General features: G+C 50.7%; 54 protein-coding genes and 1 tRNA gene (1 of these 55 running past the window's edge). 34 read left to right on the plus strand and 21 right to left on the minus strand.

Features of this window, described 5'->3' with window-relative positions; translation table 11 throughout:
• Window positions 1–53: 53 nt before the first annotated feature.
• Both IEY24_RS23865 and IEY24_RS23870 read right to left on the minus strand, forming a co-directional pair.
• Entirely contained in the window at window positions 54–854 is an 801-nt protein-coding gene (locus tag IEY24_RS23865) for an isocitrate lyase/PEP mutase family protein (RefSeq protein WP_188936842.1), read from the minus strand.
• Window positions 855–870: 16 nt separating this feature from the next.
• Window positions 871–1,356 carry a carboxymuconolactone decarboxylase family protein gene (locus IEY24_RS23870; protein WP_188936845.1) on the minus strand — a complete coding sequence of 162 codons (486 nt, stop codon included), beginning with the start codon at window positions 1,354–1,356 and terminating at the stop codon, window positions 871–873.
• 282 nt (window positions 1,357–1,638) lie between these two features.
• Here IEY24_RS23870 and IEY24_RS23875 point away from each other — a divergent pair, with 282 nt between their 5' ends.
• Both IEY24_RS23875 and IEY24_RS23880 read left to right on the plus strand, forming a co-directional pair.
• A complete protein-coding gene (locus IEY24_RS23875) occupies window positions 1,639–2,547 on the plus strand; it encodes a helix-turn-helix domain-containing protein (RefSeq protein ID WP_188936847.1) in 909 nt (302 codons plus the stop codon).
• 154 nt (window positions 2,548–2,701) lie between these two features.
• The gene (locus IEY24_RS23880; protein WP_188936849.1) at window positions 2,702–3,703 is read left to right on the plus strand and encodes an aldo/keto reductase; all 1,002 of its coding nucleotides are present in this window, start codon (window positions 2,702–2,704) and stop codon (window positions 3,701–3,703) included.
• A 51-nt stretch (window positions 3,704–3,754) separates the two neighbouring features.
• Here IEY24_RS23880 and IEY24_RS23885 read toward each other — a convergent pair whose 3' ends face one another.
• Window positions 3,755–4,123 carry a hypothetical protein gene (locus IEY24_RS23885; RefSeq protein WP_188936851.1) on the minus strand — a complete coding sequence of 123 codons (369 nt, stop codon included), beginning with the start codon at window positions 4,121–4,123 and terminating at the stop codon, window positions 3,755–3,757.
• A gap of 152 nt (window positions 4,124–4,275) precedes the next feature.
• Here IEY24_RS23885 and IEY24_RS23890 point away from each other — a divergent pair, with 152 nt between their 5' ends.
• The gene (locus IEY24_RS23890) at window positions 4,276–4,779 is read left to right on the plus strand and encodes a hypothetical protein (RefSeq protein ID WP_188936853.1); all 504 of its coding nucleotides are present in this window, start codon (window positions 4,276–4,278) and stop codon (window positions 4,777–4,779) included.
• A 116-nt stretch (window positions 4,780–4,895) separates the two neighbouring features.
• Here the strand turns inward: IEY24_RS23890 and IEY24_RS23895 are convergent, their stop codons facing one another.
• The 3 genes from IEY24_RS23895 to IEY24_RS23905 all read right to left on the minus strand — a co-directional run bounded on the left by IEY24_RS23895 (window position 4,896) and on the right by IEY24_RS23905 (window position 8,799).
• A complete protein-coding gene (locus tag IEY24_RS23895; protein WP_188936855.1) occupies window positions 4,896–5,648 on the minus strand; it encodes a GDSL-type esterase/lipase family protein in 753 nt (250 codons plus the stop codon).
• A 140-nt stretch (window positions 5,649–5,788) separates the two neighbouring features.
• On the minus strand, window positions 5,789–6,313 hold the full coding sequence (locus IEY24_RS23900; protein ID WP_188936857.1) for a YfiT family bacillithiol transferase: 525 nt from the start codon (window positions 6,311–6,313) through the stop codon (window positions 5,789–5,791).
• Window positions 6,310–8,799 (minus strand): hypothetical protein, encoded by a 2,490-nt coding sequence (locus tag IEY24_RS23905; protein WP_188936859.1) that lies wholly within the window; start codon window positions 8,797–8,799, stop codon window positions 6,310–6,312. Before IEY24_RS23905 ends, IEY24_RS23900 begins: the two co-directional genes overlap by 4 nt.
• 321 nt (window positions 8,800–9,120) lie before the next feature.
• Between IEY24_RS23905 and pfkA the strand changes: the two genes are divergently transcribed.
• Complete coding sequence (gene pfkA, locus IEY24_RS23910; protein WP_188936862.1) at window positions 9,121–10,095, plus strand: 6-phosphofructokinase; 975 nt, start codon at window positions 9,121–9,123, stop codon at window positions 10,093–10,095.
• 11 nt (window positions 10,096–10,106) lie between these two features.
• On the opposite strand, the gene IEY24_RS23915 is transcribed toward pfkA, so the two are convergent.
• The gene (locus tag IEY24_RS23915) at window positions 10,107–10,877 is read right to left on the minus strand and encodes a YdcF family protein (RefSeq protein WP_188936865.1); all 771 of its coding nucleotides are present in this window, start codon (window positions 10,875–10,877) and stop codon (window positions 10,107–10,109) included.
• A 105-nt stretch (window positions 10,878–10,982) separates the two neighbouring features.
• On the opposite strand from IEY24_RS23915, the gene IEY24_RS23920 reads away from it, so the two are divergent.
• Window positions 10,983–12,389 (plus strand): TlpA family protein disulfide reductase, encoded by a 1,407-nt coding sequence (locus tag IEY24_RS23920; RefSeq protein ID WP_188936867.1) that lies wholly within the window; start codon window positions 10,983–10,985, stop codon window positions 12,387–12,389.
• Between the two features lie 32 nt (window positions 12,390–12,421).
• Here IEY24_RS23920 and IEY24_RS23925 read toward each other — a convergent pair whose 3' ends face one another.
• Entirely contained in the window at window positions 12,422–13,525 is a 1,104-nt protein-coding gene (locus tag IEY24_RS23925) for a lactonase family protein (RefSeq protein ID WP_188936869.1), read from the minus strand.
• Between the two features lie 106 nt (window positions 13,526–13,631).
• Between IEY24_RS23925 and IEY24_RS23930 the strand changes: the two genes are divergently transcribed.
• Entirely contained in the window at window positions 13,632–13,970 is a 339-nt protein-coding gene (locus IEY24_RS23930) for a tRNA-binding protein (RefSeq protein ID WP_188936871.1), read from the plus strand.
• 96 nt (window positions 13,971–14,066) lie between these two features.
• The gene (locus IEY24_RS23935; RefSeq protein ID WP_188936873.1) at window positions 14,067–16,295 is read left to right on the plus strand and encodes a heavy metal translocating P-type ATPase; all 2,229 of its coding nucleotides are present in this window, start codon (window positions 14,067–14,069) and stop codon (window positions 16,293–16,295) included.
• A 17-nt stretch (window positions 16,296–16,312) separates the two neighbouring features.
• Here IEY24_RS23935 and IEY24_RS32820 read toward each other — a convergent pair whose 3' ends face one another.
• Window positions 16,313–16,678, minus strand: a complete 366-nt coding sequence (locus tag IEY24_RS32820) for a hypothetical protein (RefSeq protein ID WP_229222963.1) — start codon at window positions 16,676–16,678, stop codon at window positions 16,313–16,315.
• A 33-nt stretch (window positions 16,679–16,711) separates the two neighbouring features.
• Entirely contained in the window at window positions 16,712–17,014 is a 303-nt protein-coding gene (locus IEY24_RS32825) for a virulence RhuM family protein (RefSeq protein WP_229222965.1), read from the minus strand.
• A 196-nt stretch (window positions 17,015–17,210) separates the two neighbouring features.
• Here IEY24_RS32825 and IEY24_RS23945 point away from each other — a divergent pair, with 196 nt between their 5' ends.
• From IEY24_RS23945 to IEY24_RS23980, 8 genes are all read left to right on the plus strand, one after another.
• Window positions 17,211–17,420, plus strand: coding sequence for a heavy-metal-associated domain-containing protein (locus IEY24_RS23945; protein ID WP_188936876.1), 210 nt, complete (start codon window positions 17,211–17,213; stop codon window positions 17,418–17,420).
• Window positions 17,421–17,494: 74 nt separating this feature from the next.
• A complete protein-coding gene (locus IEY24_RS23950; protein WP_188936878.1) occupies window positions 17,495–17,959 on the plus strand; it encodes a hypothetical protein in 465 nt (154 codons plus the stop codon).
• A 92-nt stretch (window positions 17,960–18,051) separates the two neighbouring features.
• Window positions 18,052–20,277 (plus strand): TonB-dependent receptor, encoded by a 2,226-nt coding sequence (locus tag IEY24_RS23955; RefSeq protein WP_188936880.1) that lies wholly within the window; start codon window positions 18,052–18,054, stop codon window positions 20,275–20,277.
• Between the two features lie 61 nt (window positions 20,278–20,338).
• Entirely contained in the window at window positions 20,339–20,908 is a 570-nt protein-coding gene (locus IEY24_RS23960) for a helix-turn-helix domain-containing protein (protein ID WP_188936883.1), read from the plus strand.
• Window positions 20,909–20,967: 59 nt separating this feature from the next.
• Window positions 20,968–21,198: a heavy metal-binding domain-containing protein gene (locus IEY24_RS23965; protein ID WP_188936885.1), complete on the plus strand. Its 231-nt coding sequence runs from the start codon at window positions 20,968–20,970 to the stop codon at window positions 21,196–21,198.
• A gap of 21 nt (window positions 21,199–21,219) precedes the next feature.
• Window positions 21,220–21,561 (plus strand): heavy-metal-associated domain-containing protein, encoded by a 342-nt coding sequence (locus IEY24_RS23970; RefSeq protein ID WP_188936887.1) that lies wholly within the window; start codon window positions 21,220–21,222, stop codon window positions 21,559–21,561.
• An 18-nt stretch (window positions 21,562–21,579) separates the two neighbouring features.
• Window positions 21,580–22,977, plus strand: coding sequence for a hypothetical protein (locus IEY24_RS23975; protein WP_188936890.1), 1,398 nt, complete (start codon window positions 21,580–21,582; stop codon window positions 22,975–22,977).
• Between the two features lie 49 nt (window positions 22,978–23,026).
• Window positions 23,027–23,770 (plus strand): class I SAM-dependent methyltransferase, encoded by a 744-nt coding sequence (locus IEY24_RS23980; protein ID WP_188936893.1) that lies wholly within the window; start codon window positions 23,027–23,029, stop codon window positions 23,768–23,770.
• On the opposite strand, the gene IEY24_RS23985 is transcribed toward IEY24_RS23980, so the two are convergent.
• The 6 genes from IEY24_RS23985 to IEY24_RS24010 all read right to left on the minus strand — a co-directional run bounded on the left by IEY24_RS23985 (window position 23,771) and on the right by IEY24_RS24010 (window position 28,651).
• Window positions 23,771–24,295, minus strand: a complete 525-nt coding sequence (locus IEY24_RS23985; protein WP_188936896.1) for a YeeE/YedE family protein — start codon at window positions 24,293–24,295, stop codon at window positions 23,771–23,773.
• A 45-nt stretch (window positions 24,296–24,340) separates the two neighbouring features.
• Complete coding sequence (locus IEY24_RS23990) at window positions 24,341–24,916, minus strand: YeeE/YedE family protein (RefSeq protein WP_188936898.1); 576 nt, start codon at window positions 24,914–24,916, stop codon at window positions 24,341–24,343.
• 59 nt (window positions 24,917–24,975) lie between these two features.
• Window positions 24,976–25,353, minus strand: coding sequence for a type II toxin-antitoxin system VapC family toxin (locus IEY24_RS23995; RefSeq protein WP_188936900.1), 378 nt, complete (start codon window positions 25,351–25,353; stop codon window positions 24,976–24,978).
• Window positions 25,338–25,547, minus strand: coding sequence for a hypothetical protein (locus IEY24_RS24000; RefSeq protein ID WP_188936903.1), 210 nt, complete (start codon window positions 25,545–25,547; stop codon window positions 25,338–25,340). The genes IEY24_RS23995 and IEY24_RS24000 overlap by 16 nt, the downstream gene beginning before the upstream one ends.
• A gap of 47 nt (window positions 25,548–25,594) precedes the next feature.
• Complete coding sequence (locus IEY24_RS24005; protein WP_188936905.1) at window positions 25,595–26,986, minus strand: MBL fold metallo-hydrolase; 1,392 nt, start codon at window positions 26,984–26,986, stop codon at window positions 25,595–25,597.
• A 279-nt stretch (window positions 26,987–27,265) separates the two neighbouring features.
• Window positions 27,266–28,651, minus strand: coding sequence for an MATE family efflux transporter (locus IEY24_RS24010; protein ID WP_188936908.1), 1,386 nt, complete (start codon window positions 28,649–28,651; stop codon window positions 27,266–27,268).
• A 336-nt stretch (window positions 28,652–28,987) separates the two neighbouring features.
• On the opposite strand from IEY24_RS24010, the gene hflX reads away from it, so the two are divergent.
• From hflX to IEY24_RS24035, 5 genes are all read left to right on the plus strand, one after another.
• The gene (hflX, locus tag IEY24_RS24015; protein WP_188936910.1) at window positions 28,988–30,223 is read left to right on the plus strand and encodes a GTPase HflX; all 1,236 of its coding nucleotides are present in this window, start codon (window positions 28,988–28,990) and stop codon (window positions 30,221–30,223) included.
• A 68-nt stretch (window positions 30,224–30,291) separates the two neighbouring features.
• Window positions 30,292–30,363, plus strand: a tRNA-Arg gene (locus IEY24_RS24020).
• Between the two features lie 201 nt (window positions 30,364–30,564).
• Window positions 30,565–31,002 (plus strand): hypothetical protein, encoded by a 438-nt coding sequence (locus tag IEY24_RS24025; protein WP_188936912.1) that lies wholly within the window; start codon window positions 30,565–30,567, stop codon window positions 31,000–31,002.
• Between the two features lie 109 nt (window positions 31,003–31,111).
• Complete coding sequence (locus IEY24_RS24030) at window positions 31,112–32,407, plus strand: glucuronyl esterase domain-containing protein (RefSeq protein WP_188936914.1); 1,296 nt, start codon at window positions 31,112–31,114, stop codon at window positions 32,405–32,407.
• A gap of 255 nt (window positions 32,408–32,662) precedes the next feature.
• On the plus strand, window positions 32,663–33,883 hold the full coding sequence (locus tag IEY24_RS24035) for an inositol-3-phosphate synthase (RefSeq protein WP_188936916.1): 1,221 nt from the start codon (window positions 32,663–32,665) through the stop codon (window positions 33,881–33,883).
• A gap of 43 nt (window positions 33,884–33,926) precedes the next feature.
• Here IEY24_RS24035 and IEY24_RS24040 read toward each other — a convergent pair whose 3' ends face one another.
• Entirely contained in the window at window positions 33,927–34,694 is a 768-nt protein-coding gene (locus tag IEY24_RS24040; protein WP_188936918.1) for a DeoR/GlpR family DNA-binding transcription regulator, read from the minus strand.
• 440 nt (window positions 34,695–35,134) lie between these two features.
• Here IEY24_RS24040 and IEY24_RS24045 point away from each other — a divergent pair, with 440 nt between their 5' ends.
• The 9 genes from IEY24_RS24045 to IEY24_RS24085 all read left to right on the plus strand — a co-directional run bounded on the left by IEY24_RS24045 (window position 35,135) and on the right by IEY24_RS24085 (window position 46,505).
• Complete coding sequence (locus IEY24_RS24045) at window positions 35,135–36,394, plus strand: MFS transporter (RefSeq protein ID WP_188936920.1); 1,260 nt, start codon at window positions 35,135–35,137, stop codon at window positions 36,392–36,394.
• Window positions 36,395–36,418: 24 nt separating this feature from the next.
• Complete coding sequence (locus tag IEY24_RS24050; RefSeq protein WP_188936922.1) at window positions 36,419–37,423, plus strand: 2-hydroxyacid dehydrogenase; 1,005 nt, start codon at window positions 36,419–36,421, stop codon at window positions 37,421–37,423.
• A 10-nt stretch (window positions 37,424–37,433) separates the two neighbouring features.
• A complete protein-coding gene (locus IEY24_RS24055; protein ID WP_188936924.1) occupies window positions 37,434–38,885 on the plus strand; it encodes an FGGY-family carbohydrate kinase in 1,452 nt (483 codons plus the stop codon).
• 94 nt (window positions 38,886–38,979) lie between these two features.
• Entirely contained in the window at window positions 38,980–40,437 is a 1,458-nt protein-coding gene (locus IEY24_RS24060; protein ID WP_188936926.1) for an FGGY-family carbohydrate kinase, read from the plus strand.
• A 2-nt stretch (window positions 40,438–40,439) separates the two neighbouring features.
• Window positions 40,440–41,042, plus strand: coding sequence for a histidine phosphatase family protein (locus IEY24_RS24065; protein ID WP_188936927.1), 603 nt, complete (start codon window positions 40,440–40,442; stop codon window positions 41,040–41,042).
• Between the two features lie 14 nt (window positions 41,043–41,056).
• Complete coding sequence (locus IEY24_RS24070; RefSeq protein ID WP_188936928.1) at window positions 41,057–41,995, plus strand: glycerophosphodiester phosphodiesterase family protein; 939 nt, start codon at window positions 41,057–41,059, stop codon at window positions 41,993–41,995.
• 164 nt (window positions 41,996–42,159) lie between these two features.
• Window positions 42,160–42,513 carry a PadR family transcriptional regulator gene (locus tag IEY24_RS24075; protein ID WP_188936929.1) on the plus strand — a complete coding sequence of 118 codons (354 nt, stop codon included), beginning with the start codon at window positions 42,160–42,162 and terminating at the stop codon, window positions 42,511–42,513.
• A 3-nt stretch (window positions 42,514–42,516) separates the two neighbouring features.
• On the plus strand, window positions 42,517–45,174 hold the full coding sequence (locus tag IEY24_RS24080; protein ID WP_188936931.1) for a permease prefix domain 2-containing transporter: 2,658 nt from the start codon (window positions 42,517–42,519) through the stop codon (window positions 45,172–45,174).
• A 134-nt stretch (window positions 45,175–45,308) separates the two neighbouring features.
• Window positions 45,309–46,505 (plus strand): L,D-transpeptidase family protein, encoded by a 1,197-nt coding sequence (locus IEY24_RS24085; RefSeq protein WP_188936933.1) that lies wholly within the window; start codon window positions 45,309–45,311, stop codon window positions 46,503–46,505.
• Here IEY24_RS24085 and IEY24_RS24090 read toward each other — a convergent pair.
• From IEY24_RS24090 to IEY24_RS24100, 3 genes are all read right to left on the minus strand, one after another.
• The gene (locus IEY24_RS24090; protein ID WP_188936935.1) at window positions 46,478–47,245 is read right to left on the minus strand and encodes a murein L,D-transpeptidase catalytic domain family protein; all 768 of its coding nucleotides are present in this window, start codon (window positions 47,243–47,245) and stop codon (window positions 46,478–46,480) included. The two genes, IEY24_RS24085 and IEY24_RS24090, sit on opposite strands and share 28 nt — an antisense overlap.
• Before the next feature lie 206 nt (window positions 47,246–47,451).
• The gene (locus IEY24_RS24095; protein WP_188936937.1) at window positions 47,452–48,309 is read right to left on the minus strand and encodes a prephenate dehydrogenase; all 858 of its coding nucleotides are present in this window, start codon (window positions 48,307–48,309) and stop codon (window positions 47,452–47,454) included.
• Between the two features lie 28 nt (window positions 48,310–48,337).
• Window positions 48,338–49,495: a pyridoxal phosphate-dependent aminotransferase gene (locus tag IEY24_RS24100; protein WP_188936939.1), complete on the minus strand. Its 1,158-nt coding sequence runs from the start codon at window positions 49,493–49,495 to the stop codon at window positions 48,338–48,340.
• Between the two features lie 155 nt (window positions 49,496–49,650).
• Here IEY24_RS24100 and modA point away from each other — a divergent pair, with 155 nt between their 5' ends.
• The 5 genes from modA (at window position 49,651) to IEY24_RS24125 (ending at window position 57,032) form a co-directional block, all read left to right on the plus strand.
• The gene (gene modA, locus IEY24_RS24105; protein WP_188936941.1) at window positions 49,651–50,403 is read left to right on the plus strand and encodes a molybdate ABC transporter substrate-binding protein; all 753 of its coding nucleotides are present in this window, start codon (window positions 49,651–49,653) and stop codon (window positions 50,401–50,403) included.
• The gene (gene modB, locus IEY24_RS24110) at window positions 50,390–51,070 is read left to right on the plus strand and encodes a molybdate ABC transporter permease subunit (protein ID WP_188936946.1); all 681 of its coding nucleotides are present in this window, start codon (window positions 50,390–50,392) and stop codon (window positions 51,068–51,070) included. Before modA ends, modB begins: the two co-directional genes overlap by 14 nt.
• A complete protein-coding gene (locus IEY24_RS24115; RefSeq protein ID WP_229222972.1) occupies window positions 51,051–51,941 on the plus strand; it encodes a sulfate/molybdate ABC transporter ATP-binding protein in 891 nt (296 codons plus the stop codon). The genes modB and IEY24_RS24115 overlap by 20 nt, the downstream gene beginning before the upstream one ends.
• A 143-nt stretch (window positions 51,942–52,084) precedes the next feature.
• A complete protein-coding gene (locus IEY24_RS24120; protein ID WP_188936947.1) occupies window positions 52,085–52,762 on the plus strand; it encodes an SGNH/GDSL hydrolase family protein in 678 nt (225 codons plus the stop codon).
• A gap of 199 nt (window positions 52,763–52,961) precedes the next feature.
• Window positions 52,962–57,032 carry an FG-GAP-like repeat-containing protein gene (locus tag IEY24_RS24125; protein ID WP_188936953.1) on the plus strand — a complete coding sequence of 1,357 codons (4,071 nt, stop codon included), beginning with the start codon at window positions 52,962–52,964 and terminating at the stop codon, window positions 57,030–57,032.
• 121 nt (window positions 57,033–57,153) lie between these two features.
• Here IEY24_RS24125 and IEY24_RS24130 read toward each other — a convergent pair whose 3' ends face one another.
• A protein-coding gene (locus IEY24_RS24130) for a nucleotidyltransferase family protein (RefSeq protein WP_188936957.1) crosses the window boundary here: on the minus strand, window positions 57,154–57,671 show its 3' portion. The gene runs 382 nt beyond the window's last position; 518 of the gene's 900 nt are visible here — the last part of the coding sequence; the start codon falls outside the window, past its right edge — the gene reads right to left on this strand; the stop codon is at window positions 57,154–57,156.

Here is a 57,671-nt window from a genome sequence, read left to right on the forward strand (position 1 = left end):
TCCCGGTTGCGGCCGCCGGGAGATCCAATGGTATACGTAAAATAATAGTTTGGTCATGTGAGCAGCCCTGTCACCGGGCGGTGGCTCAGGCTTTCCTTCACGTTTTTCAACAGCGCTTCCATTGACAGTAACATCGCACGGTGCACGTTCGGGCCAAAACTCACCCGTGCCACACCTAGCTTTTGAAGCACATTCAGGTCGGGCGCATCGCCTTTTGCCAGTATATTTACAGGCACCTTCAATGCATTTACCAGCGTTTTGACCGTTTCTTCCTCGGTTGCAAAGATAGGGTAGATGCCGTGAGCACCGGCCTCCGTGTACGCGCGCCCGCGCTCGATCGCAAGCGCGAGTTTCTGATCTTCCGGCAAATCGGGCATTACCAGAAAAACATCCGTGCGGGCATTGATATACAACCTGGTATTCTCCCGCTCGGCCACCCGCCCTATCAGTTTCAGTTTTTCCACCTGCTCACCGACGGGCAACATTTCGCGCGTGAGCACGTCGGTATCCTCTATATTTATACCAGCCACGCCAGCGGCGATCAGGCGGCGGATATTCGATTTCAGCGTCTCGTTATCAGCTGCATAACCCGATTCCATATCCACCGTAACCGGCACGTTCACCGATTTGGCGATCTGCGCCACAATGGCCACCAGCAGATCAAAGGGAATCTGCTCGCCATCGTCATAGCCGTGCGCTGCGGCAATGGCCGCGCTGGCCGTCGCTACGGCCGGATAACCCAGTTTTTCGAGCAATATTGCGCCGGCAGCATCCCAGATATTCGGCAGGACGAGCATTTTGCCGCTATGGTGCAGCTTTTTAAGTAAGTCAGCCTTCTCCGACTGACTGCTCATTCGAATGGGACGACTATTAAACATAATTTTCCAGTGCATTAACACCCACCGCAATGGCGGCCACCGCAGTGGCGGCCACCTGATCGGTGATCATGATTCGGTTCCAGGCGCTGATCGCCACCACGCCCATCACAACGGCCTTCGTATATTCCTCGCCCAGCAGCTCCACAGCGCGGTTGTAAACAACGTCGCTCACGCCACCCAGGCTGATGAGCGTTACCTGCTCGGTAAGCGCCAGGATCGCCTTTTCTTCTTCTGAATAAATATCCGCCTCGCGCCACGCGCTCAGCATATATATACGCTGCTCGCTTACGCCCATCTCACGGGCGGCGCGCGCATGCATATCCAGACAAAAACCGCACCCATTGATTTGCGAAGCACGGATTTTGATCAGTTTATAATGCACCTTATCGAGACCCGTCGAGGCCACGTACTTTTCAAGCTCCCGCACAGCCGTGAAGGCCCTGGGAGTTAGTTCACTGGTTGGTTTGCGGTGGGACATGGTGAATTTTGAATGACTGAATTTTGAATAACAAAATGACTGAATGATTGACCGGGCGCCGGGTATGATGACTGATTAGAGCGAAAAATATTCTGTCATTCAATCATTCAGTCATTCAAAATTAAAAACCGCCCGGACCACTCAAGTGATCCATTTTAACACAAAACGCCTAGTCCAATCTCCATAAAAGGCGACTTGCTTCGAAATTAAAAAGCAGTTAATTCCCGCGTTTCTGAAACTTTCGCAATGGCATCTGTTATTTGAATTTTATAATATTGCGTTATGAGCCATACCGAATCTATCCAGGAATTTTACCGTCGCGTCCCACATGCGAATCCGGCGGACCTGTCGCTGAACAATGCCGGCATCGGACATTTCAATGTGTTTGAAAGAAACTCGTGTTATAAAAAGACGCCGTACAGCCGCCGCGACTTTTATAAAGTATCCTTTATCATCGGCACCGGCCGCCTGCATTATGCCGATAAATGGATCGAGATTGACCGTCCGGCATTGCTTTTTTCCAACCCGGTGGTACCCTATTCGTGGGAGGCGATCTCGGAGTCGCAGCTTGGCTGGTTTACATTATTTACGGAAACTTTCGTCCATCCCGCGGAGCGGAAGGACTTTTTGCAGGATTCCCCGCTCTTCAAAATCGGGGCAAATCCCGTCTATTTTGTCAACGAAAAGCAGCAAAAGGAGCTGTCGATGATATTTGGAAAGATGATGACCGAGATCGAGTCGGATTACCCGCACAAATATGGTATGCTGCGCAATTACCTACACCTGATCATCCACGAAGCGATGAAAATGCAGCCCGCTGAAACATTTGAACGCCAGACCAATGCATCGGCGCGGATCACTTCGTTGTTTATGGAGCTTCTCGAAAGGCAATTCCCGATCGACACGCCCGAAAATGCATTGAGGCTCAAAACAGCCAATGATTATGCCCAAAGTCTCTCGGTACATGCCAACCATCTGAACCGTTCGGTGAAAGAGATCACGGGAAAGACGACGACAGAGCATATCTCGGCGCGCATTACCAAGGAAGCGCAGGCGTTGCTTAACCATACCAACTGGAATGTATCCGAAATCGCTTATAGCCTTGGCTTCGAATATCCCGCCTATTTCAATATTTTCTTCAAAAAACAGACAGGCCTCACACCCGGAAACGTACGCGCCAGAGCTGTGTGATATTTATAAAGATCTGTTTGAAAACTATAAAGCACCAGCCAGCGCCTGCAAGTAGTTTTGTACTGTCAGAACTATTCTGAATAATTACATCATCCACCCGGCCGATGGCCCACCGCTGATAGCCGGGGGCGTCCGGCCGATAGCCAACAAACAGATGCAATACAGAAGCCTTGGAAAAACAGAAGAAAAATTATCCGCGATCGGATTAGGCTGCATGGGCATGAGCTTTGCCTACGGACCCACCGACGACACGGAGAGCATCGCCACATTACACCGCGCCCTCGACCTCGGAATCAATTTCTGGGATACGGCCGACATGTACGCCAATGGCGAAAACGAGAAATTGATATCCCAGGTCCTCGTACCGAACCGCGACAAGATTTTTATAGCTACCAAATTCGGTTTCCGCTATGGCGAAAGCGCCAACACGCCGCGCAACTCTGCTGGCGCGTACTTCGACGGCTCGCCAGCCTGGATGAAAGTCGCTGTCGAAAACAGTCTGAAAAGACTAAAAATCGATACGATCGACCTTTATTATGCCCATCGCGTCGATCCCAATGTGCCCGTGGAAGAAATGGTGGGCGCCATGGCAGAACTTGTGAAGGAAGGTAAAGTTCGTTACCTCGGCCTGAGCGAAGCCTCTGCGGCATCCCTCCGCAAGGCCCACGCCGTGCATCCGATCGCCGCATTACAGAGCGAATACTCGGTGATTACCCGTGATGTGGAAGGAACGATACTCGATACCGTTCGCGAGCTGGGCATTTCACTTATACCCTACTCCCCACTTGCCAGAGGGCTCGTTACCAACACATTGAACACCGACACGCTGGCAGAGAGCGACTTTCGCCGTTCACTACCCCGATACCAGGAAAACGTGGCCGACAACAATGCGAAACTGGTAAGCGGCTTTGCCGAAATCGCCGCGGGCAAGCAATGCACGCCGGCGCAGCTGGCGCTCGCATGGGTTCTCGCGCAAGGCGACGACATAATCCCGATCCCCGGCACGAAAAAGCGCAAATACCTGGAAGACAATGCAGGAGCGCTCGAAGTAAGTCTCTCTGCCGAAGACCTGAAAACCATCGACACCCTCATAGCCCGCTATCCCGACACCGGGGCCCGTTACAGCGAGGGTGCTATGAAAATGGTTAATCATTAATATTCCCCGGGTCGAAACCCGGAGAATAAACCGGAGCAATTAGCACCAGACCTAAATGGTTTTTAAGGAAGGATCATAAAAAGTTCTCCAAAGCGCCACGGCTTCTTCGACCGTTTCGGGCGGGGAAGCCAGGTAGCTTTTAATTTTAGTCAGGTTTTCGGAGTGAACGTCTTTGGCTGAGTATTTGATCAGGTTCACCAGTAGCTTATCAATCTCGGCGGTATCATCACGCCAGGTTTTGCTGTACTTCGCAAACCATTCTTCATTCAGGAAAACCACGCCCGAATACCGGTACACATCCGAAAACCCGAATGCATCGATCACGATCGGCTCGGTGGGCCATTCTGCATTCAATTCTTTGTCGCTATACCTTTCGCGACCATCGCCGAGGAGCGCGATAAATCTGTATGTTTTTACCATGGTGACTATTATTTGCGCTCAATATATCCCGCCAGATTTACTGCAACAAATGATTTTACAAAAAATGTCATATCCAATTCACACCTCTCCGGGGATGATTGTGACAATGGGAATGTTAGCTAATTTTACGCCCACACAAGGAATAATCATTCATGATCCGAATCTCCCAACTCCCGCTAATCCAGAATCCTGGCCAGTTTTATTCAACTGAGCATATCCTGCTCGTCGATGTGCTGCTGGTAGGCGACGCGCCGCGACAAATGCGGGAATATATCAAAAACACCCACGGAGGGTTTATTTACGACAAAAAGACCTATATCCCCATCACGCTCACAGGCACCCCCGAAAGTCTCCTCGCCAACTCGGGCAAGCCGATCGTTTTCAAGTTCGACCGTGGCTTTGAAAACCATTACCATTTTGATGGCAATCTGAACGCATTGATCTGGCACAAAAAGCTGTACAACATTTCCGCGCTCGTCGGCCAACCCTCGGTGCAGTTCGAGCGGGAAGAGGACTTCATCATCGAGCGCTACCTGGCCGGCTACCGGGAATACATTAAGCCGGAAACGGAAGAGAAACTGCTGTCCCTTCCCGCGCAAAGCCCGGCTATCGGATTGAAGGCGATGAAAGGCTTGAAGCCTGTAAGGAAGGATTAGGTGAGGCTTCGGGCCGGCTATGCCTCAAATCCAAGATCTTCAACACATCACACCCCACACGAACGCGCGCCTGCGCCGGTCGCCCGGGCCGCGATGGTTTCGCGGGATGCCATGGGTTACAGTACCTTTTTCTTGATTGCTTTTCCCCAGTACTCGCCCAGTACCGTTACCCCTTCCACATTGGGGTGCAGATAAAACACGCCCTGCTGCCCGTTTTCCGGCTTGAAGAGTTTGAGATAATGCTTTTTGAAGTATTTAAAAGCTTTGGTATCGCCTTTAAAAACCCGACCGGGTTCGGTGGTTTTGTATTCGCCGATCAGCGCGTCTAGCTCCGGAATGTAAGTTTGAAGCCGCTCCAAACCCTCCGCCAGGTATTTCGAACGATTGTAAGTATTGGTGCTGTACCAAATAGGGTGATGAATGATTACTTTGCTGCCCGGATACCGTTTCAGCAACTCTGAAACGATCGTTTGTACATTGGCTTTGTAATTTTCCTTCGAAACCGGTGATCCGTTCGGCCCTTCTATCGCGCTGTCATTTGTCCCTAATTTCATCGAAAATAACAGCTGGTGGTCTTTTTTAAGATACAAACTGTCGGCTGCTGCGGTAGCAAGCGTAAAATATTTGCCGGTTCCCGGAAGCCAGTCGACCGTTGTAGAGCCACTCCGGCCAACGTTGGCATACAAAACGTCATCGACGCCTTTTTGTTCTTTCAAATAGTTGACCGCGTGCGTCGGTGGCGGCACGCCGTTATCTCCTCCCTTGCCTTGCGTGATGCTGTTACCTATAAAAACAATGCTCAGTTTGGTCTGAGAAAAAACGTTTAAAGAAATCAGCAGGAATACGGCAACAAGTGTTTTGAGCTTCATCGGATATGGCGGGATTGGAGCGATTAAATATTCAGATAATGTCTTAGAAAAGACGTGCGCTCCAAATACTACCGGAAAAGGGGAGATCATTTTTACCTGATCTTGACTTTAAGCGCCGGTATCACATCGCAATTTTTGCTTCAAATATTCCCTAATGCGAGATCGATATGTGCCAAATGGTGCTTCACATGCCAGACCGACATCGCCAAAGCCTGTTTTTGGTCAAACCAGAGCTTGCGCGTCGGATGGTAATACTTTCTGGCGAACTGCTCCTCTGTGAGTGTACCCGCGAGGTAGGCGTAACGTGCATGCGTGCCCTCGAAAATCCCAAGCGAGGCTTCGACAGGCACATTCAGAGCATCGGGCGTAACGGCCCACGCATTCATGTCGATGAGCGTAACCTCGTCGTAATCAGGCTCGGTGATGGCCTTTTTCATGCGCAGGTAATGCACAAATTGCAGATCGGCGACGTGATGGATGAGCTGGCGGATATTCCAGCTTCCCTCCCGGTAAGTTTTTAGCAAATCCTCCTCCGAAAGGTTAGCCACCCGTTTACGGTATTCGGCAGGAATTTCAGCGATAATGCGGATGAACTCGCGGATTTCGTCGTCGGAATATGCGTCTTTCAGCGCAATAGGCCCGATGGGATAGCGGCGGTCGGTCATACGTTTTTCTTTCCTTTCGATTCAACAAATATCGCTCCGGCTATCAGTCCGACCAGCAGCAATGAGCTTACAAGGTCGATCATCTTGCCCGCGCTAACCGAAACCGGTTCAAATCGGAACTTGATCGTATGCTTGCCCGCGGGTATGCGTAATGCGCGCAGCACGTAATTGGCACGCAGCAGATCGGCCGGTTTATCGTCGATCGTCACCTTCCATTCGTCGCGCACATTGTAGTATATTTCCGAGAACACCGCCAACCCTTCCGAACCGGAATTAGATTCATAGATCAGTTCGTCCGGCTTGTAGGAGATCAGGCTTATTTTGGCCGTCGAATCGGTGCCGGCTTTAAGTCCTTCCAGTTTGGCCGCGAAATGCTGGTCGATCACTGCTTCCGTGCGCAGATTTACCGTACGCAGCGCCGCCATTTCAGCGTCTGCATTGGGAACAACTTTATAGGATTTCACAAACCATGCATGGCCGTAAGCCTGCGGATTTGGCTGCGCTACTCTGTTACCCTGCTCATCGGGTGTAATGAAATACTTCGCATTCAGCATGTTCAGGACTTCCATATTCGGCTTCTCAGTAAAAAACTGATTTTCAAAAAGCTCCTGATAGCGGCGCATTTTGGCGGCGTGGTATCCGCCCAATGATTTATGAAAATAGGATGCCTGTGCGCTATTGAACGGACCGCCCTGCGAAGCGACGTCATATACCTTGTAATCCGGATCGGTATCGCGCAGGATCTGCTCGTCGGCCGGTGAAGGCGTGGTAACGCCCTGGGCGACATAAGCGCTCACGAAATCTTCGTTATTGAGATATCTTTTATCAATCCCAAACAAATCAAAAATAACGAGCAAGAGCAGCACGCTATAAAACACCACCGATTTCAGCTTGTTCTGTGCGAAGAACCACACCAATCCGGCGGCCAATGCGATAAATATCAACCCGCGGATCGCATCCCCCTTCATGAGGCCTTCGCGGTCCTGCACAACAGAGTTTACTATTTGCTGACCAAACGCCTGATCCTGGGCCATTTGCGAAAACTGCTGCCCAAGCTGAGGATCATTAACTCCCTTAAATCCAAGAAAAACACCTGGCAAGAGTGCCATAATCAGCATAAGTCCAGCCGTAATGGCCGTCGAAATCAGGAACGGCTTCTGCAACTCATTGGCCGTAATCGTCTTCTGAGCGATCGCAGCCAGCGCCAAAACACCCACCAGCACCATCAGCAGCTGTGCCAGTGAAATCACCATCGTCATTGCCCTGAATTTGTTGAACATCGGGAAATAGTCGAAAAACAGGTAGTTGATCGCGGCAAAACTGCTTCCTAACGCCCATATAACGTACAGCACAATTACCCCGGCTGCCCAGTATTTCAGCGGACTTTTGACAATAAACAATCCGAGCACGAAGAGGAAGAACACGATAGCCCCGATATAATTGGGGCCGCCCATGATCGGCTGATCGCCCCAGTAGAGCGGTAGTTGCTGCACTATGTTCTGAGCCGTAGCAGCGTCGACGCCACGGCCTGTCAGTGTTTTATAGGTCTCCGACGTATTTGAAAGCGGGCCGTACGAGGCACCTCCATAAGCGTTGGGGATCACTAGCGTGAGCAGTTCACCAACGCCGTAGCTATAAGTAAATGCGTATTCTTTATCCAGTCCGTCGCCTTTTTTAGGGTCGGCCTTCTTCGCGCTCGGGGAGAGTTCCGATTTGCCACGGATCGTTTCCCTGGTGTAATCATAGGCGTTCCAAAGCCGCGTGGTATGCGTTCCCACGGCCACTACCGCCGCCAAAGCAAGCCCTCCAAGCACCATTACCAGGTTCTTTGTAAGGCCTTTTTTAATCATCGCCACACTTTCCATCATCACCAGAATTACAATGCCGATTCCCAGATAATAGGTAATCTGCACGTGGTTGGCGTACAATTCGAGCGAGAGGAATAATGCGGTAACCGCAGCTCCTGCCAGCCAGTTACGGCGGAAAGCAAGGATTACGCCCGCGAGCACGCCAGGTGCGTACATGATCGCGATCACCTGCGAAATGTGCCCGGCTTCCAGATTTATGGCGTTGAAGCATGAAAATGAAAATGCCACCGCGCCTATCGCAGCCAGCCATCCGCCGGCCCCGAGTACCAGGAACAGCACATAGGCACTCACCATCCCGATGAGGAAATAGTTGGCCGGAGCGGGGAGCAGCTTGTTCACGCCCTGCCCAATTTTCGTTGGTATGCTGGTTGGATAATCCGCCGCGACCAGGTACGAAGGCATCCCGCCGAACATGCTGTTGGTCCACCACGACCATTCTCCGGTTTTCTTGTTGTAATCTAAAACCTCCCGGGCAGCTCCCTTTGCCTGGATCTCATCAGTAGCACTGAGTTTCTTGCCTTGCAGCACCGGTGAAACGTAAGCAACGGACAAAATCATAAAGCCGATGACAGCCACCAGATGAGGCCAGAGACGTTGCCAGGAGAACAGATTTTTCATTTTGGTAATATTAAGCTACGGATTGATTTCGAATGACAGCGGTACCGTTCACGGTCCGCCCTAAATATGACTTTTCAAACAGTAATAGTAGCAACGAACGCCGGCAAGGGGATATTAAATTTCCATTAACCGGCGCAAATATATGAGTATTGGTATATGTTTGAGATGCTAAAAATGATTCTTGTTCCCGCATTTTTTTAACATAATTAAGAATCAAGGCATCTATTTTAAGAAAATACCGGATAAATTTGCGGAAATTGTGCCTTAAAGGTTCAATTGGAGCTGTACATAGAAAGATTAGAAGTAACCCGAAATTATTAAATGAAACGAATTGGAGTTTTTACCTCAGGAGGAGATGCCCCTGGTATGAACGCCTGCATACGGGCGGTAGTACGTGGAGCATGCTACCATGGTATTGAAGTATTTGGAATCAGAAGAGGATATAGCGGAATGATCGCCGGTGATGTCTACAAGATGGAGTCTCACTCGGTCAGCAATATAGTACAAAGAGGAGGTACAATCCTCAAATCGGCAAGAAGCAAGGAATTTATGACCCCCGAAGGCCGCAAGAAGGCTTATGACAACTTGCAGGCACTCGAAATCGAAGGACTGATCGCCATTGGCGGTAACGGTACGTTTACCGGCGCGATGATCTTCGGCAACGAATACGGTATCCCGACGGTGGGCGCTCCCGGAACAATCGATAACGACTTGTACGGAACTGATTACACCATTGGGTTCGATACTGCCGTAAACACTGCATTGGACGCCATCGACCGCATCCGTGACACCGCAAGTTCGCACGACCGTATCTTCTTCATCGAGGTAATGGGCCGCGACTCCGGCTATATCGCGATCCAGTCGGGTATTGCAGGCGGTGCGGAGCTCGTAATGGTTCCGGAAGTACTGACCCCGATTTCACAGGTGGTGGAAACCCTGAAACAAGGTTGGAGCCGCTCAAAATCATCTTCTATCATCATCGTAGCAGAAGGCGACGAAGAAGGAAGCGCTCAGGAAGTTGCCGACAAAATCAAGGTTCAGGTGGACGAAAACGCGGATATCCGTGTAACGACGCTCGGCCATACCCAACGCGGAGGAACACCGTCTGCATACGACCGTATCCTGGCCAGCCGCCTCGGATTGGGCGCATTGGAAGGGCTCATCGCAGGACAAAAGAATGTAATGGCCGGTATCATCAACAATGAGCTGGTTTATACTCCTTTCGAAGACACTATCAGACTTCCGAAGCCGATCAACGAAGATTTGTTGAGAATGGTGAAGATCCTGAGTGTGTAACACAGGAATGCTTAGCAGTAGCCTACTGCTTTGTAGACGAGGTAACCTACGATTTCATGCCACAGCGTGCTAAAGTGGGCGAAAGCCTCGGGGTCCGGCACCAGTTTCTGAGTGGCAAACCGGTTATATCCCCCACGAAAGTCGGCCGGGAAGGGGTCTGTTTTGATTCCGATTTTTTCGAAGCACCCGGTCGACCGGCGCATGTGAAATGCAGAGGTTATCAGCAGGTATTTTTTCGAGGGGAACATTTTATTCAGGATACGGCCTGAATACACGGCGTTTTCGCGGGTATTTCGAGCTTTTTCCTCAAACAGGATATCCTTGGCCGGAACGCCCCAGCTTACCAGCAGCAACGCAGCCTGCCGCGTTTCACCCTGCTTCATATCCATCAGTCTCCCCACGCTTGTTCCTGTAATCAGTATTTTCCTGATCTTACCGTGCTTATAGAGCAGGTAGGTTTGCAGAACCCGATCACCATTGCCCCCCATTGCCGGATGGTCCTGTCTCGGCGTAGTATGAGTGATCAGCCCACCTGAAAGCAGAATCCCGACATCATACGTTTTCTTCACTTCGCCCAGGTTAACGAACTTGTACTCCCATGCGTTGACAAACTTCGTAACCAGATACGAATTCGACGCCAGCAATAGCGAAACGATCGTTAATCCCACCGCTTGTCGCCGTCGCCGGTCGCTTTTGACGAGAAAAGCATAGATCAGTATGAAAAGCACAATGCTCAGCGGCATTATGAGGAAGTCAATCGCTTTGGAGAGAAAAAAAAACATTTGAATAAGAACCCTGTTGATGTTTACGTTTTGAAGTTAATTTTACAGACTTCAAAATTCGAAATAATCCAATAAACAGCTTTAAAGCAAACTTTCCACAGCCTGATGAGAGATTATACCCGCACTTACCTATTGTTGTTACTGACCATCTTCGGCCTGTTCTCCACCGCTTACTCCCAGGGCTACCGCATCGAAGCTACCATCAAGGGAATGCGGGATTCCTCGTTCGTCATCGGGCATTATAATCGCAATGCTTCGCAGTTTGTGCCCAAAGACACTGCCAAGGCCGATACCAACGGGAAAGTTGTATTCGAAGGCAAGACAGCCCTTCCCGGCGGCCTTTACGTCATTCTCTTCCCGGGCAACCAGAAGATGATCGAACTCATTTATTCCGGCAAGGAAACCAATTTTTCGCTGGAAGCCGATACGGCCGACGTAAATACCTCTTTAAAAATAACCGGCTCCAAAGAAAACGAGCTTTTCTATGATTATCGAAAAGAATTAGCCAAAGGCAGCAAAGAAATTGAGGCATTAGGCAAACAGCCGACACCGGAAAGCCAGGCGCGTATCCGGGCGATTCAGGACGGTTTTGGTACCTATCGCAAGAAATTGATGGCTGAAAACGCCGGAAGTTTCACCGCCCAGTTACTGAAAATGTCGGCCGATCCCGAAATCCCCGCTGCGCCGAAATTAGCCAACGGCAAAACCGACTCGATGTGGGTTTTCAATTATTACAAGGCGCATTACTGGGACGCGTTCGATTTTTCGGACCCGCGCGTTATGAACACACCCTTCCTTGAACCAAAAATGGAGCGGTATTTCAAAAATCTGGTCGTCCAAACGCCCGATTCGATCATTAAAGACGCGGATATGATCGTTAAGAAAGTCTCGGTCAACAAAGACGTGAAGGCCTGGACGGTGTTTTACATTACCAACCAGTATGAAAACCCCAAAACGGTAGGTACCGAGGCCGTTTGGGTGTACATGGCCAACAAATATTACCTCTCCGGCGAAATGGGTGTTTCGGAGGATGTTAAAAAACGCATCGCCGAAAAAGTGGCGACCATGAAGGACCTGCTGGTGAATAAAACCTTCCCCGCATTGGCCCTTACCGACCTTGCCGGCAAGAAGGTGAGCGTACAAGCCATCGATGCCAATTACACCGTGCTGTTTTTCTTCGCTCCCAGCTGCGGGCATTGCAAGGAAGCTTCGCCGGTTTTGAAAGCGTTTTACGAAAAGAACAAGGCCAACGGCATCAAGGTAATGGCCATTTCAACCGAGCACAATATGGAAGAATGGAAGTCGTTCGTGAAAACCTATCATCTTGATGGCCTGATCAACGGTTACGATGCGTTAAACCAGATCGATTTCAACCGGAAGTTCGACGTTGTAACGACGCCTACGATCTACATTCTGGATAAAAACAAAAAGATCATCGCACGCAAAATGCCCGTGGAGCAGATCGAGGACTTTTTGAATTACTACCAAAACAAAATGGCCAGAAAACTCTGACCATTTCGCTATAATCCTATTTAAACTCGCTCTCAAAGGAATGCTACGCAAATGGGCAGCTTCACGGCAATGCTTTCGTGCTTGAACGTGAACTTGCCCGTTGCCGCATCCACATCGTACACGACCAAGTTGTCCGTCGACTGATTCGCGACGATCAGGAATTTGCCCGTCGGATCGATATTGAAATCGCGCGGCGTAGCGATGGATTTCGTCTGCTGATCCACCATTTCCAGCTCCCCATTGCCCAGTATTTTGAATGCGGTAATCGAATTATGCCCACGGTTTGACACATATACGAACTTAGCGTTAGGATGTAAATGGATCGCGGCGCTCGTATTGGTCGGTCCTGAATAGTCGGCAGGGATCGTCGGATAGGTCTTAATGGCCGTTATCACCCCTTTTTTATCGATCGAGCAGGCCGTTACGGTCGCGTCGAGCTCGTTGAGCAAAAACAACCGTTTGCCCGCAGGATGGATGATCAAATGGCGTGGACCGGCACCGGGTTTGCCGGAGAAAAACGGCTGGGCCGCATTGGGCGTCAATTTTCCGGTATTAACATCGACGCTGTAATTCATCACCTTATCACTTCCCAAGTCCGTCACATACACATACCTGCCATCCGGACTAGCCGTTGCGAAATGCGCATGCGCTTTTTCCTGGCGCTTGGCATTAGGTCCGCTCCCTGTGTATTGTTCTTTGTAAACCGGGGCGCTTAATTTTCCATCGTCACCAATATTATATGCGGAAAAGCTGCCGCCGCCATAATTGGAAACAAAACCCATTTTGCCGGTTGAGTGTACCGAAACGTGGCACGGGCCCATGCCTTCCGAAGGTTGGCTATTCAGAAAGGTAAGTTTGCGGTCGGCCCCGATGGAATAGGCTGACACTTTATTATCCGACCCGATCGCGTACAAATTCCGCTTATTTGGCGAAATGGCCACATAGCCCGGTGCAACGGATTTGTTGATGGTATCGATCAGCGTTATTTGCCCCGAATTAAGGTTCAGCTCACAGCGGGTAATAGAAGAATTCGCCCCCTTATCTTGCGTACCGACGTAAAAAGTGATATTCCTGTCCTGTGCGAAAGTATTTAACCCCGCCGAAAGTAGTATGATGGATAACAGCAGTTTTTTCATTGTTCGTGTTTTAAATGGATCCCCTCAATGCTTCGGAAAGGGGAACAAAAGAGTTTTTTAATGTTAATTTGCCGGATAAGTATCATTAAAATCAAACCAGAAACCCATGAGCACGATTACCTGGCAGGAATTTGAGCAGGTAGACCTCCGCGCCGGAACGATCATCCGGGTCGACGATTTCCCGAAAGCAAGAAAGCCCGCATTCAAACTTCTCATTGATCTCGGCTCCGAAATCGGTGTCAAACCAAGCTCTGCCCAAATCACAAAACGGTACACCAAAGAGCAGTTATTGGGCAAACAGGTGCTTTGCGTGGTCAATTTCCCTCCGAAACAAATTGCCGATTTCCGTTCCGAAGTACTCACGACCGGTTTCGTTCTGCCCGATGGCGAAGTAATCCTCACAAGCCCCGATTTTCCTGTTCCGAACGGCACGCGCCTTGCATAACAGCCTGTTTCCACTAATCTTGTAAACCACAGCCAGAATTGTGTAATGCTACCGGCAGAGTTGGACTTTATTTTTGTATACCAATTCTGAAAGACTATGGAAACGACAACAGATATAAAAAAAGCAACACTCCCGGTTACCGGCATGTCGTGCGCGGCATGTGCAGTGAGCGTGGAATCGATGCTGAGCCATACCAAAGGGATCGCGAGTGCAGCCGTGAATTATGCGAACCAGTCGGTATCGGTGTCCTACGACCCCGACCTCGTTGATCTCCCCGATATGGACCTCGTGCTGCAAAGCATTGGTTACGGACTCATCATCGAAGAAAACGAGGAAGATGCGATCGCCGAACAGGAGAAAATCCAGCAGGAACACTATCAAAACCTGAAAAACAAGGCCGTGTACACCGGCATACTCACTGCACCGGTGGTTGCTTTGGGGATGTTCTTCATGGATTGGTCTTATGCTAACTACATTATGCTGGCCCTTACTATCCCGGTATTGTTTATTTTCGGGAGGGATTTCTTCGTAAATGCCTGGAAGCAGGCTCAGCACCGAAAGGCCAATATGGACACCCTTGTCGCACTCAGCACCGGGGTTGCCTTTCTTTTCAGCACATTCAACACATTCTTTCCCGCGTTATGGCACGCGCGCGGCTTGCACCCACATGTGTATTTCGAAGCTGCTGCAGTCATTATATTCTTCATTTTGTTGGGTAAACTGATGGAAGAACGTGCCAAATCGAACACATCCGACGCGCTGAAAAAACTCATTGGACTGCAACCCAAAACGGTGAGAGTCCATCGCGACGGCACCGAAATGGAAATACCGGCTCGCGAAGTACGCCTGGGCGACGAGGTCGTTATCCGGTCGGGAGAGAAAATACCTGTCGACGGCAAGGTGTCCAGCGGCAATTCATTCGTCGACGAAAGCCTTATGACCGGCGAACCCATTCCGGCGGAAAAGAAACCGGGCGACAGCGTCTTTGCCGGAACGCTCAACCAAACGGGCAGTTTTACCTTCACAGCTGAAAAAGTCGGCAAACAGACTGTTTTAGCACAAATCATCAAAACCGTTCAGGCAGCACAGGGTAGCAAAGCGCCGGTGCAACGGCTTGCAGACCGCGTCGCGGGCATATTCGTGCCTGTCGTGATCGGTATTGCCATTCTCACATTTATCGTGTGGATGTTACTGGGTGCTGAAAATGCGATTACCCACGCCATGCTGACAGCGGTATCCGTATTGGTGATTGCCTGCCCATGTGCGCTCGGTCTCGCCACACCAACGGCCATGATGGTGGGGGTTGGTAAGGGTGCTGAAAACAATATCCTGATCCGCGACGCTGAAAGTCTTGAAAAAGCCTATAAAGTGGATGCTGTAATACTTGATAAAACGGGCACGCTTACCGAAGGCCGTCCGGATGTAACCGATTGGAAATGGATAGCCTCCCTCGAGAACCCGTCCGTACATTTTGCGGCAATAAAAGCACTTGAAGCGCGTTCGGAGCATCCATTGGCGCAGGCCATCATACAGTATATCGAAAATGATACGAAAATCGACGTTTCTGACTTCCAGTCGTTCACCGGGAGCGGAATACGGGGCATCGCCCGCGGGCGCGAATACATTATCGGCACGTTGAAATTCCTGGAAAAGGAGCAAGTCCACATCGCCGCCGAGCTTCAACCCGCTTACGAAGTGCTCACTGCCCAGGCCAAAACCGTAATCGGTATCGCGATCGACGGTCAGCATGCCGGGCTTATCGCCATCGCCGACCAACTGAAACCTACTTCCCGCGAAGCCGTTGAAAAACTGCACGCACAGGGCATAGAGGTACATATGCTGACAGGCGACAACGCGCAAACGGCCGCCGCAGTTGCATTGCAGACCGGTATCGACAGCTACCAGGCCGAAGTAAAGCCGGATGATAAAATGCAATTCGTTAAAAAATTACAGGCCCAGGGCAAGACCGTCGCGATGGTCGGCGACGGCATCAACGACTCCCAGGCCCTGGCGCAGGCAGACGTGAGCGTAGCCATGGGCAAAGGCTCCGACATCGCGATGGACGTCGCCAAGATGACCCTCATTACTTCCGACCTACTGGCGTTACCGAAAGCGCTAAAACTATCCCGCAAAACCGTGGTTACTATCAGGCAAAACCTTTTCTGGGCATTCATCTATAATGTGATAGGCATTCCCGTCGCTGCCGGCGTTCTATACCCGATAAATGGCTTCCTACTCGATCCGATGATCGCTGGCGGAGCAATGGCCCTAAGCTCGGTTTCGGTTGTGATGAATAGTTTAAGGTTGAAGGGAGCGCGATTGTGAAATTTGTGGTAGCAAGCCTAATTATTTTGGTTAATCAGGCTTACCACCACTTTCACCATCATATCTTTCTCCGCCGGGTTACTTTCTGCGATCATCAGGATGAGTGTAACCAATGCATTAATAGCTTCGTCGTAAGTGATGACAAAGAGCTGTTTTTCCGATACGCTTTCAATTCTTATCTCGCGATGGTCATACCTGTCTAGGATATCGAGGGCATAAGCATAATCCGTAACCACCTGAATCAGGCCGGTTGCTTCCCCCGCTGTGAGCTCTTTGTTGTGAACGACATTTGCGAGCAGTGCAACAGTTTTTTTCAGGCTTTCCAGCTGATCCAACTTCAATTTTTCCTGTGTCGCAAAACCTTTGACCAGGTAGTCCTTCAAAATCCGGTTAGCCCAAATCCGGAATTGTGTTCCCTACGTTGATTTCACACGATACCCCACCGAAATGATCGCATCCAGACTGTAAAACGCAGTTGGTTTGATAGAATACCAATTGTGCATTTTTTGCACATTTGCGTTTTCATCGAGCTCCCCCTCCTTGAAGACATTAGAAATATGCTTCGAAATAACTGACCTTTCCTTTCCAAACAGCTCTGCCATCTGTGCCTGCGTAAGCCAGACTGTGTCATTTTGAAGTTGTACTTGAAGTGTCATTTTGCCTTCTTCCGATTCATAAAGAAGGATTTCACCGCGAGGTGAGGGGGTTGCTGTGTCCATAGGTGTTCCTGATTTAAGTTACACCCCTTGATACGCTATGATCTTCAATCGGTCACAGGTTGTAGAACTTCCCTCGACCCAAAAACTCTGCAATACCTTCCCAGAATTCTGTAATACTCTGTAACCGGTTCCCACCGATATTTGTAAAACAATTTAACACATAGCATACCGGACCAGGATCCGGATTTTAGTAACCATGGAAACTTTGCAATTCAAAACCAATATCAAATGCGGCGGCTGTGTCGCTACTGTTACACCATTTCTGAATGGGGATGAAAATGTTGAAAATTGGGCGGTCGACCTTGAAAGTGCGGATCGCGTGCTGAAAGTGGATACGAGCTATTCGCCGGAGGAAATCCAGGAGCTCATCAAAAAGGCTGGGTATGTAGCCGAAGAAATCGTCTGATAATTAGTACTTTTGGCCCGGAATCTGTTTTTCGGGCCATACCAATGGCCCAAACACCAATTGCTGGCATTTATATGAAAAACAAACTGCATAGATCGATCACCATCCTGATGGCCTTCCTGGTCCTGCTGAGCAGCACCGGATTTGTGCTGACGGTGCGCGAGTGCGCGATGATGGGTGGCAAGTCGATGCAGGTTGTAAGGAAAAGCAAAGAAAATACCCGTAAGCCTAAAGTCATTTCTTCCTGTTGTGCCAAAAGTACAGCGCTGAAAATGGCCAAGGGCACATTCTTCAAAAAAACAGCCTGCTGCAAAGAAAGCCAGAAGCTCGAAAAGCTCGAAGTAGCATCTGTTGATTCGCATTTGCTTGCGAAACTGCTCAAATCGGTGGCAACTGGCGTCACCTGGTCGGCAACAAGCTACCAGTTCATCCGGGCGGAATGGGCCGTTGCGGCTCCCTTCTTTTCCCCCGATATATCCTTCTCTTCCCGTCTTCATGGGAGAAGTATGCTCGCATTTATCCAGTCGTTCCTGATCTGATATCATTGAATAGCAGCCATTTAATGCAACCCGTTCGCATCTGACCGACGGTGTCAGCAATAAATCTCTTATTCCAATGAATCCATGAAATCATGAACAAATACCTTTTAGGAGGGTTACTTTTACTGATATCCTCCTGCATTTACGCACAACGTATTACCGGCTCGGTCAACGAGCAGGAGCCGCAGACTAAAAGCCTGAAACCCATTACCGGGGCCAACGTCTATTGGTCCGGAACAACTCAGGCAACGGCTACCGACGAAAACGGTCGGTTCAATATCCCACGATCGGCACAATCGGCCCTGCTGGTAGTGAGTTTCGTCGGGTTCCGGAATGATACCATTAAAATCGGCCAGGAAAGTGAGTTGCAGGTGGTGCTGCAAAGCGACCAGACGCTCGACGAGGTGGTAGTACGCGCCGGAAACACGTCAATCGACCGGTTGTCGCCGCACCAAACCGAAATCATCACGACCCGCGCATTGGCCAAAGCGGCCTGCTGTAACCTGTCCGAAAGTTTCGAAACGAACGCATCCGTTTCGGTATCTTACAGCGACGCGGTGACGGGTTCCAAACAGATCCAGATGCTCGGATTAAACGGCACCTACATTCAGACGAACGTCGAGAATATCCCCTCCATACGCGGGTTGGCATCCACATTCGGGCTCAATTTTGTCCCCGGAACCTGGATCCAGTCCATCGACGTCGGCAAAGGCGCCGGTTCCGTTGTGAATGGGTACGAATCGATGACCGGGCAAATCAATGTAGAGCTTCAAAAGCCGGATGCGCCGGAGAAGTTATACCTGAATACCTATGTCAACAATTTCGGTCGCGGCGAAGTGAACCTGAACCTCGCACACCAGCTCAGCAAAAAATGGAGCACCGGGCTGCTTACGCACGGCAGCACATTGCGCAACCGCATCGACAAGAACGGTGACGGCTTTCTCGACCTGCCGCTTTACACCCAATACAATGCCGTGAACCGTTGGAAATACCAGGGCGACAAATTAATGGCCCAATTTGGTGTAAAAGCACTTTATGAGGACCGTCTGGGCGGCCAGAAAAACTTCGAACGCGAAATGAAGGGCACTACACAAGCCTACGGTTTCGGTGCGCGGGTGAACCGCTATGAGTTTTTCTCCAAAATCGCACGGCTGTTTCCTGAGCAACCCTACAAAGGCCTGGGCTTGATTTTAAATGCTTCGATACATGATTCGAAATCCTATTTTGGATTGAATAATTATGATGGAACGCAAAAAACGCTGTACGGAAACCTGATCTACCAGTCGATCATCGGCAACACCAATCACTCCTACAAAACCGGTATCAGCTATATGCTTGATAATTATGATGAGGTTTACAGGGACATTCGCCTGAAACGGAACGAATCCGTGCCGGGTGCCTTTTTCGAATACACTTATAACTACCTCGATAAATTCGTGATGGTAGCCGGTGGTCGTGTGGATTTCCACAACCTTTATGGCACGCAATGGACGCCGCGCCTGCATTTGAAATACAATCTCACCGACCAGACAACCCTACGAGCGTCGGCTGGCCGTGGGTTCAGGGTAGCGAACCCGCTGGCGGAATATTACGGGAATCTTGTGAGCTCACGCAATGTGGTTTTCCGCGAGGCGATACGGCCGGAGGTTTCATGGAATTACGGTGCGAGCGTCACACAGGAGTTTAAAATCGGCGAAATGAGCGGCAATTTCATCATGGATTTCTACCGGACCAATTTTGAGAACCAACTCGTGGCGGATATGGAAGACCCGCGTTACATTCGCTTCTACAACCTCGAAGGGAGGGCTTATGCCAACAGCTTTCAGGCCGAAGCGAACCTGACACCCGTCAAACGGTTCGAACTGAAACTGGCATACCGTCTCTTCGACGTGAAACAAACGATCCGTAACGTATATGACCAAAATACTTTGCAACCGAGGATGATGGTAAGCCGCGACAGGGTGCTTTTCAATGCCGGATATGCCCTGCCGTACGACAAATGGAAGTTCGATGCCACGGTGCAATGGAACGGCAAACGCCGGCTGCCGTACATGGGCCACGTTCCCGACCACCACGTGCCCACCGACCTGACGTCGACCCAGGCGCCTTCATTTTACAATTTCAATGCTCAAATCACCCGTACATTCCCAAAATGGGACATCTACCTCGGCGGCGAAAACCTTGCTAACTTCCGCCAAAAAGACCCGATAATGGGCGCCGGAGACCCATTCGGTCAGCATTTCGATGCCGGAATGGCCTGGGGGCCGGTAGTAGGGCGAATGATTTATGCAGGAATGCGTTATAAGATTGTCCGATAATTTTGGGAGGAAAGGAGGAAAGGGAGAAGGGAGGAAGGATTTAGGCTAAATTGACTGGATTATGAAATTATATATCAAAAATATGGTTTGTGACCGCTGCAAGCGGGTCGTGCGCGAGGAATTGAACCGGCTGGGGATTGAACTGACTTTTGTAGAGCTCGGTGAGATCGAAACGGTGGCCGAGGTGAATGCGGATAAGTTGCAGGAGGTGAAGGCTGTGCTGGAAGCGAATGGCTTTGAGCTCCTGGACGACCGCCGCCTCGCGCTGGTGGAGCATATCAAAACGCTGGTGATCGACGAGGTGCAGAACCTGAAAGCCAACAAGCCCGCGCAGATGAATTTTTCGGATTATTTGTCGGAAAAGATCGGGTATGAATATTCTTACCTGAGCAACCTGTTTTCTTCTGAAACCGGGCAGACGATCGAACAGTACATCATTGCGCAGAAAGTTGAAAAAGTGAAAGAATGGCTCTCCTACAACGAACTCACTTTGAGCGAAATAGCGTGGCGACTTTCTTACAGCAGCACGGCACATTTGAGCAACCAGTTCAAAAAAGTGACCGGCATGACGCCCGGCGAGTTCAAAAAAGGCACATTACAGCGGACTGCGCTCGATCAAGTCGGACAATAGCACTGTTATTAAATTAATATAAAACATAGATTATCAATAAATTACTAAACTTCAACTGTATGAATAAAGTCATTATTGCTTCCCTGCTGTTCCTATCCATCGCCTGTTCAGGAAACCAATCTGACAAAAAGGCTACTGAAACACATGCAGTAAGCGGGAAAAAATATGCCTGCCCGATGCAATGCGAGGGCGACAAAACCTACGCCGAGGCTGGCAAATGCCCGGTTTGTAAAATGGATTTGGAGGAAGTAGCAATGGCCGAAACTGATTCAACAGGACATCAGCATTGATTTTTTTAAACTGATAATATCATGAAAACAACCATTTTTAGCATTGTAACAGCCCTTTTTCTGGGCTTAAATATCGCCTACGCCGACGGTACCAAAGAGGTAAAAATCAAAACCTCGGCCATTTGCGAAATGTGCAAAGCACGCCTGGAACGTAATCTCGGACTTTCGAAAGGAGTGAAAGAATCGAACCTCGATCTGTCCAACAAGGTGATTACCGTGAAGTACAACCCGGACAAAACGACCCCAGAGGCGATCAAGGCGACAATCAACAAAACCGGCTACGACGCCGACGAGTTGCCCGCCAGCCAGAAAGCGCACGATAAATTGCCAAGCTGCTGCCGCAAAACCGCCGCAGCACACTAGTCACGAAATTCATTCATCATGCTTCTCAACAAACTTATTTTGCTGACGGCCGCCGGAATGGCGGCCACCGTGGCAACGGCTGTCACGCTCCCCGCATTCGGTCAGCACGAGCATCATCAAGCGCCAGCGAAAGACACTGTTAGCCATGAAATGCATGACATGAAAAGCATGGATCATGCGAAAATGGACCACAACGGCCCATCCCACATGACCCACAGCTTTTCATTGAGCCTGCCCATGCCCCGCAATGGCTCGGGTACCGGCTGGCAGCCGGACGCCACCCCTATGTACGCCTACATGAAGCACGGGAACAAATGGAACTACATGCTGCACGGAAGCATTTTCCTTCGCTACACGGCGCAAAACTTCAATAATGACGGCAAAAAGGGCTCCGATTCGAAATTTAGCGTCCCCAACTGGTTTATGGGAATGGCCCAGCGGCAGGTAGGCAAAAACGGCCTGCTGAACGTCCGGGCGATGGTTTCCCTCGACCGAATTGTCGACGGAGGTGCGGGTTATCCGCTACTCTTTCAATCTGGCGAAAGCTGGAAAGGCCAGCCGCTGATCGACCGCCAGCATCCGCACGACCTCATTTCAGAGCTTTCCATCGGTTATACTCAGCGGATTAACGATAAAGTCGACTTAACGATCTACGCGGGTTACCCGGGCGAGCCGGCTCTCGGGCCTACGGCATTCATGCACCGGATGTCGGCGTTCAATAATCCGGATGCCGTGCTCGGTCATCACTGGCAGGATGCTACGCACATTACATTCGGGGTAATAACGGCGGGTATCCGTTATGGCAAGTTCAAACTGGAAGGGTCTTCGTTTACCGGTCGCGAGCCGGACGAAAATCGTTTCGATTTTGACAAACCACGTTTCAATTCTTACAGTTACCGCTTGCTATTCAACCCTTCGGCCAACTGGGCAATGCAGGTTTCACGCGGTTTTATCAAGAGTCCTGAACCGCGCGAACCCGACGAGGATGTAAACCGCACGACCGCTTCTGTTCAGCATTCGGGAAATCTGGGAGGAAAAAACAGGTGGATTTCTTCCACATTCGTGTGGGGATTAAATGACGCGGGCGAGCACCATAAGGAAAATTCGGTTTTGGCTGAATCCAATCTGCAACTGGACAAATGGGCCGTTTATGGCCGTTATGAATGGGTGCAAAAAAGCGGTAGCGAGCTGGGTCTGATAGCTTATGACCCCGACCCCCTTCTGGAAAAGTTACCCGTTTCGATGTTTTCACTCGGTTTGAACCGCCAAATCGCCTCGTTCAGCAACACATTACTACAAGCCGGAGCGCAGATCAGCCTTTACAAACCGGACCGCCTTTTGGAAAGCGTCTACGGTAAAGCACCGCTTTCGGGACAGGTGTACCTGCGCATTACGCCTGCGCTCATGCGTATGTAAGCGGGCTTTTTTAGTAGTTTTAGGTTTTAATTTAAACCAAAACAATACCGTGGCCTGGTACCATACCTATTTCAAAGGACTCCCGCAACGCGCCTGGAAACTCAACCAGGACGAAGAATACACCGATTTTGAGGTCGATTTCCTGCGGGATGTACTCGAAATAACACCCGAAAGCAAGGTACTTGACGTGCTCTCAGGCTACGGACGGCACGCTTTGCCGCTCGCAGAGCAAGGCACTACATTGACTTGCATCGACATCTCGCAGGAATATTGTGAGGAATTACAGACGATCAGCAGCAAGCAGCAACTGCCGCTGGAAGTGATTTGCGCGGACGTACTGAATTATGCACTGCCTGACCAACAATTTGATGCCGCATACTGCCTTGGCAACAGTTTCAGCTTCTTCCCCAGGGCCGAAATGCAACAGTTTATCGGACAGATTGCATCGGCATTGAAACCCGGCGCTCATGTGGCCATTCACACCGAAAATCTTGCCGAAAGCATTTTCCCCAATTTCCAGACGCGAAACTGGATGCCTGTGCAGGAAGATATTGTTTACCTCGCCGAAAACGAGTACCGGGCGGAAGGCGGCTACATCGAAGCGGAACAGACATTCATCGCCGGCTCCGAAAGAGTGGCCCACAATGTGCGTCAGCATATTTATACGCTTGGAGAAATTACCTATATGTTCGAGCTGGCCGGATTGGTCGTGGTAGGCACATTTAGCAACCTCGAAGCCGATCCGTTCATGCTGGGCGACGAGCAATTGTACCTCGTGGCCTGCAAGCAGTGATCAATGCGGGAGCCTGGCGCGGAGCAGTCCGTACACCCAGGTTCCGGCAATGGCGCTCAATAAGGTAACGGCCACAGTTAGGTAACCCGCACCGATTTGTGCAAACAAGGGTCCCGGACAAGCACCGGTAATGGCCCAGCCGAAGCCGAACAAAAGCCCGCCGTAAATCTGGCCCTTGTCGAAAACCTTGTCGGCAATGCTTACGGTCTCACCGGATAATGTCTTGATATTAAATCTTTTGATAAGCCATATTGAGAGTAGCCCGACCGCCACGGCCGAGCCGATCACACCGTACATGTGAAAGGAATCCAGCCGGAACATTTCCTGGATGCGAAACCACGAAACAACCTCGGCTTTGACAAAAACAATCCCGAAGATGACGCCCACCAGCAGGTATTTCAGGTTTGCAGTGAAACCCTCAGTGGATTGCTGCCGGTTCGCACCGTCGCAGCCATCGATTTTTATGTTGTCGAAATCCGGGTTTTCTGATTCGGCAAGAGAGGAATGCTGATTGAATTTTTCCATGGTTGAGTAACTATTAAAGGTGGTGAATTGTCGCAAAAAGCCCACCTATTTGACCAGATTGAGAAAGAAAGGAAGCAACACATGCGTGCATGCAAACCCGCCGATCATAAAACTGACCGTGGCCACGAGCGACGGCCATTGCAGATTAGAAAGCCCCATTATCGCATGTCCCGACGTACACCCTCCCGCATAACGCGTTCCAAAGCCGACCAAAAACCCGCCTAGTACAAAGAAAATCAAGCCTTTTAGCGTAAAGACATTGCTTACTGCGAAAATATCCGAGGGCATAAGTCCCGAAAAGTCTTGAACTCCCAATGCGGCCAACGTTTGTCGCGTATCGTCGGCCACCACAATGGCATCCGGATTGCCAAGCCAGAAGTTCCCTACAAACCCGCCAACCGCGATTCCTGCGACGAAAAACAGGTTCCACACTTCCTTCCGCCAGTTGTATTTGAAAAAAGGCAACCCCGCCGGAATCACCGCCGCACAGATATGCCGCAGCGACGACGATATGCCAAACGATTTATTCCCCAGCAAGAGCAGCACCGGCACCGTAAGGCCAATCAGAGGCCCGGCAATGTACCAGGGCCATGGGCTTTTGAGAAGTTCGACTATTTCCATTGTTAATGATATTAATTATATAGATTTTGTATACTAATTGAAGACTATTTTTCAAACTTCTAGAGTTTGTTAGGATTGAGCAGTTTCAATTTTGAGATACCAATAAAATCTACTTCGTTATCAGTCAATAAAGTGAGGTCATTGATAATAGCAGTTGCGGCTATTATTGCATCCGGGGTTCTCATTTTCCGGCCCCGTCTTAATTTAACGCACATCTCAACGACCTCCGTATTCAAAGCAAAGACAGAACTATCATTCACAAACTCTCTAATCCTGTTCTCAAATTCACTTTTCCACGACAATAACTCAATTTGCGTTATGACGGATAGCTGAGGTGTCGAATCAATCACCGCGTCTAAAAGACGTTCCCCTTCCGGAGGCAGCAAACGTGACAAATATTTCGAAACGATGTTGGTATCGATTAAGTATTGTCCCATTCGTTTCGGCTGTGATTTATATAATTAATAAGTTCCTCGCCGGCCTCGCGTGGTAGGATTCCTTTGTATTTTTCAGACATTTTCTTCTTCGGAGCCTCTTTATCATCATGCAAACGAATAATATCCATCGCTTCCAAGTCTTTCAACAATTGCAATGCATTTTTATGAGTAAGCTCCACAACCAGCGTTTCCATAACCGACCTTTTGTTTTTCCCTAAGCTACAAATAATGAACTAAATAATCACGCCTCGGCCAATATGGGGACGTTGGTTTTGGCCACCGCGCCGTAGCCTCCTTCGATATTGACGACATCCTCTATTCCTCTCGATTTGAGGATCGAGGCGGCTACCATGGAGCGGTAACCTCCCGCACAATGAATGTGGAGCTTCCGGTCCTTTGGAAACTCCGCCATAAGATCATTAATGTAATCTAAAGGTAGGTTTCGTGCTCCTTCGATGTGCCCCGCGGCAAATTCGTCAGGCTTGCGCACGTCAATCACCTCGACATCGCCCGATTCGTAGCGGTTCGCAAATTCCCCGGCGCTCACCGATTCGACGGTGTCAGTTTCCTTGCCGGCTTGTTTCCAGCTTTCGAAACCGCCGTTGAGATAGCCAATTGTATAATCATAACCAACGCGAGCGAGACGCGTGACTACCTCTTCTTCCTTCCCCGGCTCTGTTACGATAAGGAGCTGTTGCTTCAAGTCGGGGATTAATGCGCCTACCCAGGGAGCAAAGCTTCCGTCGATGCCGATATTGATGGAATTTGGTATAAAACCTTTTGCAAAATCTGCCGGTTTACGGGTATCGAGTATCAGTGCGCCGGTATTATTGGCCTTCGCTTCAAATGCTTCCGGCGATAATGCCTGATGGCCACGTTCGAGCACGTCGTCGATGCTTTCGTAACCGTCGCGGTTCATTTTCACGTTTTCGGGGAAATATTGCGGCGGCTCCGCCAAGCCGGCAGTTACTTCTTTAATAAATTCCTCCCTGGTCATATTGGCACGCAGCGCGTAGTTGAATCGCTTCTGGTTGCCCAGCGTATCGGAAGTTTCCTTGCTCATATTCTTACCGCAAGCAGAGCCTGCGCCGTGTGCCGGGTAAACGATCACATCGTCGGGCAACGGCATGATTTTGGCACGAAGGCTGTCATAGAGAGTGCCCGCCAGATCGTCCATCGTGAGATCGCCTTTTTGTGCTAAATCCGGACGACCTACATCACCAATAAATAACGTATCGCCGGAAAACAGCGCGACAGGCTTACCAGACTCATCCAATAACAGATAGCTTGTAGACTCCATGGTGTGCCCGGGCGTATGCAAAGCGCGGATAATGATATTGCCCAATTTGAATTCCTCACCATCTTCGGCGATAAGCGCTTTGAAACCGGTTTGTGCGCCAGGACCATAAACAATTTCCGCACCGGTTTTTTCCGCCAGATCAATATGACCTGAAACAAAGTCCGCATGAAAATGGGTCTCAAATACATACTTGATCCGGGCGCCGGTTTTTTCAGCCCTCTGAATGTAGGGAGCCACTTCCCGCAGCGGGTCGATTACCGCGGCCTCGCCGTTTGAAACAATAAAATAAGCGCCCTGCGCCAGGCATCCGGTATATATCTGCTCTATTTTCATGTTGTCTATACGTCTTTATGTGGATGTAACGTGTCGGGCATGGTCAGGTATTGTCAAGAGTGGTCAGTCCCTGTCAGATATTATCCGACTTTTCTTAAAAATTAAAACTCATCGTCAACAATGACAACCCTTAACAATTCCCGACAGTTCCTTACTATTCCTAGCTAACCTGACCGCCCTACCGCCGTCGAATAACCCCAAGGCAATAACGTACCACGATCAGAAAACTCCTGACCAACCCCAATACTAAGTGACCTCCCCGAATGAATCCCGGCATAGTTAGACTTTAACCACCTTCCATCCCCCAAGACGGAACCGCCAAATGCCCAGCATGGCCAGAACGGATTCCGCAATGGGTACCGCAGCAAAAACACCAACCGGCCCGAAGCCCAGTATAACGGCCAGTACATACGCAGTGGGGATTTGCACCGTCCAGAATGCGATCAGGTTCAAAACCGTCGGCGTCTTGGTATCGCCAGCGCCGTTCAGCGACTGGATCACCACCATCCCGTATGCGTAAAACCCGTAACCCAGGCAAAGCACACGCAATGCAAGCTTGCCGGTTTCGACCACATGCGGCTGGGAACTGAACAAGCCGATAATGCTTTCAGCACCAATAAACATGAGGACTGCAAGCACGCCCAGGAAAATCAGGTTGAATGAAGCGCATTTCCAAACTGACGCTTCGGCACGTTCGGGCTTGCCGGCTCCCAGGTTCTGCCCTACCAGCGTCGCGGCGGCATTCGCAAGTCCCCAGGCAGGCAGCAATGTGAACATGATCACGCGGATAGCAATGGTGTAACCCGCTACCACGTCGCTGCCGAATTCGGAAAGAATGCGTGTCAGGAAAATCCAGCTTGCAGAACCGATCAGGAACTGGACCGTACCGCCGGTTGCGATTTTAACGATGGCCCTGATCGTTTCCGGGTTTGGTTTAAGATCTTCCCAAAGCAAACCTAATGCCCTTTTGCCTTTCGCAAGCGAAAACAGCTGGTAGCCAACACCAATCGATCGTCCTGTGGCTGTCGCCAGCGCCGCGCCTGTTACGCCGAGTTCGGGAAATGGCCCGATACCGAATATCAGGATAGGCCCCAAAACCATATTGAAGCCGTTGGCGATCATCAGCGAACGCATGGCCGTTGCTGCTGCACCTGCACCACGCAGCGCCCCGCTCAGCGAGTAGAGCAGCACCACCACCGGACTGCTCAGAAACTGGATCCGGGCAAAGTTAGTACCCGTCTCGATTACCTTGGCGTCGGCGCCCATCATGCGCAGAATGTCGCCCGCGAGCAAATAACCGGCCACCGCCGTCACAGAAGAGATCGCCAGTGAAATGAATATCACCTGCCCCACCGCGTGGCGGGCCTGGTCGAGGTTCCCTTCGCCCGTACGCCGGGCGATCGTGGCCGTAGCCGCGGTACTCAAACCAATGGCAACCGAATAAACCAGCGTAATAACAGATTCGGTAAGCCCTACCGTCGCAACGGCCTCAGTGCTGACTTTTGAAACAAAGAAAATATCGACAACCGCGAACAGCGACTCCATAACCATTTCGAGGATCATGGGTACTGACAGCAAGAAAATGGCACGGTTGATGCTTCCTTCGGTAAAACTTTCTTCGGAGCCACGAATAGCCTGACGAAGCAGTGTAAACCACTTTTTCATGGAAAATAAGAATTTGCAATATGGATAAATAGAAAATTGCGCGGCCATCGAGGACCGTAAAAAAAGTGCCTGTTAAAAGGCGGGGAATGACTTGTGGCTAAGTATTAGCCGAAGATGAGCACCAACATAGGCTTAAAGAATTTCGGCAAAGATACAAAAGACTTTTTCGAACAATCAAATAAAAAAATGGATTTGTTAAATGGTAAATGTAATTTCACGAATTCCCGCCGTGAACTTTTGCGCCGGACAAACCGTTGCAACTCTGCCCCATTTCCGGCGTGCGGTATACTTTTGCAGGATTTTTGAGCCGGGAACAAGCCATTAAAACACCAGTGCATGATTGATAAGAAGAAATTATATTCGACAGCCGCCAAAAAGGAAACCGCCGTACTGGTAGCTGTAAGTACCCAGAAGCAAAACGTCGAAAAGACAAAAGAATACCTGGAAGAACTCGCATTCCTGGCAACAACGCTGGGCGTAGAGACTGTCCAGACGTTTACACAAAACCTCGAACGGCCCGACATCCGGACTTACACCGGAAAAGGCAAGCTGGAAGAAATCCTGATCTACGTCACCGCGAACCCGGTTGACATGATCATTTACGACGACGATCTGTCGCCTTCGCAGGTCCGCAACCTGGAAGCCGTTTTTAAGGATATTAAGGTAATTGACCGCAGCTTGCTGATCCTCGCCATTTTCGCGATGCGTGCGCAGACGGCCCAGTCTAAATTGCAGGTAGAACTCGCGCAGTACCAATATATGTACCCTCGTTTGACGCGCATGTGGACCCACCTTAGCCGCCAATCGGGTGCGGGTGTGGGTATGCGTGGCCCGGGTGAAACCGAGCTCGAAACCGACCGCCGGATCGTAAAAGACCGGATTGCATTCCTGAAAGAAAAACTGGAAAAAGTCGATAAGCAAAGCACTACCCGCCGCAAAGAGCGCGACCGCCTCGTACGCGTGGCCATTGTGGGTTACACCAACGTGGGCAAATCGACATTGATGCGGAACCTGTCCAAGGCCGATGTCTTTGCCGAAAACAAGCTCTTCGCAACCGTCGATTCAACCGTGCGGAAGGTGAATATGGAGAATGTCCCTTTTCTGCTCACGGACACCGTCGGCTTTATCCGCAAGCTCCCAACCACCCTCATCGAGTCATTCAAATCGACCCTCGACGAAGTGCGCGAGGCGGATATTCTGATGCACGTGGTGGACATTTCGCATGCTTCTTTTGAAGAGCATCTGGATGTAGTGAACAAAACGCTGGAAGAAATAGGAGCAGCGAACAAGCCTTCCATATTGGTATTCAACAAAATAGATTTGTACAAACCATCGTACAACGACGACGAAGACCAGGAAGAAACCGCGCTGTCGACGCAGGACGTACTCAATCAGCTGAAACGAAGCTACATCGCCGAAAAAGCCGACCATGTGGTATTTATCTCCGCCCAGCAGAAGGAAAATATCGATGAATTAAAACGGACGCTGTTCTCATTGGTGAAGGAAAGACACTTCTCCATTTACCCGAACTGGCTCGATCTCGGCTACACAGCCGTAGAAACTGAGGAATAATCATTTGTAATTCAAATGATTTTTTCTCAGTTTTGCACCCCGATTCCCGGTTGTTGGGGATGGGTATTGACTGCGTAGTTCAACGGATAGAATAGGAGTTTCCTAAACTCTAGATATGGGTTCGATTCCCGTCGCGGTCACGAAAGCCAGGCATATTGTCTGGCTTTTTTGTGTTTGCAAGAATGGAAGTTTGTCGAATGCGACTCCAACTAAACTCTAGATATGGCCGGGCGGCCGGTGCCGTTCGATTCCCGTCGCGGTCACGAAAGCCAGGCATATTGTCTGGCTTTTTTGTTACTTGCCGATTACAACCGTACATCGAAACCACCGTACCCACACCAATGAAGTCACTAACCCTTGCATTCCTAACAACCTTCCTGATCTCCTGCGGAAAACGGCATCATATTTTCCCGAAAGACGTAGTGGCGATCCGTCCGGTTTTCAAAGATTCTAGCTTTCAGCATCGTCAGGGATACCATGTCGGGAAAGATGTGATCGTTTATGATAAAATGAGTGAGAATGTTGAAGAATTCCTGGCGCGCAAAGTATCGGAGCGGGAAATGTTTCCCATGGATTCAACGCCGAACCGGATTTTCAAGCTGATTGGAGGTTTAGAATCTTTTAAAATGATACCGCTTCCAATAAAAACCGTCCCGCTAAGTGAATTCGGATATCTGGAATTGACGAATGGAAAGGTGGTCTTTTATGGCATCATGGGAATGGATGGATTTTTTGATTTGACCCACCGGCGCGGGTACCATACGTCATTTAGGAAGTAATGCCTGTGGATTCATCCACTCTCTTAAAACAAAGTCAGTAATCATTAGCAGCCCGGGACTTATTAGGACGCTAAACATGACCAATCCCCCTGGCAGGGTCCCTAATCCCATGAGAATAAAATTTTTACCTGCACTATTCCTGTTCGCCTCCGCGAGCGCATTCGCTCAGCAACCAGCAGCAAACCGCCCGACAGTCGTTGCGGGTTTTCCAGTCAATTACAATGAAGATTCCGTCGGGACTTACACCTTGCCCGAGCTCCTGAAAACCGCCGACAGGAAACCGGTCATCACCGCCAAACAATGGACCGACAAGCGCCGTCCCGAATTGCTGCGACTTGCGGAAGAAAATCAGTTTGGCAAAATGCCGCCCAAACCAAAAGATCTGGCATTCCATATATTCGATAAGGGCACCCCGGCCTTCAATGGAAAAGCCATTCGCAAGCAGGTGACGGTGTATTTTACAAAGGACACATCGGATCACAAAATGAACCTGCTGATCTACCTCCCGGCGAAGGCCGCCAAACCAGCGCCGCTATTATTGAATATTTCCTTCGCCGCCTACAACCAGATTATCGACGACACTGGCTTGCGCGTGGGCGAGATCTGGAACAAGGAAGGCCAAAAAGTGAAGGCCGACAAGCCTACACCGTTTGGCAAGCTCAATGTGGAGCAGTTCCTCGATGCCGGCATTGGCTTCGCGACGGTCTATTACGGCGATATCGAGCCGGATTTCAAGGACGGCCTGCGATACGGTATTCGCAAAACCTACCTCAAAAACGGTCAGTCGGAACCCGCCGCCAACGAATGGGGCGCTATCGCCGCCTGGGGCTGGGGACTCAGCCGCGCAATGGACTATTTCGAAACCGATCCGCAGATCGACGCCAAACGTGTAGCATTGCAGGGCGCCTCGCGACTTGGAAAAACGGTGCTTTGGGCTGGCATTCACGATCAGCGATTCAAAATGGTAATTGCCAGTATTTCCGGCGAGGGCGGTGCTGCATTGGCGCGCCGCAATTATGGCGAGACGATCCGGCATATTTCCGACCCCTCGCGGTATTTATATCAGTTCGCGCCTAACTACCACGGCTGGGCCGACAAGGTGAACGAAATGCCGATCGATGCACATATACTAGTGGCGCTCATGGCCCCACGGTCGCTCTTGCTGCAAACCGGAAGCACTGACTACTGGTCGGATCCCAAAGGCGAGTTCCTGTCCGCGGTTGCGGCGGCACCTGTTTACCATCTTTTTGGAGAGACAGGACCTGACGCTTCCGCTACTATGCCAGCGGCCGGGGATACGTCTTTGCTCATGAACAACCTCGGGTATTACATGCATGAGGGAGGACACACCGTGTTGCCGGAGGATTGGAAGTTGTTTGTGAGCTATATGCAGAAGTATTTGTAGGGAATTTAATAGCCTGTCTAAATGCCACGAAGGCACGAATTAACACGAATATTCTTCGTGTTAAATTCGTGCCTTCGTGGCATTGTAATATACCTAAAATTAAACTCGCGCATATTAATGCAAACGTTTGCATTAATATGCATTTACAGTTGCATTATCAGATTTAAATAGTTTATTTTGGCTCAAATTAAAGTATTTTATATTAATTAAAATATTTTAAAAATATATTTTCATCATAAACTTAGATTATTGGAAATGTCAAATATCGATAAGAAGATAAAGGTAGCGATCGTAGGTGTCGGAAACTGCGCTAGTTCACTGGTGCAGGGAGTTGAATACTACACACGGTATACAGAAAAAACCTCCGGACTGATGGCCGACGAGATCGGTGGCTACCGCGCCGAGAATATTGAATTTGTGTGCGGCTTCGAGGTCGACGAGCGCAAAATCGGTCTCTCATTGAAAGATGCCATTTTTACTAAGCCAAACTGCGCGATAGCACTTTATACGGAAGTGACCAGTAAAGCGCCGGTTTATCGCTCGCCGGTACTCGACGGCGTTTCGCCGCAAATGCTCGCCTACCCGGCCGATAACCGTTTCGTGATAAAGGAAGAACTCAAAGAAACCGATTTGCTGACCAGCGGCGAAAGGTATAACGAAGCATTGACCGCCACCATCCGCCAGGAAATCATCGCCCATCTACAAGCGCATGAGGTAGAAATATTGATAAACTACCTGCCGGTCGGGTCACAATTGGCAACGGAGTTTTACGCGGAGATCTGCCTTGAACTAGGTATTTCACTCGTCAACTGCATTCCGGTATTCATCGCGTCGGACCCGGAATGGGAGCAAAAATTCATTGACGCGGGCATTCCGATCATCGGAGACGACATGCGCAGCCAGTTTGGCGCAAGCATATTGTCCCAAATGTTGCAGGAACTGGCCTTCGAGCGCGGCCACCATGTGAAAGCACACATTCAGCGAAATGTGGGCGGCAACACCGATTTCCTGAATATGGAAGACAAAAACCGTCTGAAATCAAAGAAAATTTCCAAAGAGAATGTGATCCGTGCCCAAAACGACATCCGCGGCATTTCCACGGCCGACAGCTTCCTGCACGCGGGGCCTTCGGAATACATTGCATTTTACGGAGATAACAAAGTTGCCAATTTCCGCCTCGAACTCGAAGGCTTCATGGGCTCACCGGTGACGCTTGACGCACAGCTTTCGGTACAGGATTCACCCAATTCCGCCGGCGTGGTAATCGACGCCGTGCGCTATGTTTACGTTGCGCGCGAAATGGGGCTCGTGGGCGCATTGCGTGGCCCTTCGGCCGCCACCCAAAAAACGCCCCCGCAACAAATGATGTTCGCGGATGCAACTTATGAATGCCATGCACTGGCAAAACGCGAACTCACGGCATCGACCAGAAAACAGCTCAAACTGAGCCTGGAACTGGCCGATAAAATGGATTAATAACAGCAGGCTTACTTCCCTAAACCCTTACTTTTCTAAACCGCTACTTCCCTGCGACCAGCACTTTTACGCCACGGTCTTCCAGGGATTTGATGGCCTCGTCCGAAACGCCCGCATCGGTCACGATGTACTGCACCTGGTCGAGGTCGCAAATCTTGCCAATTCCCCGCTTGCCGAACTTCGTATGGTCGGCAAGCACTACTACAACCTGCGCGGTACTGATCATCTTCTGATTCAGCCCGGCCTCGGTTAAATTACTGATAGACAACCCAAAATCGAAGTCAATCCCGTCGACACCGATAAACAGCACCCCGCAGGAAATATGTTCGAGAATATATTCGGCATAGGAGCCCGCCACGGAAGACGAGTTCTGGCGGATCAGTCCGCCTAGCTGTAACACCTCCACATTGGGCCTGTTACTGAGCTCCAACGTCACTTTTACCGCCGGCGTGATCACCGTGATCTGCTTCGTCGGATGCAGGCAGCGCGCCAGTTCAAATACCGTTGTCCCCGAGCCGATCATGATCGAATCCGTTTGCCGGATCAGCGTCAATGCCTCTCGCGCAATGCTTTGCTTTTCATTGGAATTAATGAATTCCTTCTCATTAATGGGCCGCTCGACTGCATAAGGGTTGTTCAGCGAACCTCCGCCGTGCGTCCTGAACAGCAGGTTTTTGTCTTCGAGTAGTTTAAGGTCCTTCCGGATTGTCACGCCGGAAACCTGCATTTGTTCCGACAGCTGTATGATACTCACCGTACCTGCCCTTTTCAGCTCCTGCAAAATGAATTGATGCCTTTCCGTAATTGTCATTTCGATACACTTTGAAAGCAAGTATAACCATAGTTTCCAAAACATGGAAACCTTCCCGCATATCCGTTCGCACCCATACCGCCAGATTCACTTTTTGAATAGAAGCTAATACCCTTACAAAAGACCGCATACGGCCCGGTTACTATCCCTAAGCGGACATTATCATTTCATTAACACTTAAAAGAGGTTGTTTCTATTACTTTAATATACTTTAATTTTGTTTAAATAATTTAATTTCACTTTGTTTGCATGGCTTTCACACTATACTATTCCATGAATTTTATGTACAATATACCAACAGTAGACCAAATCGCTGCCGGAGCGCGGGATAGGCACCAAAAAGTGAAATAATTTTAACTCATTGTTGCCAAAATGTAAAATTTAGGTCTACTCTAACCCTTGCCAACGCCAACCTCTTTACATCCCTAAACCAATCCAACATGACACCAACGACACCCTTTGACCGCATCGGATTGCCCAGGCACCTCGCCTGGGGCTATTTGGGTATTTTGATCTTCATGATGGGCGATGGCGTGGAGCAAGGCTGGCTCAGCCCCTATCTCCTCGACCGCGGGATGACCATCCAGCAGTCTGCCTCGCTATTCACCGTTTACGGCATTACCATCGCCATTTCGTCGTGGTTTTCAGGCGTGCTCGCCGAAGGGTACGGGCCACGCAAGGCCATGCTGATGGGTATTTTGCTGTACATCCTCGGCACGGTGGGTTTTGTGGGACTGGGCATGAAATCGCTGAATTTCCCCGTCATGCTGCTCACCTATGCGGTCCGAGGGTTCGGGTATCCGTTGTTTGCGTATTCGTTTCTTGTGTGGATCACCTATCGCACACCTGAGAATGCGCTGGGGCGGGCGGTAGGCTGGTTCTGGTTTGTGTTTACCGGCGGGCTCAATGTATTCGGCGCCTATTATTCGAGCTGGGCCATCGAGCGCATTGGTTACCAGAACACCCTTTGGAGCTCGATATTCTGGGTTTCCGTCGGGGCGTTTCTTGCATTGGTTTTAAACAAAGATCAATTCCACTCCACTGGTGAAGCTGCCGGAAAGGCCAAAGAACTTCTGAAAGGCTTCACGATTATCCGTGAAGAGCCCAAAGTGCTCATAGGCGGCATCGTACGGATCATCAACACGACGGCCCAGTTTGCATTCCCGGTGTTCATGCCTACCTATATGGCTGCTCATGGGCTGTCGACGCAGGAATGGCTGTGGATATGGGGGACCATTTTTACCAGTAATATCATTTTCAACCTCATTTTCGGGTTCGTAGGCGACCGGCTGGGCTGGCAGAACACCATTATGTGGTTCGGAGGGTTCGGTTGTGGCGTGAGCACGTTGCTTTTTTACTATTCACCGGCGCTTTTCGACGGCAACTTCTGGCTCATCCTCATCCCGGGCATTCTATGGGGCGGATTACTCGCCGGATATGTACCATTATCGGCATTGGTACCGTCGTTGGTCAAAGAAGAAAAAGGTGCTGCCATGGCCATCCTGAACCTCGGTGCAGGCCTCCCGGTATTCATCGGCCCCGCCATCGTAGGACTCTTCATCGGCTCTATCGGCAGCGAAGGCGTGGCCTGGACATTGGCAATTTTGTACTTCATCAGCGCCGTACTGACGCGGTTTATAACGCTGCCGCAGAAGAGTAGCGTTGGGGAGAAGCATTTGATAGTTAATGACAACAATTGACACAATTTGACCGCCGACACCATTATGAAAATCCTAATCACCGCCCCCTACCACGACAAGGCGCAGCAGGCATTAAAAGAACAATTCGAAGAGATCATCTATCAGCCATGGAAATTGCAGGAGCGCGCTTACAACGAGGGCGAGCTCATTGCATTATTGACAGAAACCGGGGCAGATGCCCTCATTACCGAACACGACCACGTGACCTCGGCTGTGATCGAAGCATTCCCCGGTTTACAGTTTATCGGCGTCTGCCGGGGGACGCCTTCCAATGTGGCAGTAGCCACCGCCACGGCCAAAGGCATCCCGGTTTTTAACACCCCCGCGCGCAATGCGCAGGCGGTGGCGGAAATGTTCATTGCCAACCTCATCAACCTCCTGCGCAACACGCTCGAAGGCATTGCGTGGCTGGAAGGGGAGCAATGGGAGGCCGGGGCGCACACTTCCTATTTACAATTTAAGGGGAATGAAATCGCGGGAAAAACGATCGGAATGGTCGGTTTTGGGGCTGTGGGGCAGACTATCGCCAATCTTGTAAAGCATTTTCCGGCCGAAATTCTCTATTATGATCCCTTTTACACCTCGGAGGATCCGGATTTTAAAAAGGTGAGCCTGGAAGACGTTTTCCGCCTCAGCGATGTAGTATCCATTCATTTACCGGTAAATAAAGAAACCGAGGGTATGGTTGGCAAGGAACTGATCGGGCTGATGAAAAAAGATGCCGTTTTCGTAAATACGGCCCGCGCGGTGGTCGTCAAGCGGGAAGCACTGCTTTCAGCCATCGAAAACAACAAGATTCGCGGGGCTATCCTCGATGTTTTTGACCACGAACCACCTGATGAACTGGATTATCGCCTCATCCATCACAAAAATGTACTAGCCACGCCGCACATTGCCGGGGCTACTTTTGAAGTGGAAGATCACCATGCCGACATTATGAACAAGGCCCTGCGTGACTTTTACCTAACAGGCAACCGCGCCATCCGCCAATTGGTGAACCGCGAAGTATTGTCTGTCAGAACCCATTAACCCAAAAGCAATGACATTGAAACAGGCTTACCTCGTGGCCGACATCGGCACCGGCAACGTGCGGGTCGCCATCGCCGACACCACCGGCGCTATTCTGGGCGTAGCGAGCGGCGATATGCAGTACGAAAAGGACATTCATTATCCCGAATCCATATTTTTCGACCCCAATGCGCTTTGGCAACAGATTAAGAATCTGTCGTCGATAGCCTTGGCGCAGGCCGGACCGGTGACCATAGCAGCCATTACGGCCACCAGCCAGCGCGAGGGCATTGTAGCACTCCACAGTACCGGCCAGTCGCTCATAGGCATGCCGAATATCGACCATCGCGGCCGGGAGTGGGAGGACAATGCACCCGACAAGCATGAAATTTACACGCTTACCGGCCGCTACCCCACTTCTCTTTTCTCTGCATTAAAACTCGTCGGTGTACGCGAACGCCGCCCGGACCTCTGGCAGCAGGTTGAAACGTTCGTCAGCATCAGTGACTGGGCGCAGTTCATGTTCGGCGGGGTGCAGGGCTACGAACATTCGCAAGCCTCTGAAACGCTGCTGTACGATGTCGCCAAAGGCGAATGGTCACCAAAACTTTGCGACATCTATCAGCTAGACAGTACGCTACTGCCGCCATTGGTGCGTTCAGGCTCGGTTTTGGGCAAAATATTACCTGCAATTGCACAGGAACTCGGTATTTCAGAAACGGCGGATGTGGTAGTTGGCGGCTCGGACACGCAGCTCGCTATCATGAGCCTCGAACCGTCCGTTGAAGATATCGTGATCGTTTCAGGCACCACCACGCCTATTATTAAAATTGAAGATCACTACGTAACCGACGCCCAAGCCCGCACCTGGACCAACCGCCATACCGACAACACCAACTTCCTGCTCGAAGCTAACGCTGGCGTTACGGGGCTGAATTACCAGCGGTTAAAAGAAATTTTCTATCCCAATGAACCCTACGAACTGATTGAAACAGAGGTAGCTGCCATTCGCGACACACATTGCGTAGGCGCGCTGGGCTCGTTGCTGGCCGGTGAAAAGTCGCCGCTCACACGTGGCGGGTTTATCTTCAACACACCCGTATCGCACCAGCTCAGCCGGGCGCATTTTGTGTGGGCCACACTTTGGGACATTGCGTGCAGCATTGCCGAAAACTACAACGTGCTCCGCGAAGTAGCGCACCATGAGCAGGGTTATGTCTGGATGTGCGGCGGAGGCGTGCAGAGCGGACTCCTAAGGCAGTTTATAGCCAATTTGTTGGGTGTAAAAGTGATGATACGCACCAACTATCGCCAGGCCTCGGTCTCGGGCGGGGTGGTGATTTGCAACAATGCACTAGGCATTCCAAACCATACCCCGGAGACCTTGCAGGTTACAGAGCCCGATGGCAACAATATTCACCTGAAATGGCACAACGAATGGAAAAACGCACGAAATACATTAAAATCATTTACGCACCAATAATTCCACCCGACACAAACGCACCTTCATATTTGTCGGCGCCGCGACTGTCGATACCTCGCAATAATTTATTGTTAATCGAAAATTGAACAATTAAATGCATTCATATTTCATTGGAATCGATGTCGGGACGCAGGGTGTGCGGGTGGTGTTGCTCGATGAAACAGGTGGAACGGTCGGCAGTAGCGAGAAAATCTTTCCGCTCACGGCACATTCGCGCGAGGAGCAATCGCCGGCTTTGTGGTGGGAATCGGCGTTCGAATGCCTGCAAAACCTGCTCGTCTGCGTTCGGGGAAGCGTTGATTTAAATGCCGTCAAAGCGATTTCGGTCACCTCCACGTCCGGCACGGTGATCCCGCTCGGCGAACATAACGAACCGCTGCACAATGCACTGATGTACTCCGATACCCGCCCTGCGGCCGAAGGGAAATATTGCCGGGAAACGGCGGAGCGGCTCCACCCGGACGGCTACACGGGTTTTAATGCGTCCAGTGGTCTATCCAAAATGGTGTGGTATTCCGACCATTTCACCGAAAAAGCGGCGCGGCTCAAGACCTGGATCCATGCAACCGATTTTATCATCGGCAAACTCTGCGGCGATTTTTCAATAACAGACTATACCAATGCATTGAAGTCCGGCTTCGACGTCGGCACAGGCGAATGGCCTTCCTACTTGACGGAACATTTACCCTTGCGAAAAGAATGGCTGCAAAGCGTAGTCCCTTCCGGCACTGCAATAGGTACATTGCTGCCCGGTTTATCGCAAAGATTAGGAATCAACGCCATAGAGGTAATAGCAGGCATGACCGACGGTTGTGCTTCGCAAGTCGCTTCGGGCGCGGTACAGCCAGGAGATTGGAATACCACTATCGGCACCACGCTCGTGGTAAAAGGCGTAACGACACGGGAAATCCGAGACCCGGAAGGCCGCGTTTACAGCCATCGCCATCCCGAAGGTTACTGGATGCCCGGTGGCGCGGGTAATATCGGTGCCGACTGGGTTTCAGCGGGTTTTACCGATAGTCTCGAATTGCTGAATAAGGCGGCAGCAACACTCATTCCCACCGGACTGATCGCTTATCCGTTGTTGCAGCAGGGCGAACGTTTCCCCTTCATCGCACCGCACGCACGGGGTTTCACGCCTGAAAATGCAAGCCAGGAGGCTATTTTTACCGCCAACATGGAGGGAGTCGCATTCGTCGAGCGCTATGCCTATGAAGTAATCGAGAACCTGTCGGGCGAAAAAGTGAAAGCGGTGTACACCGCGGGAGGCGGGAGCAACAGCGATGTTTGGCTCACGATCCGCGCCAATGTACTCAACAAGCCCGTTCACAAATGCGGCAATGTGACCGGTGCCGCCGGGGCTGCGATCGTCGCGGCGGCGGGTTCGCATTTTGGGACGCTCACGCAGGCTGCACGCGCGATGACGCGCATTGAAAAAACCATCCAACCGGAACCAGCCCTGACCGAAGCTTACGAGCAGCAATACCAGGTTTTTATCCAAACTTTAACTCAAAAAGGTTTCATACCAGGCCCCGTGCCCATCATCCATTGACCATGCTTCACGTGTATCTGCTCCGTCACGGAGAAACTTTCTGGAACGCCGACGGCAACCGCTACTGCGGCGCTACTGACATCGGATTAACCGAAAAAGGCCTTCAACAAGCACATTTGGCCGCCTCATTGCTGAAAGACATTCATTTCGACGCCGTGTATACTTCGCCCCTGCAACGCGCGCACCACACCGCCACGATTGCTTCGGGTAACTATCCCGGCATCACCGTCGACCAGCGATTGATCGAGGCTTCGTTCGGAGAATGGGAGGGAAAAACGCGAGCGGAGTTTATAGCCGAAAACCCCGCGCTCTGGGACGCGTGGGCGCAAGAGCCCGACTACGCACGTGCGGGCGGTACGGGCGAGACGGCCGTCGAGATTGTGACGCGTATGGATGATTTTTTCAATGATATTTCAACAAAACATCCCAACGGCACGGTGCTGGTGGTTGCGCATAATGCCGTAAACCGGTTTTACATGGCCTGGAAACTGGGTATGCCGCTAAAAAATTACCGGCAGATCGTCCAGGAGAACTCTTCGGTGACATTATTCAGCCTCGACGGGCAGGGCGAATTCAGTCTTTTGAAACTCAATTGCCGCTCTTAATTTTTGCTATTATTATGAAAAACAAATTCCTTAACCCATTTGTACTAGCCGCGCTGCTTGCAATGGGAAACCATATTTCCAGCCATGCGCAGAACAAACTAAACGTTCTGAAAATCAAGACTGCGAAAGACCTGCACGCCTATTTTCAATTCACCGGCAACGACCCGATCCTCATCACCGGCCACCGCGGCGGCATGGTAAAAGGCTTCCCCGAAAACTCCATCGCCACTTTTGAAAATACATTGAAACACACCCCGGCATTCTTCGAAATCGATCCGCGGCTGACGAAGGATAGCGTGATGGTACTCATGCACGACGCCACACTCGACCGGACGACGACCGGCACGGGCAAGCTGTCGGATTACACTTATGAAGAACTCAAAAAATTTCGCCTGAAAGACGCCGAAGGCAACGTTACCGACTTCCCGATCCCGACGCTATCCGAGGTCATCGAATGGGCGCGTGGAAAAACCGTCCTCAACCTCGACCACAAGGATGTTCCCCTTGCGATGACGGCAGCATTGATCCGAAAGCACAAAGCAGATGCATTCGTGATGCTTACCGTCCACAGCGCCGCGGAAATGACCTATTATTTATCCCAAAACAAAAACCACACCTTCTCCGCATTCGTCCGGAATATGAAGGAATATGCGGATTACGAAAAGGCCGGGGTACCCTTCAACCAGATGATCGCCTACATTGGCCCGCACGTCAAGCCCGAAAACAAGGAATTGTATGCATTACTGAACAAAAAAGGCACCATGTGCATGATCTCGGCTGCATCGTCCTACGACAAACTCAAAACCCCCGAAGAGCGCAAAGCCGCCTACCTTGCCATTGCGAAAGATGGCGCCTCCATTCTCGAATCGGATTTACCAATCGAGGCCGCGGAAGCGGTAAAGGAATACGCCCAGAAGGAAAGCCCTAAGCAGCGGTTTTTTGGTAAGAGATAGCGCGGTTTCGCCCTATGGTCCCTGTGCAAAGCCGGACGAATCCTGTCCGCTTTTGAACAGGGATTTTTCGTTAAACACGCACAATTTCAACGCAAATACAGTTTTCATCATCTGGCAAGATATTTTACATACAGAAATAGATATAATAACTACGGACACATTCTATGAGACGAAGCGATCTGGGTGAATTTGAAGAAATCGTACTGCTGGCAGTGGCTGCACTGGCGCCGGGCGCCTACTCGGTGAGCATTGCGGAAGAGCTCGAAAGTGAAACCGGGCAAACCGTGAGCACCGGTGCCGTACATGCCGCACTTCAACGGCTGGAACAGAAAGGTTACCTGAACTCGCACCTCGGCGAGGCCACGCAGGAACGCGGCGGAAGACGCAAACGGCTGTTTGCCGTTACAGCTTACGGCGGCAAGATCCTGCACGAAGCCCGTTCCGTGCGGAACAGCCTCTGGAACCGCATTACGCCTGCCGAATTATCAAAAATGGGCCTCGATTTTTCAAACAGCTGAACCATGCAACCACTCCCTCCACGCTGGCTCGATAAGCTGGCCACGCGCATCTGCGCCCCGCACCTGCGCGAAGAACTCCTCGGCGACCTCCACGAGCGCTACGCCCTGCGCCACCGCCGCACAGGCACACGCAAGGCCAATTTCTTTTTCCTCCGCGAAGTGGCTGCATTGCTCCGACCCTCGATCATGCGGCGAAAACCGTCGCCATACGGCTCGCCATCCGCATTCAGCCGCGATATGCTGCGTAATTATTTCAAAATCGGCTCGCGGGTTTTGGTAAAAAACAGGGGCTACTCGCTGATCCATTTGACGGGGCTTTCCATAGGATTGTGGGCTTGCATGATGGTGGCTACCGTGGTGATCGATAGCCTTTCGTATGACCGGCAATGGGGCAGGAAGGATGATATTTACAGGATTGTAACAAGGAGCAAAATGGGTGCCGACATCGTCGAACGGTCGAGCTCCTCGCCCGAGGCTCTGGGCCCCGAATTGCAAAAAAACTACGCAGAAGTAGAATCGTGGTCGCCGCTGGATGCTACTACACTTCATTTCAAAATTCATCCTGGTGACAGCGACGGCGTGGAAACGCATTTGCTCACCGCCGATACGGCCATCAGCCAAATTCTCGACATTAAATTGCTCGCAGGAAGCTTTCAGCCTTCCACCCAAAACGGATGGAAGCTCGCGGTAAGCAAGTCGTATGCGGCAAAGATTTTCCCGGGCCAGGACCCAATCGGTAAAATCATCCATAATATTCCAACATTCGATTCGCAGCCGGTGGCCTACGAAGTTACTGCCCTAATCGACGACATTCCGTACAACAGCCACCTCCGTGCAGACGCGATCAGGATCCGGTCCAGGAAGATTGAGCCGCTCCTAAGCTCCGGCTACATGACCTACGGCCGCAGCTACATTAAGCTCAAACGCGGCACCGACGTACATGCATTTGCCCGCAAGGTGAATGCATGGTATGCAGGTTTTATGAAAAATAGCGGACGGGAACAGTTTGAATTTCAGCCTTTGCAGGACATTTACCTTCATTCCGATTTCGCGGAGGGACAGAACATCAAGGCCAATGCACGTACCATTTATATTTTTGCCGGTGTGGCATTATTGCTGCTTTTCATTGCCTGCGTGAACTTCGTCAATCTCAGTACGGCGAAAGCATTTGCGCGGATCAAGGAAACCGGTGTGCGGAAAATCCTCAGCGGCTCCCGACTCCAGCTCATAGTGCAGTTGCTTACCGAAACCCTGCTCCTCTTCGGACTATCTACCTGCATTGCTTTCTTTGCCTACTACTTCACATTGGCGCCAGTGGAAAACTTCCTGGGTCACAAGCTCGTGATCACCTTCATTTCGGGCGTCGGGATGGCCGCCGCGGCATTGGCTACAATTTTCATCACCTCGCTCATCACGGGCGTTTACCCGGCCTGGATGGTATCCGGCTTCAAACCAGCCAATACCTTGCGGGGAATCATGACGTCGGCATTGGGACGGAACGGCCTGCGGAAAACGCTCGTCGTGGCACAGTTCAGCATTTCCATTGTGGTACTCCTGGCGACGATCGTGGTATGGCAGCAGGTTCGCCTGATGAAAGACAAGGAACTCGGCTACAAAAAGAATGACTTGCTAAGCATCGAACAGATTTCCTGGGAAGGCAAAGGCAATGCTTTCAAAACCGAAATACAGCGCATTCCGGGCGTAGTTTCCAGCAGTATTGCTTTCTGGCTGCCAACCGAGGGTGGCGGCTACATGAGGCGAAACATCAAAGACCCTGCCGACGCGACGAGACAAATCGCGATATGGTATATTGCCGGCGACATCGACCTGCCGCAAACCTTAGGCCTGAAATTGATGAAAGGCCGGATGTTCAGCGACCGTTATGCCGATGCGCTCAATGGAGATTCGCTTCAAAAAATCAGTTTTGAACTGTTTGAAAAAGCCCAAATGAACCAGAATGCGTTGATTACTACCACAGCCGCACGAATGCTGGGTATCAGGGAACTGGACAAGCACGTCGAGAATGCGAGCTCGGTGCCAGTCGGAATTGTCGGCGATTTTCACAACGAATCACTCTACGAGCCTATCAAACCGACGATTATACTCGCTCGGAAGTCGCCGGACTACGGCGGTATGCTCATCCGCATTCGGCCAGGCACCGAAAGGCAGGTCGTAGCCTCCGTGGAAAAACTCGGAAAGCAGTTTTTGCCCCACAAATCACTACGCATCAGCAACGTTGGAGACCAGATTTTCAAACAATACGAAGCCGAATCCAAACTGCACCAGCTTTTCCTTTTTTTCAGCGGACTGACGATGTTCCTTTCCGCATTGGGCATTTTCGGGCTGGTGGTGCAGGCGGCGGAGCAGCGGGCGAAAGAAGTAGGCATCCGCAAGGTGCTGGGCGCGTCGGTAGCAGGTATTGTAGGATTGATTTCGAAGGATTTTGTTAAACTGGTGATGATCGCCATCGTGGTAGCTTCACCATTGGCCTGGTACGGCCTTCAAAAGTGGCTGGAAAGTTATCCCTACCGGACGGCGATCCATTGGTGGGTGTTTGCCGTAACGGGCGTGGCGGCATTGGTCGTGACGATCGGAACCGTGAGTTTCCAGGCGATCCGCACAGCTACCGCCGATCCTGTTCGCAGCCTTCGTAACGAATAATCGATTTAGGGAATTAAAGTACAGAGATGCCACTTTAATTCCCCATTTTGAGCTGCTGGCAGTACGCGTATGCGCTTTTTAAGTTAGCATAACAATTGTACTGTTTTTGCCAGCACCAAAAATCAACAACCCTCATGCAAATGCTCTCCGGCCTGGGCAAAGCCCGGTACATTCCCCTCCTGATTCTTTTTACGCTCGCGATCATGCAATCCTGCCGGAAAAACCCGAAGGAAATGACTGACGAGGAGCTTGCCGTGGCGATCAGTGAAAAGAAAACTTATCAGCAACTACTCGATCTCGCAGGCAATGCGGGGATCGATACGCGTAAATTCGAGGCGAAGGCCGGCACGCAGCCGGTATTTGGATTGTTGGAAGAATTAGCGTTCGGGCACAAGCCCACCATCCGGTTTACCCAGAAAAAAATCAAAGCCGACACTACATTGATCCGCGACGCGGCCGAGGAGCTTGTTAACGGGCAATCTGTGGAAAAGGTTCTGGAAAGACTAGAACCGGTTTTTCCGGTTTATCATAACCTGAAAATCCATTACACCCGGTTATTGAAGGAGCAGAAAAAGGACAGCGCCGCTTACGTGGCCCAAACGCTCAATGCTTATCGCTGGATTCACCGGCAAATTCAGGGCGCACCGCGGTTTGTAGTGGTCAATATCCGGGGCGCATACCTGACAGCGATGGATTCCGCCGGCCAGCACGTGCTCACCATGCGTACCATCGTGGGTAAGCGCGACACGCCTACGCCCACGATCGACACCTATGCGACGAGCATTGTCACGCATCCCTACTGGAACGTGCCTAAAAGCATTGCGATTAAAGAGATTTTCCCGAAAGCTGCGGCAAACCCCGAATACCTGGGCAAAAACCGCATTCAGGTGATCGATAAAGACGGACAGGCGATAAATCCCGAAGAACTGGAATGGGGCGACCTTACCGCCGAAAAATTCCCCTACCGTTTCAGGCAGGAAACCGGTGAAGACAACTCGCTGGGTTTACTAAAAGTGGAGATCAAAAACCCTTTGGCGATTTACCTGCACGACACAAATGCAAGATACCTGTTCAAAAGCGACCAGCGCTGGCGCAGCCACGGGTGCGTACGCGTGCAACATCCGACCGACCTGGCCAACTATATGGCTGGTACCAAACTGCTCGACAGCGATTTCATGGCCGAGCCCGATACCGTTTCGCACCCGCCGAAGTGGCACAAGCTGAAAGTGAGGGTTCCGGTGTTTTTGCTGTATTTACCCGCGGATTGTAATCCGAAAGGCGATTTGATGTATTTCCCGGATGTTTACAAACGCGAAACGCCCAATGCCTGAACATCGGCCATTGCTTCCATACCGGCCAGCAAAGAAGATTTTTGAATATAATGCTGGTCAGCGGAATAAATGAAGAGTCCGGCCCCATTATAGAGCATATTGATCAGCTTTTTGGAATCGGCGATCGACACCGCGGGGCAGCCAAGGCTGCGGCCGAGTCTGCCGGTGTTTCTGATAAACGATTCACTCACATAGTCCGCTCCATGCATGACGATCGCGCGCTCCAATGCACGGTCGTTAATGCCTTTTTCAAGTCCTTCCAGCCGAAGCGAAAGGCCATGCTTTCCCTGGTAAGTACCTAATGTTTTATAAAAACCCAAACTGGATTGGAAAGAAGAGTTCGCATTGGAAAAGCGCTCGGCAAACTCGCTCCCGGAATTACGGCCATGCGCTACATAAGTATTTAAAAGCACTTTCTTTTTCAGCAAATCAATCACATACAGCCGCTTATTACGCGAAGATTGTGTAAAGTCGCAAATCGCCATGATCGGGTTATCGAGTTTGATTTTTTGAAAACCAAACCATGCACAATAGAATGCACGTTCCGACAAGCCCTGCTTTTTCAGGCCCAGCGAGTCATACAATGAAATCCATTCGGAACGGGTAACAGCCGAATCGGTCTTAGCGAACGGCAATTTTTTGGTGGTAGAAATTCTGGAAAGTGGGTCGGCCCGGTGAACACTTAATGAAATGCCTGCTGCTATCAATACCGCTGCCAAAACCCCATGCGCTTTTGTCATTTCTTATTGTTTTATTGAGTATGTGCTTCAAAATCAATCTAGAAGATGCGCTGCTAAGCGACCCTAGCCTAACAGGCCTTAAAACGCAAATGGTTCCGAAAAATTTCAGAACCATTTGCAATATACTAACTATCAATTACTTATAAGAAATAATTCTCAACTTTTTCCTGACCTTAACTACCCAGTCATTCAATCATTCAATTTCATCATTTCTTCTCAATCCCCGCTAATACCCGCCCGATATCATTAGCCCGGGCCATATAAGAAAGGCTGGCATCCATATCCCGGCCGTCGATAGCGTCTTTGAATTTTTTGAGTAGTTCGATATAGTCCCCCAATGCCTTGGAAACATTCTTTTTGTTTTGGTCAAAAATCGGTGCCCACATTTGCGGGGAGCTTTTCGCAAGGCGAACTGTGGAAGAAAAACCGGTGCTCGCCATATCGAAGATTGCACGCTCGTCGCGTTCCTTGTCCAGCACGGTCATACCCAATGCAAAAGAGCTGATGTGGCTCAGATGCGACACATAAGCCAAATGCAGATCGTGCTCCACGGGCTGCATATAATGGATTTTCATGCCTACATCGCGCAGGAACGTTTCGACCAATGCCAATGAATCCGGATTGCTCTTTTCTTTGTCGCAGATGATCACGTTTTTATCAATCAAAAGCTCCTTGAATGCCGCACCCGGGCCTGAGTTTTCGGTACCGGCCATGGGATGCCCCGCTACAAACTGGCCACGTTTGGGATGTTTGTCCGCCAGTTTGCAGATCAATTCCTTCGTAGAACCCAAATCCGTGATCGTCCGGCCATCCGGCAGATGATCGAGCATGTAGGGCAGCAATTTGGTAATGGCGTCCACGGGCGTCGCGAGCACGTTCAGCTCCGATACCTGCAATGCCTCGTCGAGCGTCAGGATCTCGTCCACGATCCCTTTCGCCAGTGCTATTTTCTGATTAACCGACGAGTTATCCACGCCCACGAATTTCACGTGCGGGTATTTCTCGCGCAGCCCCAGGGCAAACGACCCGCCCAGCAAGCCGACCCCTATGATACTGATTATCATTATTTTTAAAATTAAATATCCTGAAACATTACCCTTTGATCCGCTCCACCGCCTGCCAGATTCTTTCCTTCGGCAGACATAACGATAAACGGATATAACGCTGACCTTTCGGGCCAAAAATGACGCCCGGTGCAATGAAAACGTGCTTTTCAACCAGCAGGCTATTCACGAGCGCTTCCGCCGATTCCGTGGAATCGGACAGCTTGCCCCAGAGGAACATGCCTTCCTGCTTGTCGTCCCACGTGCAGCCGAGCGTGCGCAAAAGCGCTTCGGACGCTTCCAGACGGCCCTGGTACACGGCATTGCGCTCCGCATGCCATTCGGCAGAGTTACCCAATGCTTTCGCGCCAGCTTCCTGCATTGCCCAAAACATCCCCGAATCAACATTGCTTTTGATCGTCAGCACCGCGCTGATGTATTCCTTCGCGCCCGAAAGCCATCCGAGCCGCCAGCCGGCCATATTATGCGACTTGCTCATCGAGTTCAGCTCGATCGCCACCTCTTTGGCACCTTCCACAGAAAGCAGGCTGATCGGCGCTTTCTTATTCAGGATCAGGCTGTATGGGTTATCATGACAAAGCAATATGCGGTGCTTTTTGGCAAATGCAACTGCTTCTTCGAAAAGCTCCTGCGTCGCAGGCGCGCCCGTGGGCATATGCGGGTAATTAAGCCACATGAGCTTCGTTTTGGGCGTCACGAGACTTTCCATGGCAGTCCAGTCGGGTTGCCAGCCGTGATCTTCGCGCAGCGGGTATTCTTTCACCACCGCGCCCACCATCTGGCTTACGGCACGGTAGGCCGGGTAACCCAGCTCGGGCACCAGCACCTCGTCGCCTGGATCGAGGAATGTCAGCGATATATGGGTAATGCCCTCTTTCGAACCAATGAGCGGCAATATTTCGGAATTCGGATCGAGTGTTACACCATAGGTACGATAATAAAAATCTGCAACTGATTTTCTGAAAGCGGGGGTGCCTGTATAAGGCTGATAACCATGCGCCTGCGGTTGATAGGCAGCGGTTGTCAATGCTTCCAGCGTTTCTACTGAGGGCATCATATCCGGGTTTCCGATCCCGAGATTGATGACGTCATGCCCTTCGGCAATCAGTTTGCGCACTTCGGCCAGCTTCACCGAGAAATAGTATTCCGATGTCTGCCTGGTGCGCTGTGCAGTTTCTATAATCATTATAGTGAATTGAATTGTGCTTTTAGCCATTGGCTATCAGCTGTTAAAATGTCCGTCCGGAACAGCCCGGCGAAACGGGGCGCAATTTACGACAATTTCCTGGCGGCACATCCTCCCATTTACCTATCTTCAATCCAATTTCTCTAAATTGCGATATGAATAAACTACGTATCCTTGCCCTTTTTACCGTATTTCTGGCCGGTTGTTCCAAACCTTCCGAGCAAATCATGGTTGCTACGGCTGCCAATGTGCAATATGTGATGAAGGAAATCCAGCAGGAATTCGAGAAAGAATCCGGGAAAAAGATCGAGATCGTAGTGGCATCGTCCGGCAAACTCACTACGCAAATCCGCGAAGGCGCGCCATTCGACGTTTTTGTTTCGGCCGACACGAAGTATCCCGAGGAAATCTTCAAAAACGGCGGCTCCGACCGGGAGCCGGAAGTTTACGCAACGGGCACATTGGTATTATGGTCCAAAGACATTCCCGAAACTGATCTTAACCCGGAAGTATTAGCGACCGGGAAAGTCAGAAAAGTAGCCGTCCCCAATCCCCAGACGGCGCCATATGGCCAAGCAGCCGTTGAGGCATTGAATGCTTTGAAACTTTACGAACAAACAGAAAAGAAACTGGTTTACGGTGAAAGTATCGCCCAAACCGCTCAATATATCACAACCGGCTCGGCAGAAGCCGGTTTTAATGCGTTATCCATTGTACTTTCCCCCGAAATGAAAGGCAAGGGGCATTATATCATCGTAGATTCAAGTCTTTATAAACCAATTCAACAAGCGGCTATCCTATTAAAACATAGCGCAGATTCGCCCAAAAAAGCGTCGAGCGAGCAGTTTTATCAGTTCCTGTATTCAGCCAAAGCGAAGGCAATTTTTAAAAAGTATGGGTATCGATAGTCAACCTCTCTGGCTCACTTTTAAACTCGCCGGCATCACCTCCATTCTGCTGCTCGTAATCGCCCTGCCGATCGCCTACTGGCTGGTTTTTGGGAAGTTCAAAGGGCGTGGTGTGGTGGAGGCGCTGATCGGCATGCCGCTCGTGCTGCCGCCGTCGGTGATCGGTTTTTATTTGCTGCTGGCATTCAGCCCCTCGCATTGGTTTGGAGCCTGGATTGAAGAATGGCTGGGTTTGCGATTGGTATTCTCGTTTCCCGGACTTGTGATTGCTTCGATTTTGTACAGCCTGCCGTTTATGGTTTACCCGATCCGCGCCGGGCTGCAATCGCTGCCGGTGTCGTTGCGGGAAGCTTCCTACACGCTTGGGAAAAATGAATGGCAAACATTTGTACAAGTGCTCCTGCCCAATTGCAAACCGGCGATCCTGACGGCATTCGTACTCACATTTGCGCATACGGTGGGAGAGTTCGGTGTGGTGTTGATGATCGGCGGGAACATTCCAGGCGTAACCAAGGTGGCATCCGTGGCCGTCTATAACGAGGTGGAGGCATTGAATTACCCGGCAGCCAACGAATACGCCATGGTGCTTTTTGCTGTCACTTTCATTATTTTGCTGCTGGTTTATTCCATTAACAACCGACTGCTCCGTGTCCGACAGCCTGCTTGACGTCCATATCCGGCATACTTTGCATACCGCTCATGGTATCCTGCCCATGGAAGTCGACTTTTCGCTTGCCAAAGGCCACATGATGGCCTTAACAGGTCCATCCGGAGCGGGCAAAACCACCTTGCTCCGGCTCATCGCCGGGCTTATACACCCCGAAAACGGGCGCATTACATTCAATGCCGAACGATGGCTGGATTCGGCCTCGCGCGTGCATTTACCCGCACAAAAACGCCATATCGGCTTTGTTTTCCAGGATTATGCATTGTTCCCGCACATGACGGTGCATAAAAATCTGCTGTTTGCTTTGGCACAAAATCAATCTGCCGAAATCGTCGACGATTTACTGGAAGCAACGGGCCTTTCGCAACTGGCCGACCGGAGACCTGCCCAACTCTCGGGCGGCCAGCAGCAGCGCGTCGCCCTCGCGCGTGCGCTCGTACGCAAGCCCGAACTTTTGCTGATGGACGAACCTTTCGCCGCGCTTGACCCGGAAATGCGTTTACAGTTGCAGGATTTGCTTTTGAAACTGCATCGCCAACACAATTTCTCCATCATACTCGTAACGCACGACATAGGTGAAATTTTCCGCCTCGCCGATCAGGTCGCCATCATGGAAACGGGCAAAATCACCCAATTTGGCACACCATCCCAGGTTTATGTGGCCGACGCCGAGCCGCAAGGCTTGTCCGTTTACGGAGAAGTCCTAACCTGCGAACGCCAGGGCGAAATGCTCGCTGTCAACGCCTGGATCGACGGTAAAATCAGGCGATTTATGATACCAGCAAACCTAGAATCCGACATGCAGCCAGGCGTCACATTCACATTAAACTACACCGCCAACAATGCCGAAATTCGAATTATTGACCACTGACCGCCGATTGTTAGATTGAATACCGTCGATCGATCTTAATTTGAAATACAATCGGCGATCGGCCGTCAGGGTCAAACCCCAACCATAAGGGTATTTCCCACAGCAACCTGTCTTTTTCCAAAATCCATACTTAACACTAAACCATGAAAGTATTTTTCAAACTGCTGCAAATTGCCATTATCGCGCTTCCATTGCTAGCCATGCGTGCCGACAAGCCACTTCGAGTCGTTTTCTTCGGCGATTCCATTACCCAGGCGGGCGTGAGCCCTACCGGCTACATTACCAAGGTGGGTGAAATGTTAAAATCCAAAGGTCAGGAAGGCCAATATGAACTCATCGGCGCAGGTATCGGCGGTAACAAGGTGTACGACCTCTATTTAAGGCTGGAAGATGATGTTTTGGCTAAAAAGCCGGATGTGGTATTCATTTATGTGGGTATCAACGATGTTTGGCACAAAGCATCCTCCGGTACCGGTACCGATCCCGACAAATATGTGAAGTTCTACGAGGCTTTAATCAAAAAATTGAAAGCCCAGAATATCCGCGTGATCGTCTGCACGCCGACGGTCATCGGCGAGCGCAATGACAATTCCAACCAGCAAGACGGTGATTTGAACCAGTATTCCAAACTGATCCGCGAAATCGCGACGCGGAACAACCTGCAACTCCTCGACCTGCGCAAGCATTTCCTCGATTACCTGGCTAAAAACAACCCGGAAAACAAGGAAAAAGGCATTCTAACAAGCGACCGCGTGCATTTGACCGAGGCCGGCAACCAGTTTTTGGCGGAGAAAATGCTGGAAGCTTTGGAGCAAAAATAAGTTTGGTATTCCGAATACTTGAATCGATCCCGGGAATCTGTTTCCGGGATTTTCTTTTTTTCAGGCATCTATTTTGCCGTTTAATAACCGCTAACGTCACCTGATCATTGGTTTCGGGAAGAAAGTAGGATAAGTACAAAATTGAAATCGGGGCTGGTCCGCCCCGGTTTCACACTTCACTTATTCTAAATTTTCACCTATGAAACAATCCCGTAACCTCCTTTCCCAGTCCGTCGCGACGGCCGCTCTTGCCCTTTTCGTTTACACACTTTACATTCATTTTCAGCATTATTCTCCTATCCAATCGCGACACGGAAATAAGCCAACCGCCTCCGCTCGAAATGTACCCAGCGAATCGAACAGGATTCCACCCGGCCTTTCGGGAACCATCGCCGACGGTGAGTACCACATTTCCTATGATCATGAGAAGCATACCTTCCAAAGCCCGAACCGCCGGCATAACCTTCGGGCCCGCTATCGACCGGGGCATTTGACGATTCAAAACCGCACCGGTTCTTCGGGCCGGCAATTCTCTCTCACATTACAAAACGAGGGCATATTCGCAGACGGACGTCTAATCCACAAGCCTGGCCCCGACGCTCAGGTTGAAACGCGAGAAAACCGGCTGCAAATTTGTCACGACGGATTTATAGAGGAGTTTATCAACGATCAGGCTGGCGTAAGGCAGAATTTCATCATCCACCAGGCGCCAACAGACGCACAACAATTGCAGGTGGCACTCACAGCCAATGGCCTGCGGGCAATCTCAAAAGGGGAGAGTGAATTATTATTCTTCTCAAAATACGATGCGTCTCAACCAACCCTTATTTACCGTGACCTGCGGTGCTGGGATGCAGAACAAAGGCCGCTCACAGCGCATTTGACGGCCCATAACGAACATATTCAAATCACCGTTGACGTCGCAAATGCCACTTACCCGGTCACCATCGATCCGCTTGTCGTCAATGGTGGTCCGGGAAACGCCGACGCACTTTTCGAATCAGATCAGGCCAATGCGCTATTGGGCTTCTCGGTTTCTTCTGCAGGGGACGTCAATGGGGACGGTTACAGCGATATTCTCGCAGGCGCACCGCATTACGATCATGGCGAGACTGACGAAGGCGCGGTTTTTCTCTATTACGGTTCGGCCAACGGACTCAATCCGGTTCCCTATCTTTTTGAGAGCAACCAGGCGGATGCCGAGATGGGTCACTCGGTATCGAATGCAGGCGATATCAATGCCGACGGATTTGGTGACATTGCCATCGGTGCCCCTTCTTACGACAAAGGGCAGAACGACGAGGGGGTAGTTTTCGTCCATCTCGGTTCCGCAAACGGTATCAAACCCAACCCTGTCGCCATTCTGGAAGGTAATCAGCCGGAAGCGAAATTTGGCATATCCATCGCCTTGGCTGGCGATATCAATGCCGACGGTCACAGCGATTTGCTGGCAGGTGCCAACCATTTCGACCAGGGACAAGTGAACGAAGGCGCCGTATTCGTTTTTTATGGTTCCAAATCGGGTATCCTACCCAACAAGGTTACAACACTGGAAATGAATCAGCCCAATGCCATGATGGGATCCGCGGTGGCCGGGGCCGGGGATTTAAATGGCGATGGTTTCAGCGACATCGCAGTGGGAGCGCCATTTTACGATCAGGGACAAACCGAGGAAGGCGGCGCATTTGTATATCTCGGGTCAGCCAGCGGGCCGGTTAATCTTCCTGTAATCATTCAAAGCGATCAGCCGTTCGCGCATATGGGCAGTGCCCTGGCATGTGCGGGTGATATCAATGGGGATGGTTATTCAGACATCATTGTCGGTTCCCCGCATTACGACAAGGTATTCAAAGATCAGGGGTTGGCAAGCATCCATTTCGGCTCGGCGATGGGAGTCGCGACCACCCCCTCCATAGAATTTGCCGGAAAACAAATGGAAGAGGAATTCGGCTACCCGGTCGCCTGCGCGGGCGATGCCAATGGCGACGGATACGCCGATGTGATGATTGGCAGCCGCTACCAGGGCAAAGGATTGGCCGACGAAGGCGTCGTTACCATTTATGCCGGTTCCTCGGCAGGACTTGCTAAAAAGCCATTATCTATCCTAAAAAGCAACCAGGCCAATGCATTGCTGGGCTGGTCGTGCGCGAGTGCGGGAGACATCAATGGCGATGGGTTTAGCGATATCATCGCAGGCACACACCTGTATGACCACGGACAAAAGGATGAAGGTGCAGTCCTCGTGTGGCATGGAAGCGCCACCGGGCCCGACACCGTCAACGTCATCGCATTGCTCTCCGGTCAGCCGGAATCTGCATTTGGCTATACCGTTTCGGGTGCGGGGGATGTGAATGGGGATGGTTATGATGATGTGGTAGTCGGTGCGCCGCGTTATGACAACGGACAAAATGACGAGGGCGCTGCATTTATTTTTTTGGGCAATTCCAATGGTTTAAATCAGATCCCTGCCACGATGCTGGAAGCAGACCAGGCTGAGGCTGGCTTCGGCGCTTCGGTGTCGGCCGCGGGCGATGTAAACGGCGATGGTTATGGGGACATTATCGTCGGTGCCATGCATTACCACAATGGCGAAGATGAAGAAGGCGCTGCATTTGTTTATAGCGGATCTCCCGCCGGCATTAACCCAAATCCTGTAAAACTCGAAAGCAATCTCACCGGCGCCTGGTTCGGGTGTGCCGTCGCACACGGGGGCGACCTCGATGGGGATGGCTATTCAGATATCCTTGTAGGAGCGATGAATTATTCCAACGGTGAATCCGGAGAAGGTGCTTGCTACATCTTCCCTGGCTCAGCCACAGGCCCCGATGTCGCCGGTAAACGCATCCTCGAAAGCAACCTCGAAGACGCCCGGATGGGCAACTCCGTCGCAGCGGCCGGTGACCTGAATGGCGACGGGCATGACGACATTGTGATAGGTGCTTACAGCGTCGGGGATTATGATGCGGGTGCGATATTCATCGGCTATGGTCAGGGAAACACATTGGCTTCGCTTACGACCGAACTCATTAAGGGTATCCACGACCAGGCGCATTTCGGCTGGGACGTTTCGGGTGCAGGAGACGTTAACGGGGACGGTTTCCAGGACCTGATCGTCGGAGCACACAGTTATGATAACGGAGACGGTGCTGCGTTTCTGTATTACGGCTCTCCCTCTGGAATTATGCCTTTGAATGTTACAGAGCTACATTCTCACGAAACCGCAATGGCGGCGGCCATGGGGGAATCCGTCGCAGGCGTGGGCGATCTGAACGGTGACGGTTACGGCGATGTCGCAGTCGGCGAACCCTGGTTTATAGATGAAAACACCTCGGTAACTACGGGAATGACGATGATTTTTTATGGCACTCCAACCGGTATCGGAACCAGCCCGCAACGCATTACCGGCAATCTGAATGACGAATTCGATTTCTTTGGCTGGGCAGTAAGCGGCGCCGGGGATTTGAATGCAGATGGGTACAGCGACATGCTCATTGGCTCACCCAATTTCAGCTCCGCCCAAACCGACGCCGATGCGGCTTTTGTCTATTATGGGAACAACGGCACCGGTTTACGGAACACCCTCCGGCTTTACAATTCCGACCTCACGACCATACTCAACCAAACCCAAAAGAGTAAAGGCGACTTTGGTATCGGCCTTTTCGCCAAATCTTTCCTGGGCCGCAACCAGGGAAAACTCGTGTGGGAATCCATCGCCAGTGGACAGGGCTTTTCAAAAGGAGCCAACAATACAATCACGACCAGTACGGTTATTGGTGGTACTCAAAAAGGGTTCAGCCATTTGTTATCGAATGGTGTTGAATTAAAAAATCTGATTCTCAAACAGGGGATTTCCACAAAGGTGCGGGCGCGGGTGAAGTATAGTCCTGTGGTGGCATTGACTGGCCAAACCTATGGCCCGTGGCGTTATCTGCCTGCTGATCTGATGGGCAACAGCACTTCCCCGTTACCTGAAAAGGCTTTGAGCGATATGTCGGCGACCATCAGGAGAAAGACAAATACAGACGTTGCTCAGCCGGACGGGTTTAGCGTTTACCCGAATCCAACTTCTGATCTTCTTCATATTTGGCATGAACGTCCTGAACTGGTGAGCGGCATTAAATTGCTTAACCCGGACGGTAAATTGGTAATTGATGTCGCAAATCTTAATGCGCCCATCAATGTGAAGAATCTTACTGCCGGTACTTATTTTCTGACCATCATGAAAACTGACGGCACGCGCACCACCTGCAAAATCCTGATACGCCGCTGAATGCGGAGAAAAAGAACAATGTATTAATAAGGTTTAGGGTAATGCAAAAGGCGTTCGCGAGGTTCGTGAACGCCTTTTTATTTGGAGCCTTGATCGCTCGGAAGAACTTATCACCAGGAAATTAATCCCACAACTTGCCGGGATAAACCCCAGCCGCATGCAAAGCATTCAGCGAAGCCTGTACCGTTGGCTTATCTTCCGGATACGTAACCCCGAACCAGTCGGAAGCGATGCGGAATACGCGGCAGTCGCCGAGGCCGCTTTTGATGATGTGGGTCATCACGGTCGGGATGTAGAATTCGGCTTTGGGGGTATTGATATTTTCGCGGGCATATTTGTCGAAAAGGTCTTTGGTAATGGGGAACATCGACGGTTTAAAGCCCCAGAAGTTCATCGACACCGGTGTTTCGGGCGCAAGTTCGGTGCGGGTTTCGCCTTCTTCGAAATAGATGACGCCGTTGTCTTCAAAGATTTTGGTACGCTCGACGACGGATTCGAGGTTATGGTCTTCGCGCTCGACGCAAATGCCGCGGGAAACGGTGCCGTTTTCGGATAGCGTGCGTTTCAGCTCGTAGCCGATCATCGCATGTTGCTTGTCGTTGGTATCGTTTTGAAGAAAATTAGCCATGGTTTCGAATG

The sequence above is a fragment of the Dyadobacter endophyticus genome (genome assembly GCF_014641595.1).
Classification (GTDB): domain Bacteria; phylum Bacteroidota; class Bacteroidia; order Cytophagales; family Spirosomataceae; genus Dyadobacter; species Dyadobacter endophyticus.

Coding starts and splice junctions, on each gene's coding strand:
- IEY24_RS23920 (WP_188936867.1), top strand. CDS start 10,983: ATGAGAGATTATACCCGCACTTACCTATTGTTGTTACTGACCATCTTC.
- IEY24_RS24050 (WP_188936922.1), top strand. CDS start 36,419: ATGAAAATCCTAATCACCGCCCCCTACCACGACAAGGCGCAGCAGGCA.
- IEY24_RS23935 (WP_188936873.1), top strand. CDS start 14,067: ATGGAAACGACAACAGATATAAAAAAAGCAACACTCCCGGTTACCGGC.
- IEY24_RS24095 (WP_188936937.1), bottom strand. CDS start 48,309: ATGATAATCAGTATCATAGGGGTCGGCTTGCTGGGCGGGTCGTTTGCC.
- IEY24_RS23870 (WP_188936845.1), bottom strand. CDS start 1,356: ATGTCCCACCGCAAACCAACCAGTGAACTAACTCCCAGGGCCTTCACG.
- IEY24_RS23875 (WP_188936847.1), top strand. CDS start 1,639: ATGAGCCATACCGAATCTATCCAGGAATTTTACCGTCGCGTCCCACAT.
- IEY24_RS23865 (WP_188936842.1), bottom strand. CDS start 854: ATGAGCAGTCAGTCGGAGAAGGCTGACTTACTTAAAAAGCTGCACCAT.
- IEY24_RS23905 (WP_188936859.1), bottom strand. CDS start 8,799: ATGAAAAATCTGTTCTCCTGGCAACGTCTCTGGCCTCATCTGGTGGCT.
- IEY24_RS24075 (WP_188936929.1), top strand. CDS start 42,160: ATGAGACGAAGCGATCTGGGTGAATTTGAAGAAATCGTACTGCTGGCA.
- IEY24_RS24120 (WP_188936947.1), top strand. CDS start 52,085: ATGAAAGTATTTTTCAAACTGCTGCAAATTGCCATTATCGCGCTTCCA.
- IEY24_RS24060 (WP_188936926.1), top strand. CDS start 38,980: ATGCATTCATATTTCATTGGAATCGATGTCGGGACGCAGGGTGTGCGG.
- IEY24_RS23930 (WP_188936871.1), top strand. CDS start 13,632: ATGAGCACGATTACCTGGCAGGAATTTGAGCAGGTAGACCTCCGCGCC.
- IEY24_RS24080 (WP_188936931.1), top strand. CDS start 42,517: ATGCAACCACTCCCTCCACGCTGGCTCGATAAGCTGGCCACGCGCATC.
- IEY24_RS23985 (WP_188936896.1), bottom strand. CDS start 24,295: ATGGAAAAATTCAATCAGCATTCCTCTCTTGCCGAATCAGAAAACCCG.
- IEY24_RS24025 (WP_188936912.1), top strand. CDS start 30,565: ATGAAGTCACTAACCCTTGCATTCCTAACAACCTTCCTGATCTCCTGC.
- IEY24_RS23990 (WP_188936898.1), bottom strand. CDS start 24,916: ATGGAAATAGTCGAACTTCTCAAAAGCCCATGGCCCTGGTACATTGCC.
- IEY24_RS23950 (WP_188936878.1), top strand. CDS start 17,495: ATGAAAAACAAACTGCATAGATCGATCACCATCCTGATGGCCTTCCTG.
- IEY24_RS32825 (WP_229222965.1), bottom strand. CDS start 17,014: ATGGACACAGCAACCCCCTCACCTCGCGGTGAAATCCTTCTTTATGAA.
- IEY24_RS24000 (WP_188936903.1), bottom strand. CDS start 25,547: ATGGAAACGCTGGTTGTGGAGCTTACTCATAAAAATGCATTGCAATTG.
- IEY24_RS24055 (WP_188936924.1), top strand. CDS start 37,434: ATGACATTGAAACAGGCTTACCTCGTGGCCGACATCGGCACCGGCAAC.
- IEY24_RS24090 (WP_188936935.1), bottom strand. CDS start 47,245: ATGACAAAAGCGCATGGGGTTTTGGCAGCGGTATTGATAGCAGCAGGC.
- IEY24_RS24085 (WP_188936933.1), top strand. CDS start 45,309: ATGCAAATGCTCTCCGGCCTGGGCAAAGCCCGGTACATTCCCCTCCTG.
- IEY24_RS24005 (WP_188936905.1), bottom strand. CDS start 26,986: ATGAAAATAGAGCAGATATATACCGGATGCCTGGCGCAGGGCGCTTAT.
- IEY24_RS23960 (WP_188936883.1), top strand. CDS start 20,339: ATGAAATTATATATCAAAAATATGGTTTGTGACCGCTGCAAGCGGGTC.
- IEY24_RS23970 (WP_188936887.1), top strand. CDS start 21,220: ATGAAAACAACCATTTTTAGCATTGTAACAGCCCTTTTTCTGGGCTTA.
- IEY24_RS23965 (WP_188936885.1), top strand. CDS start 20,968: ATGAATAAAGTCATTATTGCTTCCCTGCTGTTCCTATCCATCGCCTGT.
- IEY24_RS24010 (WP_188936908.1), bottom strand. CDS start 28,651: ATGAAAAAGTGGTTTACACTGCTTCGTCAGGCTATTCGTGGCTCCGAA.
- IEY24_RS24045 (WP_188936920.1), top strand. CDS start 35,135: ATGACACCAACGACACCCTTTGACCGCATCGGATTGCCCAGGCACCTC.
- hflX (WP_188936910.1), top strand. CDS start 28,988: ATGATTGATAAGAAGAAATTATATTCGACAGCCGCCAAAAAGGAAACC.
- IEY24_RS24100 (WP_188936939.1), bottom strand. CDS start 49,495: ATGATTATAGAAACTGCACAGCGCACCAGGCAGACATCGGAATACTAT.
- IEY24_RS24035 (WP_188936916.1), top strand. CDS start 32,663: ATGTCAAATATCGATAAGAAGATAAAGGTAGCGATCGTAGGTGTCGGA.
- IEY24_RS23885 (WP_188936851.1), bottom strand. CDS start 4,123: ATGGTAAAAACATACAGATTTATCGCGCTCCTCGGCGATGGTCGCGAA.
- IEY24_RS24070 (WP_188936928.1), top strand. CDS start 41,057: ATGAAAAACAAATTCCTTAACCCATTTGTACTAGCCGCGCTGCTTGCA.
- modA (WP_188936941.1), top strand. CDS start 49,651: ATGAATAAACTACGTATCCTTGCCCTTTTTACCGTATTTCTGGCCGGT.
- IEY24_RS23890 (WP_188936853.1), top strand. CDS start 4,276: ATGATCCGAATCTCCCAACTCCCGCTAATCCAGAATCCTGGCCAGTTT.
- IEY24_RS23895 (WP_188936855.1), bottom strand. CDS start 5,648: ATGAAGCTCAAAACACTTGTTGCCGTATTCCTGCTGATTTCTTTAAAC.
- IEY24_RS23975 (WP_188936890.1), top strand. CDS start 21,580: ATGCTTCTCAACAAACTTATTTTGCTGACGGCCGCCGGAATGGCGGCC.
- IEY24_RS23915 (WP_188936865.1), bottom strand. CDS start 10,877: ATGTTTTTTTTTCTCTCCAAAGCGATTGACTTCCTCATAATGCCGCTG.
- pfkA (WP_188936862.1), top strand. CDS start 9,121: ATGAAACGAATTGGAGTTTTTACCTCAGGAGGAGATGCCCCTGGTATG.
- IEY24_RS23945 (WP_188936876.1), top strand. CDS start 17,211: ATGGAAACTTTGCAATTCAAAACCAATATCAAATGCGGCGGCTGTGTC.
- IEY24_RS24040 (WP_188936918.1), bottom strand. CDS start 34,694: ATGACAATTACGGAAAGGCATCAATTCATTTTGCAGGAGCTGAAAAGG.
- IEY24_RS24125 (WP_188936953.1), top strand. CDS start 52,962: ATGAAACAATCCCGTAACCTCCTTTCCCAGTCCGTCGCGACGGCCGCT.
- IEY24_RS23880 (WP_188936849.1), top strand. CDS start 2,702: ATGCAATACAGAAGCCTTGGAAAAACAGAAGAAAAATTATCCGCGATC.
- IEY24_RS24065 (WP_188936927.1), top strand. CDS start 40,440: ATGCTTCACGTGTATCTGCTCCGTCACGGAGAAACTTTCTGGAACGCC.
- IEY24_RS23925 (WP_188936869.1), bottom strand. CDS start 13,525: ATGAAAAAACTGCTGTTATCCATCATACTACTTTCGGCGGGGTTAAAT.
- modB (WP_188936946.1), top strand. CDS start 50,390: ATGGGTATCGATAGTCAACCTCTCTGGCTCACTTTTAAACTCGCCGGC.
- IEY24_RS23900 (WP_188936857.1), bottom strand. CDS start 6,313: ATGACCGACCGCCGCTATCCCATCGGGCCTATTGCGCTGAAAGACGCA.
- IEY24_RS23955 (WP_188936880.1), top strand. CDS start 18,052: ATGAACAAATACCTTTTAGGAGGGTTACTTTTACTGATATCCTCCTGC.
- IEY24_RS23995 (WP_188936900.1), bottom strand. CDS start 25,353: ATGGGACAATACTTAATCGATACCAACATCGTTTCGAAATATTTGTCA.
- IEY24_RS24030 (WP_188936914.1), top strand. CDS start 31,112: ATGAGAATAAAATTTTTACCTGCACTATTCCTGTTCGCCTCCGCGAGC.